Here is a 53,785-nt window from a genome sequence, read left to right as displayed (position 1 = left end):
GGCGCGCCGGCGCGAGGAGGAGGAGCGCTGAGCCCCTATCCGACGGGCAGCGGCGCAGTGCCGTAGGCCTCCGCCATGCGCGCGATCGCCGCGAGCTTGTCCGAGAGCGCCGACCAGTCGTCGGACGACGCGATCGGCGCCCAGAGCGCCTCGACCTCGTCGATCAGCAGCGTGCACGGCCGCGCCTGCGCGAAGTAGGGGTGGGCGAGGTTCGCCCCGGCGGCGGGCGCCATGCCCTGCAGGGCCGCGCGCACCGGCGCGAAGCTCTCGCCGGCATAGAGCGCGGCGGACGGGCTCGCCGCGGCACGGTCCGCGCTGGCCGTCCCGCCGTACCAGTCGAAGAACGTCTGCTCGAACGGGGCGCCGCTCTCGGCCAGGAAGCGCCAGAACGCCCCGACCAGGCGATCGGTCGCCTCCTCGCCCGCCTCAGCGAGCCCGAGCCGCGCGAGCAACGCGTCCGCGAACCCCTCCTGCAGGGCCGGGCCGAAGCCCTTGAGGACGGCTTTGAGATCCGCCTGCGGCGCCAGCGTCAGCAGGCAATCCGCCAGCCGGGCGAGGTTCCAGTACAGCGCCTCCGGCTGCCGGCCGAAGCTGTAGAGCCCTTGCGTGTCGAAGTAGGCCGCGGTGAAGTTCGGGTCGTAGGCCGGCAGCCAGCGCCACGGGCCGTAATCGAAGCTCTCGCCGGTGACGTTGATGTTGTCGGTGTTGAGCACGCCGTGGACGAAGCCGGCCGCCGCCCATTGCGCGCCCATCCGGGCGACGCGCCGCGTGACCTCACCGAGGAACGCGACGGCCCGCTCGGCCACCGACTCGCGCCAGAGATCGGGCATGTGGGTGGCGATCGTGTGATCGAGCAGCCGCGCGACGTTGCCCGGCTCGTCGAGCGCCAGGAAGCGCTGGAAGCTGCCGATGCGGATGTGGCCGTGGCTCAGGCGCACCAGCACGGCCGAGCGGGTGGGGGAGGGCTCGTCGCCGCGCTCCAAAGCCTCGCCGGTCTCGATCAGGCTGAAGCTCTTGGAGGTGTTCACGCCCTGCGCTTCGAGGAGCGCGGTGGCCAGCACCTCGCGCACGCCCCCCTTCAAGGTCAGGCGCCCGTCGCCGGCCCGCGACCACGGCGTCGTGCCGCTGCCCTTGGTGGCGAGATCGAGCAGGCGCCCGTCGCGTAGGTCGTGCAGCTGCGCAAAGAGGAAGCCGCGCCCGTCGCCGAGATCGGGGTTGTACGAGCGGAACTGATGGCCGTGATAGCGCAGGGCCAGCGGCGCCGGGAACGAGCCGGGCAGCGGCTCGAACCGGCCGAACCGCGCGATCCACTCGGCGTCCGACAGCCCGTCGAGGCCGACGCGCGCGGCCCAGGGCTGGTTGCGGACGCGCAGGATGGTCTCGGGAAAGCGCGCGGCCTCGACCACGTCGAAGAAGTCGCCGCCGAGGTCGGCATGGCGGCGGGAGGGCCGCGCCGCGTGGGATGGGAGGTCTGACAAGGAAACGGCCCTCGCTGGGTTCCGGCATTAGAACGACACGCAGTGCGATAAGCCGCCCCGGCCCGATCCGTTGCGGCCCGGCGGAAGCGACGCAAACCGGTCCCGAAAAAACCCGGGCTCCATCCCGAAACAGGGCGTTGACACCGCAAGCCGCCGTTCCCTATACCGCCGATCTCCGAACCGGCCGCCTGCCCGAGCAGACGGCCGCGGGCTGGGGCGGGGTAGCTCAGCTGGTTAGAGCAGAGGAATCATAATCCTCGTGTCGGGGGTTCGAGTCCCTCTCCCGCTACCATTTCTTGAACCCGCCCAGTCTCGACGTGGCGGGTTTTTTCATGCCCGCAGGGCACTCCGAAGCCGTGCTGCAAAGCGCGATCGCCGATGCGACGCGGCGGGGGTGATCGCGGCCGCCTCGGGCGGACGGCGCGTCGGGGATCCGGGAGGGACGTCATGCGCTGGATCGTGCCGACCGCGATCGTTCTCGCCGCGCTTCCGGCGGCCGCCCGCGCCGCCGGCGATCCGAGCCGGGACGTGCTCTGGGCGGCGCTGAAGACCTGCGTCCTCGCCAAGAGGCTCGCCGACCGGACCTTTCCCTGCCTCGACGTCGATCTCGGCGACAAGGACCGGCCTGGAACGGCGGTGCTGCGCGCGCCGGGCGAGCCGACCCACGTCGTCGTGATGCCGACGGACACGGTCGCCGGGCTCGAGGCGCCGGTACTGCGCGGGGCGCGGGGGATCGCCTACTGGCGCGCCGCCCTCGCGGCCCGGCGCTTCGCATCCGCCCCGCTGAAGGGCCGCGTGCCGGTGGAGGAGGTCGGCCTCGCGGTGAACTCGGCCCGGGGCCGAAGCCAGGACCAGCTCCACATCCATCTCGACTGCATCAAGCCGCGGGTGCTGGCCGCCCTGCGGACGCACGGCCACGGCATCCGCGCCACCTGGGCGCCGTTCCCAGTTCCCCTCGCGGGCGACCGCTACCTCGCCCTGCGGGTGACGGCTGCCGAGGCGGAACGCTTCAACCCGTTCGCGGCGCTCGTCCGCCTGCCGGGGCGTCGGGACCTGCGGCAGACCAGCCTCGCGGCGGTCGCGACCCCGGCCGGCGATCCGGATCCCGGCTACTACGTGCTGGCCTACCGGGCGCCGCGGGCGAGCGCCGAGGACCTGATGGATCACACCTGCGGGGCGGCTACCGGAGCCGCGACGCCGTAGGCCGTGTGCCGCCGGCGTCGACCGTCATCCGCAGGTCGCTCCGTGCCGTCGAGCCGAACCGGATCGGGGCCGACGAGGCGAAGCGTCATCACGCGCGAGCGCCTTCGCGCGACAACCGGTTGCCTCGACAAGGCGATCCCGGCGCTTATCCTCCACCGATGCGCTTTCCCGAAGCCAGCCGTCACCACGTCCAAGGCGGCCTGCCGCTCGATCGTCCGGATGCCTGAGACGTCGGACCGATCGCCGCGCTGCGTCCACTACGTCGGCTTCAAGGACGATCGCTACTGGAACGCCGTCCGGATCTTCGGCGGTCCCCGGGTGATCCACCGCCGCTGGGATTGGTTCGCGGTCCACGATGTCGGGCCCGACGACGTGGTCGTGTTCGCCGAGGGCGATGCCAGCCAGCCGATGGCGGCGTGGAACGCGACCGACATCGACGAACGCTGGCTCACCTGAGCCGCCGGCCCGCCGTACGCCGGACCATGATCGGGCTGCGGCACTCGAAGCAGCGCGAGCGTGCGAACCGAACCCGGATGGCGGCCGTTGATGCGCCATGACCGATCCGACATCCGCCCCAGCGTCCGACGCGATCATCGACGCCCGCCGCCGCGAGATGGCGGTCGAGCACCTGCTGTTCGGCACGATCCGCTTCGTCGCGCAGCGCCATCCGGAGCTCCTCGACGAGCTCGACGGCAGCCTCGACCACCTGTGGGACAAGGCCCACGGCGAGGCCCGCGACGACGAGGCGGTGCGCGAGATCGCGCGGCGCTTCATCAAGAGCCTGCACGCCGAGAGCTAGCAGCCGCACGGCCGCCCGCGACCTCTCGGGTTCGATGTCCCACAGGGCCGCCTTCGAGGCGGGCGGTGCCGCAGGCGGCCGGCACCGCCAGCCGCGGACCGATGCGGCCAGTGGAGAACGCATCCTCGCGCGTCGGCCGCTGTTCATGCCGGTGCCGTCGGCCTCGGCGCGTAAGCGGCGCCGTCGCATAACCCGCCGAGGTCCGGCCCCGGCAAGCGCGAGGACCGAAACCCGCACTTAATTTCTTGCTTTGGGAGTGCCGGCGCGTCCGCCAGCCGACCGGCACCTTGCAGCGCGGGTGCAGCGCGAAACTTCAGGACGTGCGGCACCCCGCAGGCGCCTTGGATCGCGTCGATCAGGTCGATCGCAACAACCCGCCTCTGCAGGTCGACCGCCGTGTCGAGATGTGGCCCGAACGCGCCCGCGCCGACCTTGCCGACCTGGATGTCGATCCGACGGAACGGCCGCAAGGGGCTCGGCAGCGATGGCCGCCACCGCCTCAGGATCGGTTGCGTCGGTCGGGGTCGCGACCACCTCGTCGTCGCCGACCCGGAACTCACGACCGCGTGGCATCGGGCCCACCGATACGGCGCGCGGCCGGAACGGCGCAGCCCGCGCGCGCCATGAACGCCCCAGCGGCCGCATGGGCGATACCGCTCGATGCGCCGGTCAGGACGACGGTCACCATTTGAGTTCGGACATGCTCGCGCTCCGTCGCGACGTGCTTCGCGAGGCGAGCAGGTCCAGGTTCGCGTCCTGCGCGCGACCCTTACGACATAGGCGTTTGCCGGGTTGGGGTGCCACGGCCAGATCGTGCAGGCGAGAAGAAGCTTGACCGCAGCAACTAGTACGAACGCATTATACTAGGAAATCCGGCCTATGACTTATGTCATATGCGCGTTCTTAAGTTTGTTGAAGTCAAAGGACGGAATTTATCGTAATAGAGCGCAATGCAGGTGCATCTCGTTACGCTCGGCTCACACGGCGACGTTCTGCCGTTCCTTGCGCTCGCCTCCGCGCTCAAGCGGCGCGGTCATGCCGTCGCCCTGGCGGCGCCGGCGCCGTTCGGCGGGCTGGCGAAGCGGGCCGGCGTCGATTTCCACGCTCTCGGCACGCAGGCGGATTACGAGCGCACCATCCGGCACCCGGATCTCTGGCATCCGCGGCGCGGGGTCGCACCGCTTCTGCAGACCCTGTCCTCGGCGACCGAGCCGGTGTTCGACTGGCTGCGCACACGGTGGTCGGCCGAGGGCGGGGTCGTCGTGGCATCGCCCAACAGCCTCGGCGCCCGCGTCGCGCAGGACAAGCTCGGCCTGCCCCTGGTGACGCTCCACGTCGCGCCGTTCCTGATCGAGAGCCGCCGCGACGCCCCCGTTCTTCCGGGCCTGCCGCTGGCGCACCTCCTGCCGTCGCGCACGCGGCATTGGCTCGGACGGGGCGGGGATCGCTACGTCGTCGACCCGGCGGTGCTGCCCGGCCTGAACGCGTTTCGGGCGACCCTAGGCCTGCCGCCGGTCCGCCGGCTGCGCCACTGGTGGAACAGCCCGACGCGGATGGTGCTCACCTGCCCGGACTGGTTCGCCGAGCCGCAGCCCGATTGGCCCGAGCAGGCCGTGCAGGTCGGCTTTCCGCTCTCGGATCGCTTCGGTGACCGGGACGGGCTCGACCCGGAGGTGGCGGCCTTCCTCGACGCGGGCGCGCCGCCCATCGCCTTCACCTACGGCTCGGGAATGCGCCAGGGTCGGGCGTTCTTCCGCACCGCGACCGCTCTGTGTCGGCGCATGGGCCGCCGCGGCATCCTGCTGGCGCCGCAGGCCGATCAGGTCTTCGACACCCTGCCGCCGGAGATCCGGCACGTGGCCTACGCGCCGTTCAGCGCGCTGCTGCCGCACTGTGCCGCCCTGGTCCATCACGGCGGCATCGGCACCGTGGCGCAGGCGCTCACCGCCGGCATCCCGCAGCTCGTCGTTCCGGTGGCGTTCGATCACTTCGACGAAGCCGCCCGCCTGAGGAAGCTCGGCGTGGGGGCGACGCTGAGCCGTCGCCGGTTCACGCCGTCACGCGGCGCGCGCGTCATGGATCGGCTCCTGACCTCCCCGACCGTGGCGCACGCCTGCCGCGAGGCCGCGCAGCGGGTCGCGCACGAAGACGGGCTCGGCGCGACCTGCGATGCCGTCGAGCAGGCGATCGCGGCGTGAGCCCCGGCATGACCACGAAACGTCGGTCGCACCCGGTGACGGGCGACGGCCCGGCCGATTGAGCGGTCGCGACCGTCGGGTTGGCCGCCTGAGTGAGGTCAGGCTCGCGACCGCGACCTCCGCGGCACCTGACCACAGGCTCCGAACCGGGTGGCGAACGGACGGTTGGCCTCGCGACCATGGGTGGCATGGGCGGGACTGCCCGGCATGTCGCGACGAAGGAGGTTCCGGGTGCCGTTTTCACCGAACAAGGCGATCTGCGTCCTCGGCTGCGTCGCCTGCCTACTGGGGCCGGCATGGCCTGCCGCGGCGCAGAGCACGGGCTACGTCACCGGCTTTCCGGGCAAGGATCCGGCCGGCGACGACGAGATCGGATGGGGGCCGGCCTACAGGCCGGAGACGAGCTTCTCGCAACCCGGCACGCCGCCGACGCCCGGCGATTTCGCGGGCGCGGCCTATCGGGCGCGCACGGGCCGCGGGCCCTACGACGACGTGCAGAACGTCCGTAGCATGCGGCAGGTCCGTACAGAGCCCAGCGAGCGGTTCGCGACGGCATCGCAGCGCATCGTCCGCGCGCGTCGGATCGGCAAGCGGTCAGCGGCCGCACACGGCCACGTCCGGCACCGGGCGGCACGGCAGGCGATCCGATGAAGGGGCCCTTTCGCGTCGACCGCGACGCGTCCTCCGCGCGAGGGCGACGCTACAGGAAGTCGATCTTCCGGGCGAAATAGTCGCTGTGCGGATTGACGCCCATCGGCTCGGACGAGACGAAGGGCCGGGCCGCCTGGAACACGATCATCGCCATGATGGCCGCCATCGACCCACCGACCGGTGCCGATACGATGGCCAGGACCGGCGAGTATTTCCAGAGCAGCAGAGTCGTGATCGCGAGCCCGACGGCCGACGCCAGCACGATCCGAAAGATGCAGCATTCCGACGGTTGCATGCTTGCCTCCCAACCTGGGCACGTAAATCATAGGTTGTTAACATTGCCAAACATTCAATCGTGCCGTGTGTGCGTACTCATCCGCAAGGCATGACCGTGGCTTACCGCGTGCGGGCTTCGGCCTCGCGGTTTTTCGGAAGGCTGTTGCACCCCGGTCACGCTGGATCACGGCGGGCAACGCTCCGCCGGCGGCGTCTCCCGCGATCGTCCTGGCACCGACCTTGCTTCGAATGGTGCACCGCGACGTGTTGCGATGCAGCGTGCGCACCGGCACGTCACGGCCGAGGTCGGATCGCCATATTCGGGTAGACGCAGATCACGGCGCGGCTGCACCGCCGGCGGATCGCTTCGCCACAACCGGTAAGGATGCCAAGCATGAAACTGAAGCTGTTCAGCTACGCGATGATCGGGGCCTTCGCTTTCGGCCTCGTTGCGACCGTCATCGGGACGGCCAGCGTGATTGTCGGCTTCTGATCGAAGGACTTGGGGCGCGATTCGAGGCGTGCGCGGCGGGGCCGGGTCCCGCCGCGCGCGTCCCATGCTGGATCGGACCCACGCATTCAGGGCCCTGGTTCGGCGGTGATCGAACGCTAGGTGCATATGCTTGAGCGACGGCGATCCGCCGGCGCGAGCCGGACACCGTCCCATGGCCCTGGAAAAGCATTCCGATCAGGATGCGCACCTTTCCGCCACCGATCCGAACATCGTGGCCTTCGCCATGATCGAGGGTGGGCGGGTGATCCACGTCGAGATCCCGGTCGACGTGATGCATGCCGAGTTCGGCGCGACCAAGCTCGGGCCGGTCGACTTCTTCGAGTCGCATCGTGCCGTGATCGAGGGAACCGCGAAGCAGACTTATGAGCGCCTGTCCGAGCCGAGCGACCGCGTTCGGATCGGTGCTGCGGATTTTGCCGCGCCGGGCTCGCGGGCCAATGCGGCGGACGAGGTGACCTGACCGAGGACGACCCGTCGAGGCTCCCCGGCTTGAACGCGACCGGCATCGCGGATCATGCCGTCGGCGCCGCTCGGAACATCGCGACGCGCTTGCGAGAACCGCGACCGATCGCAGGACGTTGCTCTTCCGAACTGGAGAGTCCCCCATGCCCGATCAGGTCGCCAATACCGAAGATCTCGCGAACACCACCTACGACGCCGGCCGTCCCGCTGACGCTGGGGAAACGCGTGATGCGCCAGCCGCCCGGAAGCCGGAGGAAGGCCTGACCGACGCGACCAGTTCCGAGCCGCTGCCGGTGCCGGGAGAGGATGCCGAGGTCGGCCTGGCCCAGAAGGGCACCGGCGAGGCCGCGGTCGTCCGCCGCGAAACCGAGATCTGAAGGACCGTCCGCATGACCGACGACACCACCGACACCCAGGCCCAGCGGATGCCGCAGGGAAAACCGAAGCCGAACGGCGCGGCGATCACGCCCCAGGACACCGTCACCGGGGAGACCAAGCCGGGCGCGGGCCCGATGGACCGGCCGGGAACGGAGGCCGAGGATAAGGCTCGGCGTCCGTAGGCCGCCAGGCGCGGCTGGACCCGACGACGCGAACTCGCAACCTGTCCCGAACGCGGATCGGCGCGAGCCGCTGGGTTCGCCATGCCATAAGGTCCGATCGGCGAAGCGACGCCGCCACGCCGTCCCGTCGAGGCCGCGAGGCCTCCGGCAGCGTGACGGCATCGGCGCTTTCGGTGGGACGGACCCGATCAGCCGGTCTTCTCGACGGCGCTCGGCAGGACGAGCGGCGGCGTCTGCTGGTGCTGGATCACGCGCCAGACCTCGTGCGACACGCGTCGATAGGTCGAGGTGCAGTTCGCCTGATACGCCTCGTCGTCGCGCGCGGCCTCGACGTGGTAGGCGACCACGATGATGCCCTCCTGCGGCCGGGCGATCTGGCCCTTCGAGAACGCGACCTCGGTCCATCGCGGCGTATGAGCGACGGCCTCGATCGCCTGGGTGCCGCTGAGCACGAAGGGCGGGTGCGGCAGCACCATGAGGCACTCCTCGTCGACGAGCTCGCGATAATGGTCGGGACTGCCGTCCCAGAGGCTCTTCTCGAAAGACCAGACCCGGTCGTCGTCCATGGCGTTCACCTCAAGCAGCGGGAAGTCCCTCGGAGAAGTGCGGTCGCACCGCTTCGTTCCGTCGTGCCGCGACCCTGCGAGCGGGTCGACCGCTTGAAGCTCGGGTCGTCCGAAACCGTAAAACGGTATCGCCGACGCGCCCGAACGCGCTTGGCCCGACGTCGCGCAACGATCTTCGCAGAGGGTCATTCCGGCTCGGCGAGGTCCCGCACTGTGCTTCGGAAGCCTTGTCGGACCACGGCCGAACTCTGACGCCGGGCCGGACGCCGCAGTCGCTTTCCGGTCGGCCGAAGCTCCGATGTCTAAATTCGGCACATCATCGACGGCATCGCTCTTGCCGAAACTTGGTGCGTTAACCATTTCTTGTCTCACTCACGGACAAGCGGGGGCCCGCGATCCGGGATCGAAACGATGTCCTCATCAACGACGGAACGGCTCCTCGATGTCGGCGGCCCCTTGAGCCGCCGATCGACGGTCATCGCCAACGTGCGCTGGTTCCGAAAGCTCGCCGCGCGCGCGCTTCGCGACGGCGCGCCGAATGCGGAGGTGCGGGCGGCCAACGCCCGAGCCGCCGCGCGCATCCTGATCCGTCAGGGGAAGCGCGAAGCGCTGGTCGACCGCATGATCCGTGAGACGCAAGGGGCCGACGTTTAGGCCTTCCGCACCGATCCACGCCCTTCGCGAACAGTCCGCCGGCGCGCCGCATCCACGCACCGGCGGCCGACGGTCAGTGCCCGGCCGGCGCCGGCTGACCCGGCTGGAGCCAGGTCTTCAGCGCGTCGAGCCAGCCGGCAGGCAGCACGACCCAGCTCGGCAGGGCGGGCAGGACGTTGGCGGCCGAGCCGTTCCAGCGGCCGGCGAGGGTCTGGCGGCTTTCCGCATCCATCTCGCGGATCTTCATGTCGAGGATCTTCTCCTGGATCGGCAGCGTCTGCATCTGCGCCTGAGCCGACTGGGCGTTCTTCATCGCCACGAAGGTCAGGTCGATCGCCTTCTGGATCTCGGGGTTGTCAAAGGTCAGACCCTCGGCGTAGCCGAGCGTCGTCACCGTGATCCCCATCGGCTCGTAGACGCGCCGGACCTCCTTCTCGACGGCCTCGATGATCGCGGCCTTGCCGTGGATCGCCTCGTCGGTGGTGCGGCGGCCGAACTCCTTGGCCATCGCCGCCTGGACGGTGCGGTGGACGTTCTCGTCGACCACCTCGGCCAGCGACTTGCCCTGGATCACGCTCGCGAAGTTCACCTGCGGGTCGCTCGCGTTGCCGCCGGTGGCACGCGCGCCGAACCAGTAGACGAACTTGCTCGCATCCTCCTCCTTCACGAAGGCCGAGACGACGACGCCGGTGCGCAGGGTCACCGATTCCGCGGTCTCGAAGCGGATGCCCTGGTCCTTGGCCGAGGTGCCGCGATCGGTCGAGCTCACCCATTCGCGCGAGACCGGCGACCGGTCGACGAGCATCAGCCGCGCGGCGGGCACGTAGTAGTCGTAGGCCCAGCCGGGATTGCGGATCAGCGTGTGCGGGATCTGGACCCGCTTCATCGCGACCTTGCGCTCGTTCAGGAACTGCTCGGACATGAAGGCCGCCTGGCCGGACTTCGATTCGCCGACCTCGGGGATGAGGAAGGCGGTCTGGTTCGGCAGGACCTCGACGAATTCCGGGTAGTCGCGGGTGTCGTAGTAGGCCTGCGCCGGCTCGGGCTGCGCCTCGACCAGCAAGCCCGCGACCGCGAGCCCGGCATATCCGGCCCCGCGCCGTCCGACGCACCAGATCGCGGCGATCAGGGCCAGGGACAGGATTGCCGCGAACGGGCCGGCGCCGTTCAGGGCCGTCGCGGCCCAGGCGGTCTCGGCCACCGGCCAGTCGGCATCCTGGAACTGGCGGGCCGCGATGCGCCCGGCCTCCGCGGCGCCGAGCCGGTCGCCCGGCCCTGCACGCAGGACAAAGACATCCGTGCCGACGACGAGCGTCGTCAACGCGATACGAAGCGTGGTGCTCATGGATGGGGGTCTGCAGCGAGACGTGAGATGCCCCAGATGGCCTGGGGCCGTCACCGTGGGCGGAGGGCACGCCGGAGTCTCGCCGGGGCCGCGTCGCGCGGTGCTCGCCGACCGGGATGGCGGCGAACGACGGTGATCATCGCGCCGCGTCGTGTGCGCCGCAACACCAAAGCGACAGGCGGTGCGTGCGGCGCGGACAACGAAGCCATGCGACCCTTGCAGGTCGCCGGCCTCACCGACCGAGGGACGGGCCGCCGGCCGCACCGCCGGTGCCGGGCGGTCCGCTGGTCGGCGTCCCGCCGATGTTCACGCTCGGGGTGGTACCGGGCACGGACGAGTTGCTCGGGTTGGCCTCGTTGCCGCGGGTGATCGGGCTCGGGCCGAGGTCGCGCGCTCCGCCGCCAACACCGCCGGTGCCGGGAGGGGCGGTGACGCCGGTATTGCCGGCGCCGCCCGTGACGATCTGCGCCGAGGCGGGACCGCTTAGGAGAACTCCGAGCGCGGAGGCGAGTGCGATCGTCGAGCGTGTCATCGGGCCGTCCATTTTATGAGAGGTCGCACGGCAACGGACGGAAGCAGGCGCGGTTCATCCGAAACCCGGGGGATTCGGCAGGTCGACCACCGGCCTATCCTCGGCGGCATCGCTGCGAGGTCGCTCAAGTCGCTCTTCGATGGCTGGCACCGCTTCTCGACCGGTCGACGGGGTTGCCCTAGGCTTCGGCGACACGAGGATGTCCGGCATGCGAGGGCACGGGGTGAGGAGCGTGCGTTTCCCGAAGCGATCACGTCCGTCGGCCCCGCCGTCGACGTTCTCTGCGGTGCTCGTGGCGATGGTCGCCCTCGTGCCGGCGGCGTCCGCGGCGCCGCGCGGGGACGGATCTCGGCACGTCGTCGTGAAGTACGGCCTCAGCTTCCTCAATCTCGGCGTCGGCACCGCGGATCTCACGGCCGACCTCACCCCCGAGCGCTACGCGATCGGCCTCACCGGGCGCCTCACCGGTCTCGCCGGCTGGTTCTTCCAGGGCGACGGCACGGCGCGGTCGAGCGGGCGCCTGTCGCCGGCCGGGGCGGTGCCGAGCACCTTTCGGATCGACAGCCGCTACGGCACCGCACCGGTGCGCGTGCTGGTGACGTTCGATGCCGGCACCGTCCGCAAGGCGGAGGTCGAGCCCGAGCCGCAGCCGAAACCCGATCGCGTCCCGGTCACCGCCGCCGACACGACCAACGTCACCGATCCGATCGGCATGCTGGCGGTGCAGGTCGGCCCCGGCCCGCTGGTCCCCGCCATGTGCGATCGGCGCATCCCGGTCTTCGACGGCGCCGCCCGCGCCGACATCGCGCTGTCGCGCGGCACGGTGGTCCAGGTCGCCGCCGGGCCCTACCGCGGGCCCGCGCTCGAGTGCCGGATCCGCTGGATCCCGGTGGCGGGCCACCGCGCCAAGGGCTCGTCAGTGCGCCGGATGTCGGAGAACGACGACATGCGCGTGCGCCTGGCCCCGATCACGGAAGCCGGGCTGCTGCTGCCGCTCTCGATCGCCGTCGGCACCGGCTGGGGCACGGCGCGCATCGAGGCGACGAGCTGGAATGCCGCGCCGGCCAAACCCGCCCACGCGGATCCATGAGGCCGGCTCGGGGCTTTCGGCATCGCGGCCCATGTTCGGACCTGGCGCCCCATGCGTCGGACGAAGGCCGCAGGAGGACGATGCGATGCGACGCCCACCCTTTGCGATCCGATCGCTCGCGGCCCTGGCGATGATCGTCCTCCCGGTCGCGGGCATGCCCCGCGCCCAGGCTCAGACCGTCGCGGCGCCGCCGTCCGGCTCCGCGGCGGCGACGCCCGACAACGCGATCCTGCTCACGGTCTTCCTGAAGCACGACCAGTCGCGGCCGCTGGCCGAGCTGAACGCGCAGCTCACCCGGCAGGGGTTCTACAAGGCCTTCCCGCCGCCCGGCATCGAGGTGGTGTCGTGGAACGTCGTGATGGGCATCGGCCAGGTCATCGTCCTGCGCCTGCCGGCGAACCGGACCCGCGAGATCAACCGCGTGCTGGAGGATACCGCCTGGGGCGCCTACCGGACCGAGTTCTACCCGACCTACGATTACAGGGCCGTCGGCCTCGGCGAGCACGAGAAGGCGCAGTAGGCCGCACCGATGACGACCGGTCAGGCCCGGCTTCGGCTCGGGCCACGGCGTTGAAGGCCGCTCTCGCGAGCGTCGTCGCAGACGTCTTGCGCTCCCCGCGGGCGTCCCGCGCCGATGCCCGCCGGCGGCATCGGCGCGGCGGACACGTCGCGCGGCGGATCGCCCGATGCGGCATCTCGAGCCGATGTTTCAGACCGGACTTGGTCTGGCTCCCTGTCCGTGGCATAATCGGCGCATGAGCGATACATCAACGAACATCCATCCGTACTCCCTGGAGATCATTCCCCCGAAGGCCGACGGCGGCTCGTATCAGTGGGCCATCCGCAAGAATGGCAAGCTGACCCAGCGCTCCGACCGGAGCCTGCCGAGCGAGGCGAAGGCCCGCGAGAGCGGCCTCGGCCAGATCGAGAAGCTGCTGTCGGGCGTCGGCGACCGCTAAGGCCCACGACCCTTCGATTTGCGAGACAGGAACGGCGCGGCCCCCCAGGGTCCGCGCCGTTCCGCTTTCCGGGCGTCGTCGTCGCCGCATCCCCGGGCCGGACGACAGGGTTCGACCGCAGGACGGTTGCCATGTCCGCCCCGGCGCCAATGTAAGGCTCATGCTCGAAACGAACCGCCAAGCCCAGACCATCGTCGCCAAGCCGGACGCGCCGCCGACCCTCGACGCGCTGACGCGCCAGCGCCTCGGGCGCCATCTCCAGGCGCTCTACGAGCCGGTGATCGACGAAGCGCTCGATCCACGCCTGGCCGAATTGATGCGGCAGCTCGACGACGATCGACAGGGCGGTTCCTGACGCCGCGTTCCGAAGCGGGGGGAACGCTGCGCTCCGTCATCGGTACGGAACGTCCGACGCTTGCATGGTGCGTCGCAACGCACTATTGGTGCGTTGCGGGATAGCGATGGCGTCGCAGTCCTGCTGCCCATCTTGGGCGTTTCCTCCCTAGACTTCGGGCCGCTCCTTTCGGGGCGGCCTTTTTTCTGTCCGGGCCGTCGCGTCGACCGGGGACGACACGTCCTGGCAAGCGCGCTGATGCGCGATCCGGCGGACGGCGTTATCCTCGTCCGGCCGAAGCTGCGACCCGAACCTCGGTCCGACGGAGCGGATGCCCGGCCCCACCGCGTGCGAGGGACTCGACGCATGAGCAACGTGATTCGTCCCACCTTCGGCCGCCAGCCGCATCCCGTCGACGCGGAGTCCGACGAGGCGGCCTATCAGCCGCTTCGGGTCTACGGCGAGGCCGCCGGCCACGTCGTCGCCCTGGTCGAGGATCCCGACGCGCCGGCCGGCGCCGTGCTCAAGGTCGTGGTCGGGCCGCTTTCGGGAAACATCGTCGAGGCCGTCGCGGTCCTGCCCCGGACGGAAGCCGGCGAGATCGATGCCGAGCTCGTCGGCATGGCGGTGCTGCGCACCCTCGCGCTGATGGATTAGGGCGTCGGCCCGGGAAAGCCGCCGTTGCCGGTGCGCCGAGACGCGGCAACCGCATCCCCAAAGGCGCGGCGATCGGGTAGCGTGTCGCCCGATCGGAGGACCGCCCGGCAACCTCCCCCATCCCGGCCACGGACGGGTCGAACCCCATGCCAGCCCTCGGCCCGTTGCGCGACCGCCTCGGGGCGGCCCCGGCGCTCCACGATCCGAACACCGCCGCCGCCCGGCTCGGCGACGTCGAAGCCGCATTCCCGGCGGGGTTCCTCACGCCGCCCCTGCGGCCGCTGCTCCTCGGGATCGCCGACCATTCCCCGTTCCTGTGGCGGCTGATCGCGCAGGCGCCGGAGCGCTTCGCCGCCCTGGTCGAGAAGGCCCCGGAAGCGTCCGACGCGGCGATCACGGCGCGCCAGCGCGCCGCCGGGCGCGCGGGCGGCACGAAGCCGGACCTCGTCGCGATCGGGCGAGCGCTCCGGTGGAACCGGGCGGAGCATGCGCTGCTCGTCGCGCTGGCCGATCTCGGCGGGCTCTGGGACCTCCCGACGGTGACGAAGGCCCTGTCGGACTTCGCCGACGCGTCCGTCGGCGCCGCGGCCGACGCGCTCCTGCTCCAGGCGGCCGGGGCGGGGAAGCTGCATCCGCCCGACCCGGGCGACCCGCAGGCGGGTTCGGGACTCGTCGTCCTCGGCCTGGGCAAGCTCGGCGGGGGCGAGCTCAACTATTCCAGCGACATCGACCTGATCGTGTTCTTCGACGCCGCCCGCGCGCCGCTCGCCGACGGCGTCGAGGCGAAGCCCTTCTTCGCCAAGGTCGCGCAGGGCATCGCCAAGCTGTTGGAGGAGCGTACCGCCGAGGGCTACGTCCACCGGGTCGATTACCGGCTGCGGCCCGATCCCGGCTCGACCGCGGTGGCGCTCTCCACCGATTTCGCCTTCGACTACTATCAGTCGCTCGGCCAGAACTGGGAACGGGCCGCCTTCATCAAGGCTCGGCCGATCGCCGGCGATCGCGAGGCCGGCGCGCGCTTCCTGGCCGAGCTGAGGCCGTTCATCTGGCGCAAATACTTCGACTTCGCCGCCATCGCCGACATCCACGCGATGAAGCGCCAGATCCACGTGGTGCGCGGGCACGAGGCCCTCGCCGTCGGCGGCCACGACATCAAGCTCGGCCGCGGCGGCATTCGCGAGATCGAGTTCTTCGTCCAGACGCAGCAGCTGGTCTTCGGCGGGCGGCGCCCGGAGCTGCGCGGCAGCCGGACGGTGCCGATGCTGGGCCGCCTCACCGACGCCGGCTGGATCACCGAAGCCGCACGGGACGAATTGCACGCGGCCTACGCGTTCCTGCGCACAATCGAGCATCGCCTGCAGATGCGTCGCGACGAGCAGACGCAGCGCCTGCCGCTCGAGCCGGACGATCTCACCGCCTTCGCACGCTTCTGCGGCTTCGCCACGCGTGCGGCGTTCGAGGCGGCGCTCCTGCACCATGCCGGCCGTGTCCAGGCCCATTACGTGCTGCTGTTCGAGACCGCGCCGAGCCTCTCGGCCGAGGTCGGCGACCTCGTCTTCAGCGGCAGCGAGGACGATCCCGCGACGCTGGCCACGCTTTCGGCGCTCGGCTTCGCCGAGCCGGCGCGCACGATCGAGACCGTGCGCGGCTGGCATTTCGGCCGGCGCCCTGCGGTGCGCACCGCGCGCGCGCGCGCCGTCCTGACCGAGCTGCTGCCGAGCCTGCTCCAGGCGCTCGGCGGCACGGCGGAGCCGGACGCGGCGCTGAACACCCTCGACCACGCCTTCGGCCGGATGCCGGACGCGGCCGAGCTGCTGACGATCCTGCTCGCGCACGAACGCCTGCGCCTGCTGTTCGCCGACATCCTCGGCACCGCGCCGCGCCTCGCGGCGACCGTCGGGAGCGGCCCGCACGTGCTCGACGCGGTGCTCGATCCCGACTTCGTCCTGCCGACCACCGATGCGGGGGCGATCGCCGCGCAGTACCGGGCGCTGGTCGGCAGCCCGGGGGACCACGAGACCTTCCTCGACCGCAGCCGCGACGCGGCCCGGCAGCTGCGCTTCGTCACCGGAGCGCGGCTGCTCTCGGGCATCCTGTCGGCGGCCCAGGCCGGCGAGGCCTATTCCGGGATCGCCGAAGCCGCGGTCGCCGCCAGCCTCGCGGCGGTCGAGCGCGGGTTCGCGGCGGAATACGGCGCCGTGCCGAAGGGGCGCTGCGCGATCCTCGCCGTCGGCCGCCTCGGCTCGCGCCAGCTCACGGCGGATTCCGACCTCGACCTCATCGTCGTCTACGATTTCGACCCCGAGGACCGCACCACCACGGGCCCGAAGGCGATCGACGCGGTGGTGGCCTACAATCGCCTCGCCCAGCGGCTCTACGCGGCGCTGACCGTCCAGACCCGGCGCGGCGGCCTCTACGCCGTCGACCTGCGCCTGCGGCCGGGCGGCGAGCACAGCCCGACCGCGGTGCAGGTGCGGGGCTTCGTCGCCTATCACCAGGACGAAGCCGAGATCTGGGAGCACATGGTGCTGACCCGGGCGCGCGTGATCGCGGGCGATGCCGGCCTCGGCGGCGAGATCGCGAAGCGCATCCGCGAGACCGTGGCGCGGCCGCGCGACGCGACCGCGGTGTGCGCGGCGGTGCGCGACATGCGCGGGCTGGTCGCCCGCGAGAAGGGCCATCGCGGGCCGCTCGACCTGAAGCTGGCGCCGGGCGCCCTGCTCGATCTCGAGTTCCTGGCCCAGGCCCTCGTGCTCGGCCACGCGCAGGCCGATCCCGATCTGGTCGGCGCCACCGCCGACGCGGTGCTGGAGCGGGCCGGCGCCCGCGGGATCCTGCCCATCGACACCGCAACCCGGCTCGCCGACGCCTATCGGCTGTTCGACACGGTGCATCATTGGCAGCGGCTGGTCGGCGCGGACGGGTCGGCGCCGTCGCGCGGCGCGCTGGCCCGCATGGCCACGGCGATGGGCGTCCCAAGTGCCGAGACCCTGGTCGCGCAGATTCAGGCCGAGCGGCGCGCGACGCGTAAGATCCTTCTCGCTCTTCGACGCCCGAAGCACTGACGTCGCCGCATCGTTCGACGCCGAACGACTTTGCCGAGCTTCAAGGCGGGTATCGTAGGTTGTGGAAATCTGCCACAACCTTGACCGCTCGGCATCACCACTGATGTCGCGCGGTCGGAGACCATCGTGAACGACGCACCGCGCCCCACCGACCTGAGGACCCTCGCCACAGCGGCACCCGGGGCGGGGCAGCGCCGGTTCGCCGGCCTCGCCTGCGCGGCCTTCACCGCGCTGTCCTTCGCGCTGCTCCCCGTCGCAGGCCGCCCGATGGCCCCGATGCCGGGCTTCGTGGCGAGCTATCAGTCCGCGCTCGTCGTCGTCTACGCGGTGACCACCGTGCTGTTCTTCGCGCAGTACGGCCGCACCCGCTCGGTGCCGCTGCTGGTGCTCTCGGCAGGCAGCCTCTACGTGACGCTGATCGTCGCGGTTCAGCTTCTCAGCTTTCCGAACGTGTTCGGTGCCGACCGCATCCTCGGCTCGAGCCCGGCGACGACGACGTGGCTCTGGACCCTGTGGCATCTCGGGCCGCCGCTGTTCGCGCTCCCCTACGCGATCATGGAGGGCGACGGCCGTACGAGGCTGATCGAACCCGACCGATCCGCGCGTGCCGGGATCGCCACGGCGATCGGCGTCGCGGCGGCGGTAGCCGGCCTGAGCTACCTCGTGGTCGCCCATGTCGATCGGCTGCCGACGACGGTCGTCGGCGACGACTACTGGGCGCTGACCACCTCCGGCATCGGGCCGGCGGTCGTCGCGCTCACCCTGGCCTCGCTGGCGATCCTCTGCTGGACGACGCGCCTGCGCAGCCTGCTCCAGCTCTGGCTCGCGGTCTCGCTGTTCCTGCTGCTCCTCGACAACCTCGTGACGCAGACGGGCGCGGCGCGCGGCACCGTCGGTTGGTTCGCCGGGCGGATCGAGGCGCTGATATCGGGCGTCGTCGTCCTGTGTGCCTACCTGCGCAAGGTCGATCTGCTCTACGGCCATGCCGAGCGCATCGCCGAGGCGCGCGAGCGCCAGCGCGCCGACCTCCAGGGCGCACGCGACCACCTCGCCATCGCGCTGGACGCCGCCGACATGGGCGACTGGGAGTTCGACCTCGCCGCCGGCGCCTCCCGCCGGAGCCTGCGCCATGATGCGATCTTCGGATACGACGCCCTGCAGCCGCGCTGGGACGTCGCGACGACCCTCGCCCACGTCGTCCGCGAGGATCGCGACGTCGCGGAGGCGGCCTTCGCCGCCGTCGCCGCCACCGGATCGCTCGACCTGCAATGCCGCATCCTGCGCGCCGGCGACGGCGCGACGCGCTGGATCGAGCTCAAGGGCCGGGCGGCGCGGGACGAGGCCGGCCGGGCGACCGGCCTCGCCGGAATCGTCGTCGACGTCACCGCCCGCCAGGACGCGGACGAACGCCTGTATCAGGCTCAGAAGATGGAGGCGATCGGCCAGCTCACCGGCGGCATCGCGCACGACTTCAACAACCTGCTGACCATCGTCATCGGCAACCTCGACATGATCGTCCGGCGCCCGGGCGACGCGCAGCGGGTGGAGCGCCTCGCCGGCTCGGCGATGACCGCGGCGCGGCGCGGTGCCGAGGTGACCGAGAAGCTGCTGTCCTTCTCGCGCCGGCAGGTGCTGCGGCCCGAGACGGTGAACCCGAACCGTCTGCTGAAGGATTTCCACACCCTGCTGCAGCGCGCCGTCGGCGAGACCATCGCCGTCGAATTCGACCTCGACCCCGCGCTCGATCCGGTGCGGCTTGACCCCGGTCAGTTCGAGAGCGCGATCCTCAACCTCGCGGTCAACGCCCGCGATGCGATGCCGTCCGGCGGCCGCCTTCTGATCCGGACCGAGAACCTGACCGTGACGGGCGAACCGGGTGCCGCGCCGCCGGAACTCGCGCCCGGGCACTACGTCCACGTCGCGGTCAGCGACACCGGCCTGGGCATGGAGGCCGGCACCGCTTCGCGCGCCTTCGAGCCGTTCTTCACCACGAAGGAAGTCGGCAAGGGCACCGGCCTCGGGCTGAGCCAGGTCTACGGGTTCGCGCGCCAGGGCGGCGGGCAGGTCGTGCTGCAAAGCGAGGTCGGCACGGGCACGACCGTGTCGATCTACCTGCCGCATTCGAAGGAGCAGCCCGCATCGGCCCGTCCCGAGGGCCCGATGCCGCTGCGCCGAGCGACCGACGGCGAGGTGATTCTCGTGGTCGAGGACGAGCCGGCGGTGCTCGACATGGCGGTCGAGAGCCTGAGCGAGCTCGGCTACCGCACCCTGACCGCGACCCGTGCCGCCGAAGCGCTCGCCCGCCTGCAGGGGCCGGAGCGGGTCGACATCCTGTTCTCCGATGTGGTGATGCCGGGCGGCATGAACGGGGTACAGCTCTCCGTCGCAGCGCGTCGCCTCCGGCCGGACCTGCGCGTGTTGCTCGCCTCCGGCTACACGGCGTCCGCGTTCGGCGAGGACGGCCTGCCGGCCGACCTGCCCCTGCTCAACAAGCCCTACGGCCGCGAGGATCTGGCCGACAAGCTGCGGGTGGTCATGGGGCGGCGCTGAGGCGCGCCCGGCGGTCGAGGAACCACGCCAGCGCGATCATCGCCGCGAGGCCGCCGAGGTTGACGCCCACCTGCAGCGGCCAGCTCGGCCCGAAGGTGCGGTAGCTGATCCGCCCGATCAGCGCCGCGAGGCAGCCCAGCGCGAACACTTCGAGCGAATGGCGCCCGCACCATTCGAGCGGCCGCAGGCGCGGGCTCGTCGCGAGGCGGTGGAGCACGGGAGAGCCGAACAGGAGGTAGATCAGCGCGAGGATGTGCAGGAGCCGCAGCGGCGAGACCCGGGCCTTGTCCGGCACCGCCATTTCGAACGGCCTCATATCGGGCAGGCCGAAGACGTCCCAGGGGACGGCCTGGAACAGCGAGACGGCGAGATAGGCCCAGCACGCCGCCGTGAGCCAGGCGCGGCGCGGCAGCAGTCCGTCGCCGGCCGCGACCATCACGGCGAGCGCCATCCCGATCGCGAACAGGAACTGCCAGGCGAACGGGTTGAAGTACCAGCCGTCGTCGGCCGCCGCGTTCGGCAGGTTGAGGGCCGGGTCGAGGTTGGCCAGCACCCAGACCAGGCCCGACAGGCTCAGCACCGCCCAGACGCTGCGGCGGATGCCGGCATAGTAGAGCGGAAACGCCGCCAGCAGCACGATGTAGAGCGGCAGGATGTCGAGGTAGTTCGGCAGGGCGTTGAGCAGGAGCCCGCGCCACAGGCCGGACCACAACCCCATCTGCAGCAGCGGCGCGACCCCGAAGCGCGGGACGAGGCCGGTCGCGTCCATCCAGGCGCGCACGATCAGCAGGGTGGCGAGCAGCAGGCCGGCCTGGAACACGTAGATGCGCAGGCACCGCATCGCGATCCGCTTCAGGGTCTCCGGCACGCCCGCCCGCCGGAACAGGCCGCCATAGGCCACCGTCGCCGAGTAGCCCGCAAACAGAACGAACAGCTCCGCGGCATCCGAGAAGCCGAGATTGTGCGGCGTGATCAGCGCCGGCGCGTTGTTCGGGATGTGGTCGATGAAGATGATCAGCAGGGCGAGGCCGCGCAGGACGTCGACGCGCGGGTCGCGCTTACGCGACGCAGGTGCGGGATCGGTCACGCGGGCAGTCGGAGGAGGGCGCAGGGCATCGGCATCTCGGAAGGCGTCGCCGCATGCTCTCGCACGCGGCGGGCCGGTCGAGCCAGCGCGCATCGCGGCGGCGCAGGCGCGATCCGATCACGATCGAACGACGGCCGGCCGGAGCGTCCGCGGGAGACGGCCGCAAAGCGGTCTTCGCGTGAGCCGACCGTGTACGGCCCCTACATCGCCAGGGCGCAATCGCGCCCGGCATTTCAACCGCCTTGCGCGGAGCGGCGTCGGGGCCGAATGACAGAAAGCGGCAGGATAATACGTTTCGCAGGCCTCTTCAGGTCTGGTATATTGCATACCTGCTGAATCGATGCATGATGCAGACACGCGAACAGAGAGTCGCAGGCGGAGGAGACCGGGATGGAACGTCAGGACGCCCCTGCGGCGAAATGGTGGCAGCTCGCCTTCGGCGTGCTCTGCATGGCGATGATCGCCAACCTTCAATACGGCTGGACGCTGTTCGTCGACCCGATCGACGCGGACCACCATTGGGGAAGGGCCTCGATCCAGCTCGCCTTCACCGTCTTCGTCGCCACCGAGACCTGGCTCGTGCCGGTCGAGGCCTGGTTCGTCGACAATTACGGCCCCAAGGTCGTCGTCGCCTTCGGCGGCGTGATGATCGCCCTGGCTTGGGTGATCAACGCCTACGCGGGATCGCTGCCGGTGCTGTATCTCGGCGCGGTGGTCGGCGGCATCGGCGCCGGGTCGGTCTACGGCACCTGCGTCGGCAACGCGCTGAAGTGGTTCCCGGATCGCCGGGGCTTGGCCGCCGGCGCCACCGCCGCCGGGTTCGGCGCGGGCGCCGCGATCACCGTCGTGCCGATCGCGAAGATGATCGCCTCGAGCGGCTACCAGAGCGCGTTCCTCACCTTCGGCCTGATCCAAGGCGCGGTGGTGGTGTTCCTCTCGATCTTCCTGCGCAAGCCGAGGCATGCCGGGCCGATCCAGCGCCGGCGCCACAACCTGCCGCAGAGCCAGGTCGACCGCACCCCAAGCGAGACCGTGCGCACCCCGGTGTTCTGGGTGATGTACGCGATGTTCGTGATGGTCGCGGCCGGCGGCCTGATGGCGGCGGCGCAGATCGCCCCGATCGCCCACGACTTCCACGTCGCCGACGTGCCGGTGAGCATGCTCGGCCTGACCATGGCGACGCTCACCCTGGCGATCTCGCTCGACCGGATCTTCGACGGGTTCGGCCGGCCGTTCTTCGGCTGGGTCTCCGACCAGATCGGACGCGAGAATACGATGTTCATCGCCTTCTCGACCGCCGCGGTCGCGGTGCTGCTGCTCCTGAGCTACGGCACCACCCCGGCGGTGTTCGTGCTGGCGACCGCCCTCTACTTCGGCGTGTTCGGCGAGATCTACTCGCTGTTCCCTGCCACCTGCGGCGACACGTTCGGCTCGAAGTTCGCCACCAGCAATGCCGGGCTGCTCTACACCGCGAAGGGCACCGCCTCGTTCCTGGTGCCGTTCGGCAGCCTGATCGCCGCGGCGTACGGCTGGTATGCAGTGTTCGGCATGATCGTCGCCCTCAACCTCGCCGCGGCGGCGCTGGCGATCTTCGTCCTGAAGCCGATGCGGAGCCGCTACCTCGCCCTCGACGCCACGCTGCCGGTGCCGAAGGCCGAGCCCGTCCGGATCGCCTGAGGCGGCGGGTCCGTCGCTTCAGGGCCCGCCCCCTTCGACGATCGCTCGATCGACCCGCGCGCGGCGCGGATCCTGCGACCAGCCATCCGGGGCCGAGGCCCCGGAGCGGCCCAACATTCATCCATTCGGGAGGCCGAGATGTCCGCACGCGCCCAAGTCATCGATATGCACACCGCCGACGTCAACATGGCCGAGGCCGACACGCAGCCGGCGCTGACCGACGGCTTCCACCTCGTCATCGACGCGCTCAAGCTCAACGGCATCACCACGATCTACGGGGTGCCCGGCATCCCGATCACCGATCTCGGGCGCCTCGCCCAGGCCGAGGGCATCCGGGTGATCTCGTTCCGGCACGAGCAGCATGCCGGCAACGCGGCCGCGATCGCCGGCTTCCTGACGAAGAAGCCGGGCATCTGCCTCACGGTCTCGGCGCCGGGCTTCCTCAACGGCCTGACGGCGCTCGCCAACGCCACCACCAATTGCTTCCCGATGATCCTGATCTCGGGCTCCTCCGAGCGCGAGATCGTCGACCTGCAGCAGGGCGACTACGAGGAGATGGACCAGCTCGCCATCGCCAAGCCCCTGTGCAAGGCCGCCTTCCGCGTGCTGCACGCCGCCGACATCGGCATCGGCGTCGCGCGCGCGATCCGCGCCGCCTGCTCGGGCAGGCCCGGCGGCGTCTACCTCGACCTGCCGGCCAAGCTGTTCGCGCAGGTGATAGACGCGGAAGCCGGCGCGAAGTCGCTGGTGCAGGTGATCGACCCGGCTCCCGCCCAGATCCCGGCGCCGGAGGCGATCGCGCGCGCGCTCGCGGTGCTGAAAGGCGCCGAGCGCCCCCTGATCATTCTGGGCAAGGGCGCCGCCTACGCGCAGGCCGACGCGGCGATCCGCGAGCTCGTCGAGAGCAGCGGCATTCCCTACGTGCCGATGAGCATGGCCAAGGGCCTCCTGCCCGATACCCATCCCCAGTCGGCCGGCGCGGCGCGCTCGACGGTGCTGAAGGAGGCCGACGTGGTGCTCCTGATCGGCGCCCGCCTGAACTGGCTGCTCTCGCACGGCAAGGGCAAGACCTGGGGCGCGCCGGGCTCGAAGAAGTTCATCCAGATCGACATCGAGCCGCGCGAGATGGACTCGAACGTCGAGATCGTGGCGCCGGTGGTCGGCGACATCGGCTCCTGCGTCGCGGCGCTGCTCGACGGGATGAAGGGCGGCTGGCCGGCGCCGCCCGCCGCCTGGACCGACACGATCAAGGCGAAGAAGGCCGCCAACATCGCCAAGATGGGCCAGCGCCTCCTGAAGAACTCCACGCCGATGGACTTCCACGGCGCGCTCGGCGTGCTGCGCACCGTCATCAGGGAGCGGCCGGACGCGATCCTCGTCAACGAGGGCGCCAACACCCTCGACCTCGCCCGCGGCGTCATCGACATGTACCAGCCGCGCAAGCGCCTCGACGTCGGCACCTGGGGCATCATGGGCATCGGCATGGGCTTCGCCGTGGCGGCGGCCGTCGAGACCGGCAAGCCGGTGCTCGCGGTCGAGGGCGACTCGGCCTTCGGCTTCTCGGGCATGGAGGTCGAGACGATCTGCCGGTACGAGCTGCCGGTCTGCATCGTGGTGTTCAACAACAACGGCATCTACCGCGGCACCGACGTGAACCCCTCGGGCGCCGCCGACGTGGCGCCGACCGTGTTCGTGAAGGACGCGCGCTACGACAAGATGATGGAGGCCTTCGGCGGCGTCGGCGTCCACGTCACGACGCCGGACGCCCTGCGCGAGGCGGTCAACACGGCGATGGATTCGGGGCGGCCGACCCTGATCAACGCGGTCATCGACCCCGCCGCCGGCACGGAGAGCGGCAACATCGGCAGCCTCAACCCGCAGAGCACCGTGAAGCGGAAGTGAGGCGAACAGATCGGGGCTCGTAACCCGTCGATCGACGCCGAGCCCGTCATTCCGGGCTCGGCTTCGCACCCCGGAAATGACGGGCTCGGCGTCAACGGCCTTCCAGGTTCTTCGGCGAGAACACGATGATCGACCCTCGCCTCATCGGCCGGATCGCCTTCGCGCACCGGCTGCCGACGCGGCCGCCGCTGGCGCCGGGGCGGCACGCGCTCGAGCTGTTTGCGCAGCGGGACGCGATCCTGCGGGTGCCGCGTGGCATCGACCCGCGCAGGCCGACGCCGCTCGTGGTGCTGTTCCACGGCGGCGGAGGCAGCGCGGAGAAGATTCTGCCGATGCTGGAGGCGCATGCGGAGACGCGCCGCTTCCTGCTGCTGGCGCCGCAATCGCTGTTCCCGACCTGGGACCTGGTCATCGCCGGCCACGGGCCCGACCGCGAGCGCCTCGAAGCCGCGCTCGCCGAGGTCGGTTCGCGGTTCCTGCTCGATCCGGCGCGGCTGGCCTTCGCGGGGCATTCGGACGGCGGCAGCTACGCCCTCTCATCGGGCCTGACCAACGGCGACGTCGTCACCCACGTCATCGCCTCGTCCGCCGGCTTCCTCAGCGTGCAGGTCCAGGCCGGCGCGCCGCGAATCTTCGTCTCGCACGGCACCCGGGACGCCCAGATCGCGGTCGCCCATGGCGGCCGCAGCCACGCCGCCCAGCTGGAGCGGGCCGGCTACGACGTCACCTACGTTGAGTACGACGGCCCCCACGCCTACGATCCGGCCGTGGTCGCGCAGGCGGTGGCGTTCTTCCTCGGCGAGCCGAGCCCGCCCTGACGTCGCGGCGGATCAGGCCGGCGCGACGGCGAGTTCGCGAGGCGCCGGCGCGTCGGCCCTCGGCCGTTCCGCGTCGGTGAGCAGCGCCGCCACGAGGTCGCCCTGCGAGACGATCCCGACGAGGCGGTCGTCCGGCCCGACCACCGGCAGGTGATGCAGGCCGAGGCCCGACATCTGCAGAACCACCTCGCCGATCGGGCTTTCCGGCCGCAGGGTGACGACCGGGCTGGTCATGATGTCCTCGACGCATCCGTGGGGGGCACGCCCGCGCGATGCGGTCAGGCGCAGGCGGCGTCCGAGCCCGAGTCGCGGGCCGCGCCGGTCCCAGGCCGCCTTGTCGAGGAGGTCGGTCTGCGTGACGATGCCGACCACGCGGGCGCTCTCGTCGGTGACGGGCAGGACCTTGATGTGGTGGCGTCGGAGCAGGGCGAGGGCGTCCATCAGCGGGGCGCCGGGCGCGATGGCGACGACGTCGCGGGTCATGATCGCGGCGCAGTCGGTCTGCCCCGAGCGCCGGCGGTAGGAGCGGATCTGCGCCTGGCGCAGGATCGCCTCGAGGTCGCTCCGGCCGACGTCGAGGAGCTGGTCGAAGTCCTCGAGCGCAGCGTCGAGGTCGGCGGAGGTGAAGCCGAGCGGTGCGGTGGCGGGCTCGGCGCCGATCCGGCCGGGCGAGGCGGCAACCGCGTGATGCGGATAGGGCCGGCCCGTCAGGTTGTTGAACAGCAGCGCCGAGGCCAGCAGCAGCAGCGAGTTCGCGCCGACCGGCCAGAGCACGAAGCCGTAGCCGAGGTCGTGGATCGCCGGGCCGCCGAGGACCGCGGTGAGCGCGACCGCGCCGCTCGGCGGGTGGACGCAGCGCAGCGCCATCATCAGGCCGACAGTGCCGGCGATGGCCAGCGCCGCCGCGGAGACCGGATCGGGCACGAAGGTCGCGACGCTCACGCCGACCAGGGCCGCGACGAGGTTTCCCCCGATGATCGACCACGGCTGCGCCAGAGGGCTCGCGGGCACGGCGAAGAGGAGCACCGCCGAGGCGCCCATCGGCGCGATCAGGACGGGCAGGGCGGTGGTCGGTCCCAGCGCCCAGGCCCCGATGACCCCGGTGACGAGGATGCCGAGCATCGCGCCGAGGGCCGACCGGATGCGCTCGCGGACGCTGAGCGGCGTCGCGGCCGGAACGAACCGGCGCCACAGGGCCTGCATGGATCCGAGCCTTTGCATGTTTCAGCGCCGCGCCACGCCTACACCCACCGAGGCCGTCGTCTTCGCACGGCCGACGGGACGAGGCACGGGTCCCTTCTCCCATGGGGAGAAGGACAGGATGAGGGGCGTGAGCTTTCCGGAGAGGTCACGCCCCTCACCCCAACCCTCTCCCCTTGGCAGAGGGGGCCGTCTGGTGCTTCGCGCGACCCATCCAGTCGTTCTCACGCGAAAACGGCGGAAGCCGCCCCCGCGTCCTGTGGGACCGGAAGCGGCTTCGCAGAGCGTCGGACTGCTCAGACCGCGCGGGCCTGATGCAGCTCCTCGATCTGCTGCTGGGTGTAGCCGAGGTCGACCAGCACCTCGTCGGTGTGCTCGCCGAGCAGCGGCGAGGACTTGATCTCGACCGTCATGTCCGAGAACTTGATCGGGCTTCCGACCGTCAGGTACGAGCCGAGATGCGGATGCGGCACCTCGACGACCGTGCCGCTGGCGCGCAAGGACGGATCGACCGAAATCTCCTTCATCGACATCACCGGGGCGCAGGGGATGTCGAACTTGCGCAGGATGTCGACCGCCTCGAACTTGGTCTTGTCGGCAAGCCACTCCTCGATCGTGCCGAAGATGTCCATGATCTTGTCCTGGCGGGCGGATGCGGTCTTGTAGGCCGGATCGTCGATCCACTCCTCCTTGCCGATCGCCCGGCAGATCGGGGCCCAGGCATGGCCCTGGATCGTGAAGTAGATGTAGGCGTTCGGGTCGGTCTCCCAGCCCTTGCACTTGAGCACCCATCCGGGCTGGCCGCCGCCGCCGGCATTGCCGCCGCGCGGCACCACGTCCGAGAACGTGCCGTGCGGGTACTGCGGGTACTCCTCGAGGTAGCCGAGCGCATCGAGGCGCTGCTGGTCGCGCAGCTTCACGCGGCAGAGGTTCAGCACCGAATCCTGCATCGACACGGCGACCTTCTGGCCCTTGCCGGTCTTGTTCTTCTGGTGGAGCGCGGTGAGGATTCCGATGGCGAGGTGCATGCCGGTGTTGGAATCGCCGAGCGCGGCCGCGCTGACCGTCGGCGGCCCGTCCCAGAACCCAGTGGTCGAGGCGGCGCCGCCGGCGCACTGGGCGACGTTCTCGTAGACCTTGAGGTCCTCGTAGTGGTGGCCGTCGGAGAAGCCCTTCACCGAGGCGACGATCATGCCCGGGTTGAGCTCGTTGATCCGCGGCCAGGAGAAGCCCATCCGGTCGAGGGCGCCGGGGCCGAAATTCTCGACGAGCACGTCGGATTCGGCGATCAGCTTCTCCAGCACCTGCTTGCCCTCGGGCGTCTTGGTGTCGAGGGTCAGCGAACGCTTGTTCGAGTTCAGCATCGTGAAGTAGAGCGCATCCGCGCCCTCGACATGGCGCAGCTGGTTGCGGGTGACGTCGCCGGAGCCGGGGCGCTCGACCTTGATCACGTCGGCGCCGAACCAGGCCAGCAGCTGCGTGCAGGCCGGCCCAGCCTGGACGTGGGTGAAGTCGATGATCTTGATCCCCTCGAGTGGCTTGCTCATCGTCGGCTTTTCCTCTCTTGCGTGGATGGGTGGCGACGCCGACCCTCGATCGGTGCCGCGTTCGGCGAGCGGAGACCGGGCTCTTCTGCGGAGCCTCGATCCGCGGTCACGTTGCTTTCGGCCGGATGCCGTCTTGCTTGCGAAATCCGGCCTTGATCTCGAGGACGTCGGCTGTTCCCGGCGGCGGACCGCCGAACGCCGTCGTCAGGCTTGCAGCTCGGCGAGGCGGCGCCGCATCGCGCGCTCCGCGTTCCAGCGTTCCGTCTCGTCGCGGATCACGGCGGTGATGCCGGTGACGTTCTCGTCAGCGTCGAACAGCATGCTGACCGTGAAGGCGATCGACAGGGCGCGGCCGTCCTTGTGCAGGGCCGGCACCCGCAGCACCTCGGCGCCGTAGCGGGTGACGCCGGTGCGCATGGTCTTGCGGTAGCCCTCCCAGTGCCGGTGCCGGTGGCGATCGGGGGTGATCAGGTCGAGCGATCGCCCGAGCGCCTCCTCCGGCGTGAACCCGAAGATGCGCTCGGCGGCAGCGTTCCACACCACGATCGCCCCCTCCGGATCCGAGACCACGATCGCGTCGCCGGCATTCGAGACCAGTTGTTCGAAGTCGATCGCCTCAGACATGAAGGACGCTCATCAATCCTGGACCCGTCGTCCACCGCCGATCGTCGATCCGCGAGGGTCGTCGTCGGTCGCGCGGGCCGCGGAGCACGCGACGACGCGGACCCTGATCGGGATCGAGGTCAGCGGTCGGGAATTCGGCCGGGCATGGAAGCTCTCCCTGCGGCGGAGCCGGGCCACGCTCGCAATCGCCGAGACGATCCGTCGAGAGCTCGATTCCTTATTTGGTATTTGGTATGCCAGAGCAGAAATCGCGTCAAGGCACGCGATGCCCGCGCCGCCTCGCTTCGGTTTCAAATCGCGGATCTGTCAGCCGACCGGGCTCGAACCACGGAACGCCGGTGCCGATCGCAACATTCGGCAGCACAGGGAGCAATGCGATGACGCCGGCGCCGAGCATCACGATCAGCCAGGTCGGCGATTACGTCTTCACGGTGGATTTCGGCAAAGCATTGCCGGCCTTGCGCGTGGATGAGGCGGAGCCGATCGGCGGCGGGACCGGCCCCCATCCGGAACAGCTGCTGATCGCCGGCGTGGCGAACTGCCTGTGCGCCAGCCTGGTCTTCGCGCTGGGGAAGTTCCGCCAGGACGGCAAGGGCGTGTCCGCGGAAGCCACCTGCCGGATCGCGCGCAACGAGGCGGACCGCCTTCGGATCGTCGGCGTCGACGTGCGGATCGCGCTCGGCGCCGCAGCCGCCGACATGCCGCGGATCCACCGGGTGCTCGACCAGTTCCAGCGGTTCTGCACGGTGTCGGAGAGCGTGAAGCTCGGCATTCCCATCGCCGTCTCGGTGCACGACGGCACCGGCACGGCGTTGACCTGACGGCGGCCCCGCGAAGCGGGAGCGCGGCGCCCACCACGAGAGGAGATGCGATGTCGGACATGCACAGGGCGGGCGCCGAGGCGCCGGAGGCGTTGGCCCGCCTGTTCAACCAGCGCGCCAATGCCGGCGACGTCGAGGGGCTCGTCGCACTCTACGAGCCCGATGCGGTGCTCGCCGCGGGCCGCATCGTCGCCACCGGGCACGCGGAGATCCGCGCCTTCTACGCCGACCTGCTGTCCCGGCGCTCGGACTTCCCGGCCGCGGACGTGCTGCCGCCGCTGCGCAACGGGCCGATCGCGATGACGTTCGCGCGGCTGCCCAACGGCACGATCTCCGCGGAGACCGCGCGCGAGCAGGCGGACGGGACGTGGCGCTGGGTGATCGACCAGCTGAAGATCAAGCCGTCCGAAGGTCAGGCCCGGTAATACGCGCGATACCACCGCACGAACCGCTCGACGCCGGCCTCGATCGGGGTCGACGGCGCGAAGCCGACGGCGGCGGAGAGGTCGTCCACGTCGGCGAAGGTCGCCGGCACGTCGCCGGCCTGCATCGGCAGCATCCGCCGGACCGCCTTCACGCCGAGGCAGCCTTCCAGCACGTCGATCAGGTGGAGCAGCTGCACCGGCTGGTTGTTGCCAATATTGTAGAGCCGGTAGGGCGCGGCGCTCGTGCCCGGGTCGGGGCGTGCACCGTCCCAGCCCGGGTTCGGCGCGGCGATGCGCTCGCCGATCCGCACCACCCCGTCGACCACGTCGTCGACGTAGGTGAAGTCGCGCTGCATCAGCCCGTTGTTGAACACCGAGATCGGCTCGCCTGCGAGGATCGCCCGGGTGAACAGGAACAACGCCATGTCGGGCCGGTACCAGGGGCCGTAGACCGTGAAGAAGCGCAGGCCCGTGGTCGGCAGACCGTAGAGGTGGCTGTAGGAATGGGCGAACAGCTCGTTCGCCTTCTTGGTCGCCGCGTACAGGCTGACCGGGTGGTCGACGTTGTCGTGGATCGAGAACGGCATCTTGGTGAGCGCGCCGTAGACCGAGCTCGACGAGGCGTAGACGAGGTGCGCGCAGCCGTGATGGCGGCAACCTTCGAGGATGTTCAGGAATCCGTCGACGTTGCTGCGCGCGTAGGCGCGCGGGTTCTCGAGCGAGTAGCGCACGCCCGCCTGCGCCGCGAGGTGGACCACGAGCCGAAAGCGGTGCTCGGCGAACAGCGCATCGACGGCATCGGCCTCGGCGATGTCGAGCTTCAGGAAGCGGAAGTTCGGATGGGCCTCGAGCCGTGCGAGCCGCGCCTGTTTCAGGCCGACGTCGTAATAGGCGTTGAGGTTGTCGATGCCGATCACCGGCCGGCCGGCCGCGAGGTAGCGCTCGGCGACGTGGTACCCGATGAACCCGGCCGCCCCGGTGATCAGTACCGGATCCATGAGCGTCCCCCTTCGTGCGGCCGCATCCGCGGTCCGAAGCTGCGCCTCCCTAGACCATTTCCAGCGCTTGGTGGATGCCGTCGCGGAACGGGATCGATGTCGCGTCCGACACGGGGAACCGCGCCGGCGGCGGCCTGCGCGGAGCGCGTCCGCACGGGGGTGGAATACCGAGTTCGATCATCAACCGTGAGTAGAGCGAGCCGATCGGATCGTCGCGCCCGCGGAATCGCTTCCCGGCGGAGGAACCCCGACGCGACGGCGACGGTTCACCAGCGTACGCCGACGCCGAATCGGGCAGCGGCGCCGTTCGAGGCGGAGGCTCCGCCTCCGCAGACGACCCAAGGACTTCCCCAATGAAGAAACTGTTCCTGATCGCCGCGTCGCTGACGCTCATGTCCGCGACCGCCTTCGCCCAGGGGAACTCCCCCTACAACTCGTCCGGCTCCCAGGCCGGCGGCCCGCGCGGCGGCATGGAGCGTGCGATGGGTGCGCCGGGCGGCACGCCGGAGATGGGCTCGTCGATGCGCCCCGGCATGCGCCCGATGGCCCGTCCGATGATGCGCCACCAGCGCCGCCACCGCATGATGCATCACCGTCGCCACCGCATGTGATCGGTTCGACGTTCGCGTGAAAGGCCGCCCGAGAGGGCGGCCTTTTTCGTTTCCGGGATCGCTTTCCGGCCGGCATCGACCGGAGGTCGGCCGAAAAAGTCACGGGGCGGCGAGCGCCGGGCGCTGGTCGGCGCAGATGCCCCCAGCCCTTGTGTAACCCCATCGCCTGGTGCGCCTCCCGGTCGGCCGCGCTTCGGTGCCCGGCAACGGCCGCGCAGAGGCAGCTACCCTTGGCCGCGAAGGTGACGATCAGCGTCGTGAACGGCTTGTCAGGGGGCGCCCATGCCGCGGTCTCGGCGTCGGTCACGACGCGGCGGGCATTCTCCGCGACGTCGCGGTGGACGCCGCGATCGGGAAAGGCGTCGCCCTGCAGGCCCTGCATCTGACGACGCCGGTGTCGCCCGATCAGGCGTCGAATTCCACCGACGCGTGGTGTCGGGCAGAGGCGCGATCGGTCCCCATCCCCGATCGCCGGCCGGCTTTCGAACGCGCATGCACGGAACCGGGCTTCGCTTTCGCGACGCCGCGGAGTCGCGCATCCTAGGTTCGAATTCACCTCCCCTTAACCGGATGCGGACATCACTCCTACGGATAGGGATCCGTCTTCGTGCCGCGGTGAATCATGAAATTGTCGATCGGTACGAAGATCCACGCGATCACGGTGATCTGCGTGCTGGGGCTGATCAGCCTCATCGCCCTCTCGGTCATCGAACTCCGCGACGAGGTGACGAACAGCCGGGCGGTCAAGACGCAGCAGCTGGTCGAGGTCGCCGCCGGCGTGCTCGAGCATTTCGAGGGGGAGGCGCGGTCCGGCCGGATGACCGAAGCGACCGCCAGGCGGTCGGCGCTCGAGGGCGTACGGAACCTGCGATACGGCGCGAACGAATACTTCTACATCATCGACGACCAGGTGCGGATGGTGATGCATCCGATCAAGCCGGCTCTCGACGGCACGGATCTCGCCGCGCTGAAGGATCCGGTGGGCAAGGCCCTGTTCGTCGAGATGGCCGACGTGGCACGGAGACGGGGGGCCGGCTTCGTGTCCTACATGTGGCCGAAACCCGGGGCCGAGCAGCCCGTCGACAAGATCTCGTTCGTGAAGCGCTTCGAGCCGTGGGGCTGGATCATCGGCTCGGGCGTCTACGCCGACGACACGCTGGCCCACCTCAAGGCCCTCGTGATCAAGCTGTCGCTCGGCCTCGGCGGCATCGCGCTGCTGGTCGGCAGCGCCGCCTTCCTCATCGGGCGGCAGGTCACCCGCCCGATCTACGGGCTCACCGACACGATGAGCCGGCTCGCCCGCGGCGCGACCGCCGTGGACATTCCGGGGATCGCGCGCCGCGACGAGATCGGCGAGATGGCCCGGGCGGTCGACGTCTTCCGCCAGAACGGGATCGAGCGCCTCGCCCTGGAAGCCCAAAAGGTCGCGGAGCAATCCGCCCGGCAGCGCCGGGCCGACCGGGTCGACCAGCTCGTGGTCGATTTCGACCGGACGATCGCGGGCGCGATCGGCATCGTCACCTCGGCCGCGACCGAGCTCGACGCGACCGCCCGCTCGATGACCCAGGTGGCCGACGCCACCAGCAACCAGGCCCTGGCATCCAGTGCGGCGGCGGAGGAGACCTCGGCGAACGTCCAGACGGTCGCCGCCGCCGCCGAGGAGATGGTCGCCTCGCTTCGGGAGATCGAGCGCCAGGTGCAGGAATCGAACGCGGTCGCCGCCACCGCATCCCGCGAGGCGCGCGCCACCGACGCCGCGATGGCGACGCTGTCGGAGGCGGCGGAACGGATCGGCGAGGCCGTGGCCACCATCACCGCGATCGCCGGGCAGACCAACCTGCTGGCCTTGAACGCGACGATCGAGGCGGCGCGGGCCGGGGAGGCGGGCCGCGGCTTCGCGGTGGTCGCCGCCGAGGTCAAGGCGCTGGCCGGCCAGACCGCGCGGGCGACGGACGAGATCGGCGGCCAGATCCTGGCGATCCAGAACGCCAGCAGCCAGGCGGCCGCGACCATCTGGCAGGTCGGACAGACCATCGTGTCGGTCAACGCGATCACCGGCACCATCGCGTCCACCGTCGTCGAGCAGACGGCCGCGACCGACGAGATTTCCCGCAACGCCGTCGAGGCGGCGCACGGGACGCAGGACGTCTCGCGGAACGTGGCGCAGGTGCTGGCCTCGGCCGGGGAGACCGGGACCGCCGCCCAGCAGGTGACGATGGCGGCCAACGAGCTGGCCACGCAATCGGTGAACGTGCAGCGCGAGGTCGAGGCGTTCCTGTCGGCCATCCGCACGGCCTGATCGACGGCGATCGATCGGATTCGGACGCAGGGCGATCCGCGTCCGTCGGGCCCGAACCCGGCGGAGCGTGCGGTCGCGATCACGAAACCCCGAGCTGGGCGCCGCGGCCGGAGCGGTTAACACCCCGGTAACCATAACCTTCGAGAACCGGGCCCTGAACGGCGGCGGGCTCGCCCATGCGCCCTGGCCGAGTTCGAAGGAGCAACGACCATGGCCCCCGGTTACGTGATCGCCGCCTGTCTGGAAGGCGCCGGAGCCATCGGGATCGTCGTGGCGCTGTTCCGCCTTCACCGGGAGCAACGTGCCAAAGCCGCCGAGCTCGCCCGCTTCCTGCGGTCCGGGCAGGTCCCGGATGTGCCGCTGCCGAAGCCTCGACCGGCTGCCACCGCCCGCCCGGCGCCTGCCATCCGGCTCGGCGCGACGATGCGGCCGCCCGAGCCGATCGATCCCTCCGACGCGCTGCTCGCCCTTCGAAGCGCGTTCGGCGCCTCGGTGCGTTGACGCCGCGCGCTCCGCGCTCGCCTCAGCGCAGCAGGGCGTCGAGACCGAAGCCGCCGAAGACCACGAAGGCGAGCGTCATCAGGAACTTGAGGTCGTCGATCGTCTCGGTCGTGGCCGCCGCCCGCACGTGCTCGAACGCTGAAGACCGGGTCAGCCCGGCCTCCTCACCCTCCGCCGTCGCGCGATTTCGAGCGAATCGATTCAGGCTTTCTTAACCGGCCGTCCCGGACTTCTCGGAGACGTGCTTCACGCCTCGTTAAGGCCTCTGACATTCGTCAGGCCGCCGTCAACCATGTTCCCGCCGCGGCGGCTCGCCGGAACCCGAGCCGCATCCCGCTCGTTAGGTACGCGGAACCTGCCTCCACGTTGAGGTGCCGCGACGACCGCTCGGCCCGCGCCTTTCCCGGCAGGCGGGCCTTTTTCATGGACGTCCGGTCGCTTGGCGGCAGCCCGTCCCGATCGGAGCCCCGTGATGCGCAACCTCCTCCTCACCCTCATCGTGCTCGCCGCCGGCTTCGTCCTCGTCGCGATGTACATCGCGCCGACCCAGCCCGGCCTGCGCACTTGGTATCGCGACAACGCCTGCGTCCACCTGGACAAGGTGAGCCCGCAGATCTGCGCGCCCATCCGTCAGGCCGAGGGCAGCGACAAGGTCTGACCCCCGGATGTCGGCCCTGCGTCGCGCCGTCGATTGGACGTTCCGCGACCGGAACACCGGCGCGATCGTGATTGGACAATGGCCCAATCTGCCGCTCTGGTTGTTCCTCGGATTGTCTGCCGCGCGATGGCTGCTCGCGCCGAACGCTGACGGCGGGCAGAATGACGTCGGGATGTGGCTTCGGATCGCGTCCGGCGCGGCGCTCGCCTGGTGGGCGGCGGACGAGATCCTGCGCGGCGTGAATCCCTGGCGCCGCCTGCTCGGTGTGATCGCGTTGGCCGGTTTGGCGGTCTCCGCGGTGTTCGGCTGATCCAGGGCAGCTTCGGAGCGAGGCCGCGCCGGCATTCACGCCATTTCGTAATTTCTACGCAGCATCGAAACTTGTCGTTGCGTGCACAACGAATTCCGTGAATACGGTTTCGACCGATGGGTCCGTTCGCGCTCGCGTGTGACTATGCGAACAGAAGCCGGAAATCTGGGCGGGCGAAACCGATGACCAACCTGGGAACCACGCGCCGCCTGCAGGACGGCCCGCATCCGTCGAACGGCCTGCAGGTCCTGGGCAAGATCGCCGCCGTGCTCGCGATCCCGGTCCAGGATTTCTTCCGCGACGAGGTGCAGGCCTCCAGCGCCGCGACGCCCTCGGCGGCCGAGTGCGATCTGCTGATGACGGCGTTCCTGCGGGTGCGCGATCCCGAGATCCGGAACCGCATCGTCGGCATGCTGCGGGCGTATTCCGGCAACTGATCGCGGCGTCAGAGTTCGGCCGAATCGCGGGAGAGCTCGCTCCGCAGGCGCCGTGCCGCTTCGAGCAATGCGCTTATCGCGCCGCCTGCGCGGACGGGGCAGGTCGATCCGCACCTCCGCCGACACCCGGCCGGGCTTGCCGGCCAGCACCACCACCCGGTCGGCCAGCGTCACCGCCTCGTCGATGTCGTGGGTCACGAACAGCACCGTCTTGCCGGTGGCGGCCTGGATGCGCTGCACCTCATCCTGGAGACCCTCGCGGGTGAAGCTGTCGAGGGCGGAGAACGGCTCGTCCATGAGCAGCACGTCCGGGTCGACCGCGAGCGCACGGGCGATGGCGACGCGCTGGCGCTGCCCGCCCGAGAGCTGGTGCGGCCAGCGCTGGGCGAGATCGTCGAGCCCGACGAGGGCCAGCATATCGGCGGCCTTGGCCCGACGCTGGGAACGCGACAGGCCGCTGTTCTCCAGGCCGAAGGCGACGTTGTCGACGACCCGCCGCCACGGCAGCAGGCGTGCATCCTGGAACACCAGGGCCATCGGCGTGCGGCAGCCGGGCCGCGTCGCCAGCTCGACCGTGCCCGAGCTCGGCGCGGCGAGGCCGATCAGCACCCGCAAGAGCGTCGACTTGCCGACGCCGGATTCGCCGACGATCACCAGGAACTCGCCGCGCGCGACGGTGAGGTCGAGGTCCGACAGGATGACGTTGCGCGTGCCCCCGCGCGCGTAGGCGAGGCTCAAAGCCCGGAAGGCGATGATCGGGTCGCGCATGGCGGTGTCGGCCTGGGTCGCCATGCGCTCAGGCCCGCCAGCGCAGGAGCCAGCCCTGCAGGGCGACGAACGCCGAATCGAACAATCCGTAGAGCCCGGCCATGGTGAGCATGTAGACGACCACGATGTCGGTGGAGAGCAGGCTCGAGGCCTGCATCATCCGCTGCCCGACGCCCGGCACGCCGAAGATCTCCGCCGCGACCACCGCCATCCAGGCTTGGCCGAGCGCCGTGCGCAGGCCGACGAGGATGCCCGGCGTCGCCGCCGGCAGCAGGATCTTGGTCAGACGTGCGGGGGCCGAGCGGAAGCCGAAGGCCTGTGCCACCTCAATCAGGTCGCGGTCGACGCCGCGCACGGCGCCCTGCGTCGCGAAGAAGACGATCCAGAACACGCCGATGGCGATGATGAACACGGCCGCCGACGGCTCGACGCCGAACCAGATGATGGCGAACGGCACCCAGGCGAGGCCCGGGATCGGCCGCAGCAGACGCACAACCCAGGCGGTCGCGGCCTCGAACGTCCGCGACATGCCGCCGACGAGGCCGAGCGCGATCCCGGCGCCCGCGCCGACGGCGAGGCCGACGAGGTAGTGGCTCAGGCTCGACGCCACCGCCTCGAACCACACCCCGAGCTCGATCTCGCGCAGGAACGCGGCCGGGATCGTGCTCGGCGGCGGCAGGAAGGCCGGGTTGATCAGCCCGAGCCGGGGCGCCGCCTCCCAGACCAGGAGGAAGGCGGCGAGCCCGAGGGCCGACAGCAGGATCGCGCGGAGGACGGTCAGCGCGCGATCGCCTTCTCGTAGAAGCCCGGCACGAACAGGCCGTCGATCGGCACGTCCTTGTCGAGGGTGCCGATGCTCACCTGATAGGCCTGCATCTTCCGCGTCGCCTCGACGATCACCCGCGGGTCGGCGGTGAACTTCGCCGCCGGCGAGGACAACGCCTTCCGGATCGTGGCGAGATCGGTGATGCCCTTGCCGAGCGCCTTCTCGACCGGCGGCGCGGCGCGGGCCGGATCGGTCTTGAGCAGGTCGGTCGCCTTCACCAGCACGTCGACGAGGCCCTGCACCGCGGCCGGGTTCCTGTCGGCGAAGGCGCCCGAGACGGCGACCACGGTGCCGGGCTGGTCGGGGAACATCTCGGCGCCGGTGGCGATCAGGGCGATCGCCGGGTTGCGCTGCTGGACGATCGTCAGCGCCGGCTCGCGGATCGAGGCGCCGTCGACGGCGCCGGCGAGCAGAGCCTGCTGCGTCGCGTCGATGCCCATGGCGACGACCTCGGCGTTCGTCTTGTCGGTCTTGGCCACCTGCCAGAGCCAGTGCTGCAGCGTGGTGTTCGGCACCGAGCCCGGCGGCTGGGTCGCGAGGCGGGCGGCGCGGCCCTCCTTCTCCCGGTAGCGGCGGAAGGCCTCCGCCTTGTCGGCGGTCGCCGCGAAGTAGGGCGCGAGCTTGGGGCCTGCGACGAACACCATCTCCTCGACCGCGGTCGCGGCGACCACGCGCACGTCGATGTTCTTGGTGCGCGCCACCGCCAGCGGCGCGATGCCCGCGACGTAGACGTCGATGGTGCCGGAGGCCAGCGCCTGGATCATGTTCGGCCCGGACTCGAAGGTGGTGAATCCCGGCTTGAGCCCGGCGGCCTCGAGCCAGCCCTCTCCGTTGGCGACGAAGATCGGCGCCGCGCCGATCACCGGGATCACGCCGATGCGGACGGGCACCGGCGCGGTCTGCGCCGTCGCGGAGCCCGCCCCGAGGGCGTCCGCCCCGAACGCGAGCAGGCCCGCAGCGAGGATCGTACGGCGATTGGGGAACTGACGCATGGGCTCGGGATTTCCGGGCTCGGGAGCGGAGCGGCTTCGGCCGCTCCCATGCCACAGGCCGGCGAAAGTGCAAATCGGCGCGCCGAAAACGCCATCCGCCCTCGCTCGCGCGTGGCAAGCACTTCGATTGCGACCACATGGTTACGAAGGATGAAGCCGCGCAAAATCGCCTAGGTATTCCAATGCAACTTTCAGATGCTGGAAAACGGCTCTGTACTCATAGAAAGCGTGTCTGAGAGATATCCACAGAGTCGAATTTTATTGCCATTCATTTCTGTATAAGGCATCCATCCTTTCCACCAGAGAAGTCTGCCTTGGGGATGATCGTCGCGATGCTCAGCTTCGCTTGCCTGACCTGCGGCGTTGGCCTTGCCCGCATGTCGACGCGCGACCCGGATCGGGCGCCGATCCTGGAACGATGGAGCGGGCTCTGCCTGCTCGCCGGCCTCGCCCTGCTCGGAGCCGCCCTGCCGCTCTTCCGCTGACGTTGCGGCGCGGCCGGAACAGGCCGGTCCGGCTCCCGTTGTCACGCGACTGCGGCGCTTTTCCGCGGCATCGATCGAGGGAATGATCTCATGAGCCTACTCGGCAGCATCGTCAGCAAGATCCTGCATCCGTTCGGAGGCGCCTCCTCCGCGGCGGCCCCCTCGACCGCGGATGCCGGCGGCGCCAGCAGCCCGGCCTCGACCACCACGGCCGACGCGACGCCGTCCGCCTCGGGCGAGCCCGTGGACGTGGAGGCGGTGCTCAACGGCATGGCCCAGAAGAATTCCCAGACGCTGAACTGGCGCACCTCGATCGTGGACCTGATGAAGCTCCTCGATCTCGATTCGAGCCTGACTGCCCGCAAGCAGCTCGCCGACGAGCTGCACTACACCGGCGACAAGGACGATTCGGCCACGATGAACGTCTGGCTGCACAAGCAGGTGATCAAGAAGCTCGAGGAGAACGGCGGCAAGGTGCCGGCCGACCTCAAGGACTGATCACGGTCGCCCGCGACGATCGAAGCCCGGCCATCGCGCCGGGCTTTTTCGTGCGCGCTCCCCGCGGCGACGGCTCACTTGACGGCTCACTTGCCGGTGCGCACCCGCGTCCAGGCCCGTGTGACGAAGCGCTGGGTGCGGTCGTCCCAGGCGGTGTTGACCGAGAGCCGCTGCATCGTCGCGTCGTCGGGATAGATGCCGGGATTGGCCAGGATGTCCGGCTTCACGAGCTTCTTCGCGGGCAGGTTGCCGCTGGCATAGGACACGAAGTTGGTGTTGGCCGCCGCAACCTCGGGGCGCAGCATGTAGTCGATGAAGCTCAGCGCCTCCGCCGCATGGGGGGCGTCCTTCGGGATCGCGAAGGCATCGAACCACATCAGCGTGCCCTCCTTCGGGATGAGGTAGGCGATCTCGACGCCGTTCTTCGCCTCGTCGGCCCGCTTCTTCGCCTGCAGCACGTCGCCGGAATAGCCGACCGCGACGCAGAGATCGCCGTTGGCGAGCGACTGGATGTATTCCGACGAGTGGAACTTCCGCACCGTCCCGCGCACCTTGAAGAGCGCGTCGGCGACCTGGGTGATGTCGTCCCAGCGCTTGGAGTCGCTCTTCAGGCCGAAGGTCGGCAGCATGCTCGGGATCAGGTCCTCGGGCGAGTCGAGCATCATGATCCCGCAATCCTTGAGCTTGTTCGCCGAGGCCGGGTTGAGGACGAGGTTCCAGGTGTTGAGCGCGGCGCCGGCGCCGAGACGCTCGCGCACCAGCCCGAGGTTGAGCCCGAGCCCGGTGGTGCCCCACATGTAGTCGACGGCGTAGGCGTTGCCCGGATCGTAGGTCGCGAGGCGCCCGGCGATCTCCGGCCAGACGTTGCCGAGGTTCGTCAGCTTGGCCTTGTCGAGGGGCAGGAACGCGCCGGCCCGGATCAGCCGCTGCAGGAACGGCCCCGACGGCACCACCACGTCGTAGCCGGACTTGCCGGCGAGCAGCTTGGTCTCGAGGATCTCGTTGTTGTCGTAGGTGTCGTAGACCACCTTGATCCCGGTCTCGCGGGTGAAGGCCTCTAGCACCTTCGGATCGATGTAGTCCGACCAGTTGTAGATGTTGACGACCCGCTCCGGCCCCGCCGCCAACGCCGGCCCGCTCACGAGCGTGAGGCCCGCGAGGAGGATCGCGCGTGCGAGGGCGGCGGCCCTCATGCGCCCGACCGCGCGGCGACGACGACGATCTCGACGAGGTATTCCGGCCCGGCGAGCTTGGCCTCGACCGTGGCGCGGCCGGGCGGGTTGTCCTTCGACACCCAGGCGTCCCAGGCGGCGTTCATCTCGGCGAATGTGCCCATGTCGGCCAGGTAGATCGTCGCCATCAGGATCCGCTCCTTGTCGCTGCCGGCAGCCGCCAGCAGGCGCTCGATCTGGCCGAGGATGGCCTGCGTCTGCGCGGTGACGCCGGTGCCGACCGTGTCGGCGGCGACCTGGCCGGCGAGATACACCGTGTCGCCGTAGGCCACGCCTTGCGCCATCCGCGCGCCCGGCTCGAAGCGTTCGATCGTCATGTCCTGTCCCCCGGCTGATCTTCGGATCGCTTCTGCCGCCGGGCGCGTGCGAGGTAAAGGGGCGCCGGGCCGGCGGCCTTGGCCCATTGCAGTGCGGAAAAAGATCCGGCGACGGCCAATCCGTCGCAACCCCCGCTGCCACCGTGCGTTTCAACACCGTTCCAGCGTCGCGTCATCCGAAAGCGGCGTCACATCGTCAGGCGTCACGTCGCCAAGGGGTTCGTCATGGGTATTCTCTGGACCATCGTCATCGGTTTCCTCGCCGGCATCGTCGCCAAGTTCATCATGCCCGGCTCGAACGAGCCGTCGGGCTTCATCCTGACCACCATCCTCGGCATCGTCGGCGCCTTCGTCGCCACCTTCCTCGGCCAGGCGCTCGGCTGGTACGGCCCGAACCAGGGCGCGGGCTTCATCGGCGCCGTGGTCGGCGCGATCGTCGTCCTCGCGATCTACGGCTTCATCGCCAGCCGCGGCCGCACCACCACGCTCTGAGGTCGCGCTCGCCGACACGGACCACGACGTAGAAAAGGGGGCGCCGCGAGGCGCCCCCTTCTTCGTTGCGACTGGTCCGATGCTCAGATGTGGTCGGAGGCCGCCTTGATTGCGCAATGGCCGGTGGCGCCGCGCAATGCGAGGCCGACGCCGACCACGAGGGCCGCGAGGCTCAGCCACTTGTTCGGGCGCGGCTGCGCGGCCGCCGCCGCGATGCCGAGGCCGAGCGCCACCGAGACCGCGCGCTCGGTGGTGCTGAGGTTCGGCTCGCCGCTGAAGATGTCGTGGATCATGTCGTTGGCCATGGGGTCGGGTGCGCTCCTGTTGGGGTCGCGGATCGAACGCCCTCCGAAGGCCGGCGTTCCTTGCCGCCGCGCCGGAACCGCCCACGAAAAAGGCGCGGCCCCGAGGGGACCGCGCCGTCTTCGCCGTCAGGACCGCGGGTCCGGACGATCAGTCGTTCGACTGGCGACGCTCGCCGCGGCTGCTGCGCTCGCTCCGCTCGCGCGGGGCCCGCTCCTCGCGCTCGGGCTCGCCGCGCTCGGCGCGCTCGGCCTTGAGCTTCTCGGTGAGGTCCTCGCCGGTCTCCTGGTCGACGACCTTCATCGAGAGGCGGATCTTGCCGCGATCGTCCTGGCCGAGGAACTTAACCTTGACCTTCTGGCCCTCGCTGACGACGTCCGTCACCTTGGCGACCCGCTGGGCGGCGAGCTCCGAGATGTGGACGAGGCCGTCCTTGGCGCCGAAGAAGTTCACGAAGGCGCCGAACTCCATCGTCTTCACGACGGTGCCCTCGTAGATCATGCCCGGCTCGGCTTCCGCGACGATCGAGCGGATCCAGTTGTAGGCCGCCTTGATCGCCTTGCCGTCGGCCGAGGCGATCTTCACCGTGCCGGAATCGTCGATGTTGATCTTGGCGCCGGTCTTCTCGACGATCTCGCGGATCACCTTGCCGCCGGTGCCGATCACTTCCCGGATCTTGTCGGTGGGGATCTGCATGGTCTCGATGCGCGGCGCGTACTCGCCGAGCTCGGGGCGGGCGGCGGTGAGCGCCTTGGCCATCTCCACGAGGATGTGGGCGCGGCCGTCCTTCGCCTGGGCGAGGGCGACCTGCATGATCTCCTCGGTGATGCCGGCGATCTTGATGTCCATCTGGAGCGAGGTGATGCCCTCGTCCGTGCCGGCCACCTTGAAGTCCATGTCGCCGAGGTGGTCCTCGTCACCGAGGATGTCGGAGAGCACCGCGTAGCGCTCGCCCTCGAGGATGAGGCCCATGGCGATGCCGGCGACGGGACGGCGCAGCGGGACGCCCGCATCCATCAGCGACAGCGAGCCGCCGCAGACCGAGGCCATCGAGGACGAGCCGTTCGACTCGGTGATTTCGGACACGACGCGGATCGTGTACGGGAACTCGTGGGCCGGCGGCAGCACCGGGTGGATCGCGCGCCAGGCGAGCTTGCCGTGGCCGATCTCGCGGCGACCGGGGGAGCCCATGCGGCCGGTCTCACCCACCGAGTAGGGGGGAAAATTGTAGTGCAGCAGGAAGGTCTCCTTGTAGGTCCCCTGCAGCGCGTCGATGTACTGCTCGTCCTCGCCGGTGCCCAGCGTCGCGACCACGAGCGCCTGGGTCTCGCCGCGGGTGAACAGCGATGAGCCGTGGGCGCGCGGCAGCACGCCGACCTGGCTCTCGATCGGGCGGACGGTCTTCACGTCGCGGCCGTCGATGCGCGAGCCGGTGTCGAGGATGTTCCAGCGAACGACCTTGGACTGGGCCTCCTTGAAAGCGGCCTTGACCTTCTCGGGGGCGAACTTCTGCTCGCCTTCGGCCGGGCACAGAGCCGCGACCACCTTCGCCTTCACGGCGTCGACGGCCTTGTAGCGCTCCTGCTTGACGGTGATCTTGTAGGCGTCGCGCAGCTCGGACTCGCAGACGCCGAGCACGGCGGCCTCGACGTCGGCATTCTCCGGCGGCGAGAAGGCCCGCGGCTCCTTGGCGGCCTTCTCGGCCAGGCGCACGATCGCCTCGATCACCGGCTGGAAGTGCTTGTGGCCGAACATCACGGCGCCGAGCATGATCTCCTCGGACAGCTCCTTGGCCTCCGACTCGACCATCAACACCGCGTCGGTGGTGCCGGCGACGACGAGGTCGAGCACCGCGCCGTCCATCTCCGGGACCGGCGGGTTGAGCACGTACTGGCCGTTGGCGTAGCCGACGCGGGCGGCGCCGATCGGGCCCATGAACGGCACGCCGGACAGGGTGAGCGCCGCCGAGGCCGCGACCATCGCCAGGATGTCGGGGTCGTTCTCGAGGTCGTGGGTGAGCACGGTCACGACGACCTGGGTGTCGTTGCGCCAGCCCTCGACGAAGAGCGGGCGGATCGGGCGGTCGATCAGGCGGGAGACCAGCGTCTCCTTCTCGGACGGCCGGCCCTCGCGCTTGAAGTAGCCGCCGGGGATGCGGCCGGCGGCGTAGGCGCGCTCCTGGTAGTTCACGGTCAGCGGCAGGAAGTCGATCCCGACCTTCGGCTCCTTGGAGGAGACGACGGTGGCGAGAACCGAGGTCTCGCCGTAGGTGGCCATCACCGAGCCGTCGGCCTGGCGGGCGACCTTGCCGGTCTCCAGAACGAGGCGGCGGTCGCCCCACATCAGCTCTTCACGTTGTACGTCGAACATTCTTGTCGTCCTTGCCATCATGCGGCGGGCGAACCCGGCGCGGCCAGGGGCAAGACGGCGGGGCACTCCGGCTGGAGGAGTGCCCCGCGATCCTGTCCCTGGTGTTCGCGCCTCGAAGTCGCCCGTTGCTCGCGGGGCCGGACCCGTTCCGGCCACCCGAGATCTTGAAAAAAGCGGTCCCGAGCCGGGCTCGGAACCGCGTGGGCTGGATTAGCGGCGGATGCCGAGGCGCTCGATGAGGCTGCGGTAGCGGGCCTCGTCGCGACGCTTCACGTAGTCGAGCAGCGAGCGGCGCTGCGAGACCATCTTCAGGAGGCCGCGGCGGGAATGGTTGTCCTTGCCGTGGGTCTTGAAGTGGCTGGTGAGGTTGGTGATCCGCTCGGTGAGGATCGCCACCTGGACCTCCGGCGAGCCGGTGTCCTTGGCGACGGTCGCGTATTCCTTGATGAGCGCGGTCTTGCGCTCTGCCGAGATCGACATCGCAGTGCCTTTCAGGTGAGGTTTTCAGAAGCGCCGTGCGGCCGCCCCTCCGGATCGGGAGGACGGCGCCTGAGGCATGCTCGAGCCTTGGCCGATGCCGGGATGTCGTCCAGCAGGGTCGTTGGTCCAAGCGGTTTCGGCCCCGCCCGTCGCCGGGCCGAGGCCGCGCGGATCATACACGAAACGGTTCGCGGCGCCAGTCCCGGCCACCGGGCGTCTCCCGGGCCGCGATGCGAATTCTTCGCTGCTGCCCGCCCGTTTGAGATATGTTCGCTGAACATCAGGGGGCGACATCATGATCTGTCAGACTGCGATCGAGGCGATGGGTGTCCAGAACGACCGCCTCACGACGATGATCAGGAACATCGACGGCGGCATCTGGTGGCAGACGGATGCGAACGCCAAGGTCGAAGCCGGGAAGATCCTGGCCCAGACCGCACGCATCGGCGATGCCCTCGACGCCATCGAACGCCTCGTGAAGGGCATGGCGACGTAGCAGGAGAGGGGCACCGGCATGTCCGCCGACGGAGACGAGGCGGTCGCCCGGCTCGCCCGGCAGCTCCTGGATCAGGGCTTGGGCTGCCTGTCGCCGCACGATCGGCGCGTCCTCGCGCACATCGCCGGGCGCGTCCATGCCCGCGACGCGGGCGCCGCCGCGACGTCGCGCGCGGGCCCGGATTTCGGCGAACGCCTCGCCGACCGGGTCGCCAGGCTCGGCGGCTCGTGGGGGTTCATCATCGCCTTCACCGGCCTGCTCGTCGGCTGGGTGGTCCTGAACACCGTCGTCCTCGCAGGGTCGGGGGGCGGCTTCGACGCCTATCCCTACATCTTTCTCAACTTGATCCTGTCGATGGTCGCGGCGTTGCAGGCGCCGGTGATCCTGATGTCGCAGAACCGGCAGGCGGAGCGCGACCGCATCGCCGCCGGCCTCGACTACGGGGTCAACCTGCGCGCCGAGATCGAGATCGTGTCCCTGCACGACAAGCTCGACCGCATCCGGACCAAGCAGCTGGAGGATCTGATCCGCGCGCAGACCCGGCAGATCGCCGAACTCGGCGCCGCGCGGACCGCCCGCCCGCGCGGGTGAGCGGCGGCCATTTCGCATGACGGAACGGTCGCACCGGAAAGCCGATGCATCCCAGCCATCCGCCCGCGTCGTTGCATCGCGAAATCACCGCTCCTATCGCTGCCGGCCTTCGGCGCCCGGAGGCGCCCTCGTCGAACGGCCGATCGCACCATGAACTCCGAACCGCTCCCGCTGCCCGAAACCCTGGCCCTGCCCGAGAAGCTGTCGCTGCCGAAGGACAGGATCCGGGTGCTGCTGCTCGAAGGCATCAACGACAGCGCCGTCGGGCTGATGCGCGCGGCCGGCTACACCAACCTCGTCCGCCTGCCGAAGGCGCTCGACCGCGATGCGCTGCACGAGGCCCTGAAGGGCATCCACATCCTCGGCATCCGCTCGCGCACGCAGCTCGACGCGGCGGCCCTCGACGCCGCCGACCGCCTGCTCGCGGTCGGCTGCTTCTCGGTGGGCACCAACCAGGTCGACCTCGACGCCGCGCGGCGGCGCGGCGTGCCGGTGTTCAACGCGCCGTTCTCGAACACCCGCTCGGTCGCCGAGCTCGTCATCGGCGAGATCGTGATGCTCCTGCGCCGGATCGTGCCGCGCTCGGTCGGGGCGCATGCCGGCCAGTGGGACAAGTCGGCGGCCGGCTCGGTCGAGGTGCGCGGCAAGACGCTCGGCATCGTCGGCTACGGCAACATCGGTACGCAGCTCTCGACGCTGGCCGAGGCCATGGGCATGCGGGTCGTCTTTTACGACCACACCGACAAGCTCCGCCACGGCAACACCGAGCCGACCGCCTCGCTCGCCGAGCTGCTCGCCCAGAGCGACGTGGTCTCGCTGCACGTGCCCGAGACCGACGCCACCGCCAACATGATCGGCGAGGCCGAGATCCGCGCGATGAAGCCGGGCGCGTACCTGATCAACAACGCCCGCGGCACCGTCGTCGACCTCGACGCGCTCGCACGGGCCCTGCGCGACGGGCACCTCGCCGGCGCCGCCGTCGACGTCTTCCCGGTCGAGCCCGGCTCGAACCAGGAGCGCTTCGTCTCGCCGCTCCAGGGCCTGGAGAACGTGATCCTCACACCCCACGTCGGCGGCTCGACCGAGGAGGCCCAGGAGCGCATCGGCTCGGAGGTCGCGCGCAAGCTGGTGGATTACTCCGACATCGGCTCGACCATCGGCGCGGTGAACTTCCCGCAGGTGCAGCTCCCGCCGCGCCCGACCGGCGCGCGCTTCATCCACGTGCAGCAGAACCTGCCCGGCATGCTCAACCGCCTCAACGCGGTGTTCTCGAGCGCGGGCATCAACATCGCCGGGCAGTTCTACCAGACCGACGGCGAGGTCGGTTACGTGGTGCTCGAGACCGACGCCACCAACGCCGACGCCGAGACCCTGCTCGCCGAGATCCGCGCGATCCCGGGCACGATCCGCGCGCGGCTGCTGTACGAGCGCCGCTGAGCGGGGCGTTCGCGGACGCCGCCCTGCGATCGATCCGGTCTCCATCGCGGCGTGACGGCGCCGGATGGATCCTGCGAAGCACGCCGCGCTCGCTCTCCCATGAAAAGTGTGTCGGGGAGAGGGGCGTGACTCTCCGAAAGCTCACGCCCCTCATCCTGTCCTTTTCCCCCTGGGCGAAGGGACCCGTGCTCGATTCGGCGTCCGGCCGGTGCCTGAGCGCTCCGTCGCGGACGACCCTGAGAAACTTTCCGTGGCGCGGCTATCGCTGGCGCGGCACTTGCCGCAGCCTCGCTGCATCTTCCGCGGGCTCGGACATCGCCACGCCATGACCACAGGCTTCTTCGCCGCGAAGAAATCCGTCGCCGCGCTCGTCGCCGGGCATGAGGACGACCACGGGCCGGCGCTGGCGCGGAGCCTGTCGGCGTTCGGGCTGGTCTGCATCGGCCTCGGCGCGACGATCGGGGCGGGAATCTTCGTCCTCACCGGCACCGCGGCGGCGGACTATGCCGGCCCGGCGCTCGCGCTATCCTTCGTCGCCGGCGGGATCGCCTGCGCCTTCGTCGGGCTGTGCTACGCAGAGCTGGCCGCGATGATCCCGGTGCCGGGCTCGACCTACGCCTACACCTACGCGACGCTCGGCGAGCTCTGCGCGTGGATCATCGGCTGGGACCTCGTCCTCGAATTCGCCTTCGCCGCCGCCACCGTCGCGGTGGGCTGGTCGGGCTACGCGCAGAGCCTGCTCGCGGATGCGGGCCTGCGCCTGCCGGCGGCGCTCGCCGCGGCGCCCGGCGGAGGCGGCCTCGTCAACCTGCCGGCGGCCGGGATCGTGCTCGCGCTGACGGCGCTCCTGATGCGCGGCAGCCGCGAGGCCTCGCTCGTCAACACCGCGATGGTGGCGCTGAAGGTCGCGATCATCCTTGCCTTCGTCGGCGTCGGGGCGGCGCACCTGAAGCCGGAGTTGTGGCACCCGTTCATCCCGGAGAACACCGGCACCTTCGGGGAATTCGGCTGGAGCGGCATCCTGCGCGGCGCCGGCGTGGTGTTCTTCGCCTTCATCGGCTTCGAGACGGTCTCGACCGCCGCCGGCGAGACCCGCGACCCGCAGCGCGACGCGCCGATCGGCCTCCTCGGGTCCCTGGCGGTGAGCACGGTGCTCTACGTCGCGGTCGCCGCGGTGCTCACCGGGCTCGTGCCCTACCGGGCGCTGAACGTCGCCGACCCGATCGCCAAGGCGATCGACGCGATCGGGCTCGGCGGCTTCGCCGTCGCGATCAAGCTCGGCGCGCTGATCGGGCTGACGACCTCGACGCTGACCGCGCTCTACGGCCAGGCGCGGGTCTTCTACGCCATGGCCCGCGACGGCCTGCTGCCGCGGCTGTTCGCGCGGGTGAGCCCGACGACGCGCACGCCCATGCTGAGCCAGGCGACGATCGGCCTGATGACCGCGCTCGTGGCCGGCCTCGTGCCGATCGAGGAACTCGGCGAGCTGGTTAGCATCGGCACGCTCTTCGCCTTCGTGCTGGTCTGCACCGCCGTGCTGATCCTGCGCCGGACCGAGCCGGAGCGGCCGCGCCCGTTCCGGGTCCCGGCGGTCGGGCTGGTGGCGAGCCTCGGGATCCTGTCCTGCCTGCTGCTGATGGCGGGCCTGCCGGGCCAGACCTGGATCCGCCTCGCGGTCTGGCTGACGCTCGGCCTCGCCCTGTACGTGGGCTACGGACGCAGGAACGCCCGCCGGGTGAGGGCGGGCGCGTCGCGGGCTTAGAGCTGGAACCGAGCCTCATGGGGCCTGACCCATGAGGCTGGGTACGGACGCTCAGAACGAGCGGCGGTGCGGGGTCTGGGCGCCGCCGTAGCGGCGGCGGAGATAAGAGACGACCTTCGGCAGCAGGAAGGCGAGCAGGATCTTTCGCATGGGGTCGGCGAACCTTCTTCACGAGCGTGTGAAGATGCAATGCGCCGGCCCCGTTCGCGTTCCGGTCAGAGCTCCAGCGTCAACGTCACGGGCGCGTGGTCGGACGGGCGCGCCCAGCCGCGGGCCTCGCGCGCGACCTCGACCTTGCGCACGGTGCCGGCGAGGTCGGGCGAGACCCAGGCATGGTCGAGGCGGCGGCCCTTGTCGGCCGCCGACCAGTCGGGCGAGCGGTAGCTCCACCAGGTGAAGATCTTCTCCGGCGGCGGCGTCAGCAGGCGCGCGGTGTCGACCCAGCCGGCCTCGTTGCGCAAGCGTTCCAGCGCCTCGGTCTCGACGGGGGTGTGGCTCACCACGTCGAGCAGCTGCTTGTGCGACCAGACGTCGTGCTCCAGCGGCGCGACGTTGAGGTCGCCGACGAGGATCGCGGGGCCCTTCACGCGCCGCCCACCCCAGGCGCGCAGGTCGCGCAGGAAGTCGAGCTTGTGCGCGAATTTCGGGTTGAGCGCGGTGTCGGGCACGTCGCCGCCGGCCGGCACGTAGAAGTCGTGCAGCGCGATGCCCGCCGCGGCGCCGGCCTCGGGCCCGAGCACCGCCGAGATGTGGCGCGCGTCCTGGCGCTCGCAGAAGCTCATCACCGCGCGGGTGACGAGCGGAAACCGCGACAGGATCGCGACGCCGTTGTAGCCCTTCTGCCCGGCGAAGACGACGTTCTCGTAGCCCGAGCCGCGCAGGGCCTTCAGCGGGAAGGCGTCGTCCGGGCACTTGGTCTCCTGCAGGCACAGCACGTCGGGCTTCGCCTCGGCGAGGAAGCGCAGCACGAGATCGATGCGCAGGCGCACCGAGTTGATGTTCCAGGACGTGACGGTGAGGCGCAACGGAAACGCTCGCGGTTGTCGGGGGGAGGCCGGTGGATAGCGCGATTCGCCGGCGCGATCGACGCTGCGACCGGGCGGCCTGCGGAAATGGCGTGCTCCGCCCCGGACGACGGGGTATGTCCGCGCAAAGACCATCGGTCGGCCCCGCTCGACGACACCCAGAGACATAGCCCCTTGCCGCGCATCCGCTCCGTCCTGTTCAACGCCTACTGGGCCGCCTGGACGGCCTTGTTCCTGGCACCGCTCGCGGTGCTGGCCGCCTCCGGCTCGCCGGTCCGGCCGATCCGCGCGGCGACGCGCCTGTGGGCGCGGGGCATCCTGTTCGGGCTCCGCACGATCTGCGGCCTGCGCTACGTCGAGGAGGGGCGCGAGCGCATCCCGGCCGAGCCCTGCCTGATCGTCGCCAACCATCAGTCGGCCTGGGAGACGCTGGCCTTCCTCATCTTGGTGCCCGACGTGGCGATCATCGCCAAGCGCGAGCTCGTCGCGATCCCCGTGGTCGGCTGGTTCCTGCGGCGCTCGCCGATGATCATCATCGACCGGGCCAACGGCACCCAGGCCCTGCGCACGATGATCGACGAGAGCCGCGCCGCGGTAGCCGACGGGCGCTCGGTGCTGATCTTCCCCGAGGGCACCCGCGGCACCATCGACGAGAAGCTGCAGTTCAAGCGCGGCGTCGAGCTGCTGTACGGGCGTCTCGGCCTGCCGGTGCTGCCGGTGGCGGTCAATTCCGGGCTGTACTGGCCGACCGGGTCGTCGACGCGCGCCGGCACCGTGACGGTGAGCTACCTCGCCACCCTGGCGCCGGGCCTGCCGGCCGCCGAGTTCATGCGCGGCACCGAAGGCGCGATCGACAGCGAGCTCGACCGCTGGCGCCCGCAGGCGGCGTGAGGGCCCTCAATCGACCGCGCCGTAATAGGTGAAGTGCTTCCGCACCGGCTCGATCACGTCCCAGGTGCCGGAGAAGCCCTTCGGCGTGACGAAGGCGTCGCCCGCGCGATAGGTCTTCGAACGGCCCTCGGCGTCGGTGACGGTCACCACGCCTTCGAGCAGGTGGATGAACTCGTCCCGGCCGAAATCGATGCGGAACTTGCCCGGCCGGCAGGTCCAGATCCCGGCGGCGAACAGCTTGTCGGGGCTCTCGTAGACGTAGGTCGCGGTCTGCTCGGGGCGGCCCGAGAGGATGCAGGAGCGCTCGGGCCAGTACGTCGCGCTCGGCGGCTGGACGGCCGGGAAGTCGACGTTCGTCATCGTCGGCCCATCCAGCACCGGCGGCGGCGGGCCGGCCGGGCGGCGAAGGCCCGGCACCACCGCGAGGAACGCGGCGACGGGACCTGCGAAGGTGTGGAGCAGCCTGGCGATTTCCATGTCGAACCCTTCCTCGAATCGATCGAGGGGCACGATCGGGCGGCGCGCCTTGACGGCGGGTTCACCGGCGCGCCAGGCCACGCCGATCGGCGCGCTTCGGGACGTCCTTCCCCGGATCGATGCGGAAAGCGTTAAGGAAGCCTCACCATGGTGGCCTTTCGCGGACCTCAGGGGGTCTGGGACTGCTTGATCCGCTCCTGCATCGCCTTGTCCTCGGGGCGCCCGTAATTGATGAAGAACAGGTTGCCGTCGACGGCCTTGCCCTTCTGCAGGTTCGAGAGCTGCACGGTGGTGAGGTAGCCCTGCGGATCGGTGATCCGCCACTGGCCGAGCACCTTCATGTCGGCATCGAAGTACAGCTGGATCTTCGAGGTCCCGCCGAGCGTGGCGCGGTCCTCCAGGCTGATGCGGACGCCGCCCGGGTCGTTCGAGACGTCGGTGACGGTGAGGTCGCGGGCGAGGTCGATCTTCTCGCGGACCAGGAATTTCAGCGGGGTCTGCGCGATGAAGTACAGGTCCTGGGTCGCGAGCTTGCGGTCGCGCACCGCCACCGAGGTGCCGTCGGCCACCACCTCCAGCGGCGAGGGCGCGTCGTAGTCGAAACGCAGGCGCCCGGGCTTGGCGATGGTGAGCTTGCCGCCGATCTTCCGCCCGTCCGCGGCGATCTGGATGAACGAGCCGGTGAGCGTGCTCATGCCGTTGAAGTAGGCGTTGGCCTGGGCCAGCACGGTGGCGGCGTCCGGCGCCTCGTCGGAGGCGGCGGCTGGGGCGGGGGTCGGCGCGCCGACGGCGGCGACCTTCGCATCCGCCGCGGCGGGCTTGGCGGCGACCGGCTTGGCGGCGGGCTTCTCGGCCGAGCGCGACTTCGCGTCCTTCGCCGAGTCCTTGCTCGCATCCTTGGCCGCAGGCTTGGCGACCGTCTTCTTCGCGGGTGCCGCGGCCGGTGCGGCGGGGGCCGCCTCGGGCTCGGGCGCGGGAGCGGGCTGCTCCTTGCGGCCGAACAGGCCGTCGAGGAAGCTGCTGACCTGTGCGTCGGCCGGCGCCACCGGGGCGATCCAGGCCGCGACCGCGAGGAGCGATCCGGCAAGTCGGGTGCGGCGGCCGAGCATGGTCAGGCGTCTCCTGGGCGGGTGCGGCGTCCCGCAAGCGATGGTCGGCTTCAAGCGCGAAGGCGTGCGAAACGCCCGTCGCGCCGTGATGCCCCCCCGGGGCGCCGGGCCGTGTCGTCGGATGCCGTTAGAGCGGCGCCCTGTGGCGAAGATGCGACGCCGGCCGCGTTTCCGGCCGGCGCCTCGTCGTCACTCGTCGTCGTACATGCTGGCTGCGTGGGGCGCGCCCTCGACCAGGATCTCGCGCTTGCCGGCGTGGTTGGCCTGCCCGACGATGCCCTCGATCTCCATCCGCTCCATGATCGACGCGGCGCGGTTGTAGCCGATCTGCAGACGGCGCTGGATGTAGCTGGTCGACGCCTTGCGGTCGCGTAAGACCACCTGGATCGCCTGCTCGTAGAGGTCGCCGGCCTCGCCGCCCGACGCCGCCACGAAAGCGCCGACGTCGAAGACCGGAAGGTCGGCCTCCTCGGTCTCGGCCTCGACCGCCTCGGCCTTGCCCTTGCCCCTGCCGGCCGATTTCGGCGCCTCGTCGGACCCGTCGTCGGCGGTGACCGCCTCGAGGTAGGCCGGGCGGCCCTGGCGCTTGAGGTGGGCGACCACGCTCTCGACCTCCGAATCCGAGCAGAACGGCCCGTGCACCCGGGTCGTGCGCCCGCCGCCGGCCATGAACAGCATGTCGCCCTGGCCCAAGAGCTGCTCGGCGCCCATCTCGCCCAGGATCGTGCGCGAGTCGATCTTGCTCGTCACCTGGAAGCTGATCCGGGTCGGGAAGTTCGCCTTGATCGTCCCGGTGATCACGTCCACCGACGGACGCTGCGTCGCCATGATCAGGTGGATGCCCGCCGCGCGCGCCATCTGCGCCAAGCGCTGGATCGCGCCTTCGATGTCCTTGCCGGCCACCATCATCAGGTCGGCCATCTCGTCGACCACGATCACGATGTAGGGCAGGGCCGCGAGGTCCATCGCCTCGTCCTCGAACACCGCCTCGCCGGTCTCGCGGTTGAAGCCGGTCTGGATCGTCCGCGTGATGGTCTCGCCCTTGGCGCGGGCCTCGGCCATCCGGGCGTTGTAGCCGTCGATGTTCCGGACCGCGATCTTGGACATCTTCTTGTAGCGCTCCTCCATCTCGCGCACCGCCCATTTGAGGGCGATGACCGCCTTCTTCGGGTCGATGACGACGGGGGAGAGCAGGTGCGGGATGCCGTCGTAGACCGACAGCTCCAGCATCTTCGGGTCGACCATGATCAGGCGGCACTCCTCCGGCTTCATCCGGTAGAGGAGCGAGAGGATCATGGTGTTGATCGCCACCGACTTGCCCGAGCCGGTGGTGCCGGCCACCAGCAGGTGCGGCATGCGGGCGAGATCGGCGATGATCGGCTCGCCGCCGATGTTTTTCCCCAAGCACAGCGCGAGCTTGTGCTTG

58 protein-coding genes, 1 tRNA gene and 1 pseudogene (1 of these 60 cut by a window edge) are annotated in these 53,785 nt (G+C 70.3%); 37 read left to right on the top strand and 23 right to left on the bottom strand.

What is annotated here, in order from left to right; genetic code table 11:
* Positions 1-31, top strand: the 3' end of a protein-coding gene (locus MKK70_RS18885; RefSeq protein ID WP_187274659.1) for a hypothetical protein. It extends 113 nt beyond the left edge of the window; only the last 31 of its 144 coding nucleotides appear in the window; its start codon lies beyond the left edge, outside the window; it ends in the stop codon at positions 29-31.
* A 4-nt stretch (positions 32-35) separates the two neighbouring features.
* Here MKK70_RS18885 and MKK70_RS18880 read toward each other — a convergent pair whose 3' ends face one another.
* Positions 36-1,478 carry a protein adenylyltransferase SelO gene (locus tag MKK70_RS18880; protein WP_243949327.1) on the bottom strand — a complete coding sequence of 481 codons (1,443 nt, stop codon included), beginning with the start codon at positions 1,476-1,478 and terminating at the stop codon, positions 36-38.
* Between the two features lie 215 nt (positions 1,479-1,693).
* On the opposite strand from MKK70_RS18880, the gene MKK70_RS18875 reads away from it, so the two are divergent.
* The 4 genes from MKK70_RS18875 to MKK70_RS18860 all read left to right on the top strand — a co-directional run bounded on the left by MKK70_RS18875 (position 1,694) and on the right by MKK70_RS18860 (position 3,480).
* Positions 1,694-1,770 (top strand) — tRNA-Met (locus MKK70_RS18875).
* 155 nt (positions 1,771-1,925) lie between these two features.
* Positions 1,926-2,681 carry a CDP-diacylglycerol diphosphatase gene (locus MKK70_RS18870; RefSeq protein WP_243949326.1) on the top strand — a complete coding sequence of 252 codons (756 nt, stop codon included), beginning with the start codon at positions 1,926-1,928 and terminating at the stop codon, positions 2,679-2,681.
* Positions 2,682-2,900: 219 nt separating this feature from the next.
* A complete protein-coding gene (locus tag MKK70_RS18865; RefSeq protein WP_147726758.1) occupies positions 2,901-3,137 on the top strand; it encodes a hypothetical protein in 237 nt (78 codons plus the stop codon).
* Between the two features lie 97 nt (positions 3,138-3,234).
* Positions 3,235-3,480 carry a hypothetical protein gene (locus tag MKK70_RS18860; protein ID WP_187274660.1) on the top strand — a complete coding sequence of 82 codons (246 nt, stop codon included), beginning with the start codon at positions 3,235-3,237 and terminating at the stop codon, positions 3,478-3,480.
* 143 nt (positions 3,481-3,623) lie between these two features.
* Here the strand turns inward: MKK70_RS18860 and MKK70_RS18855 are convergent, their stop codons facing one another.
* The gene (locus MKK70_RS18855) at positions 3,624-3,950 is read right to left on the bottom strand and encodes a hypothetical protein (RefSeq protein WP_243949325.1); all 327 of its coding nucleotides are present in this window, start codon (positions 3,948-3,950) and stop codon (positions 3,624-3,626) included.
* A gap of 480 nt (positions 3,951-4,430) precedes the next feature.
* Between MKK70_RS18855 and MKK70_RS18850 the strand changes: the two genes are divergently transcribed.
* A complete protein-coding gene (locus tag MKK70_RS18850) occupies positions 4,431-5,678 on the top strand; it encodes a glycosyltransferase (RefSeq protein ID WP_243949323.1) in 1,248 nt (415 codons plus the stop codon).
* Positions 5,679-5,909: 231 nt separating this feature from the next.
* A complete protein-coding gene (locus MKK70_RS18845; RefSeq protein WP_243949321.1) occupies positions 5,910-6,329 on the top strand; it encodes a hypothetical protein in 420 nt (139 codons plus the stop codon).
* 49 nt (positions 6,330-6,378) lie between these two features.
* On the opposite strand, the gene MKK70_RS18840 is transcribed toward MKK70_RS18845, so the two are convergent.
* Positions 6,379-6,624: a hypothetical protein gene (locus MKK70_RS18840; protein WP_147726754.1), complete on the bottom strand. Its 246-nt coding sequence runs from the start codon at positions 6,622-6,624 to the stop codon at positions 6,379-6,381.
* A gap of 646 nt (positions 6,625-7,270) precedes the next feature.
* Between MKK70_RS18840 and MKK70_RS18835 the strand changes: the two genes are divergently transcribed.
* The 3 genes from MKK70_RS18835 (at position 7,271) to MKK70_RS18825 (ending at position 8,141) form a co-directional block, all read left to right on the top strand.
* The gene (locus MKK70_RS18835) at positions 7,271-7,579 is read left to right on the top strand and encodes a DUF1488 family protein (protein WP_147841014.1); all 309 of its coding nucleotides are present in this window, start codon (positions 7,271-7,273) and stop codon (positions 7,577-7,579) included.
* A gap of 145 nt (positions 7,580-7,724) precedes the next feature.
* On the top strand, positions 7,725-7,958 hold the full coding sequence (locus tag MKK70_RS18830; RefSeq protein ID WP_147841013.1) for a hypothetical protein: 234 nt from the start codon (positions 7,725-7,727) through the stop codon (positions 7,956-7,958).
* Positions 7,959-7,970: 12 nt separating this feature from the next.
* Positions 7,971-8,141, top strand: coding sequence for a hypothetical protein (locus MKK70_RS18825; RefSeq protein ID WP_187275350.1), 171 nt, complete (start codon positions 7,971-7,973; stop codon positions 8,139-8,141).
* A gap of 188 nt (positions 8,142-8,329) precedes the next feature.
* On the opposite strand, the gene MKK70_RS18820 is transcribed toward MKK70_RS18825, so the two are convergent.
* Positions 8,330-8,707 (bottom strand): DUF4440 domain-containing protein, encoded by a 378-nt coding sequence (locus MKK70_RS18820; RefSeq protein WP_147841012.1) that lies wholly within the window; start codon positions 8,705-8,707, stop codon positions 8,330-8,332.
* Between the two features lie 411 nt (positions 8,708-9,118).
* Here MKK70_RS18820 and MKK70_RS18815 point away from each other — a divergent pair, with 411 nt between their 5' ends.
* Positions 9,119-9,361: a hypothetical protein gene (locus MKK70_RS18815; protein ID WP_147726746.1), complete on the top strand. Its 243-nt coding sequence runs from the start codon at positions 9,119-9,121 to the stop codon at positions 9,359-9,361.
* 73 nt (positions 9,362-9,434) lie between these two features.
* Here the strand turns inward: MKK70_RS18815 and MKK70_RS18810 are convergent, their stop codons facing one another.
* Both MKK70_RS18810 and MKK70_RS18805 read right to left on the bottom strand, forming a co-directional pair.
* A complete protein-coding gene (locus MKK70_RS18810) occupies positions 9,435-10,706 on the bottom strand; it encodes a hypothetical protein (RefSeq protein ID WP_243949320.1) in 1,272 nt (423 codons plus the stop codon).
* A 232-nt stretch (positions 10,707-10,938) separates the two neighbouring features.
* A complete protein-coding gene (locus tag MKK70_RS18805; protein ID WP_147726742.1) occupies positions 10,939-11,238 on the bottom strand; it encodes a hypothetical protein in 300 nt (99 codons plus the stop codon).
* Positions 11,239-11,536: 298 nt separating this feature from the next.
* On the opposite strand from MKK70_RS18805, the gene MKK70_RS18800 reads away from it, so the two are divergent.
* The 7 genes from MKK70_RS18800 (at position 11,537) to MKK70_RS18770 (ending at position 19,893) form a co-directional block, all read left to right on the top strand.
* Positions 11,537-12,328, top strand: a complete 792-nt coding sequence (locus MKK70_RS18800) for a DUF3108 domain-containing protein (protein WP_243949319.1) — start codon at positions 11,537-11,539, stop codon at positions 12,326-12,328.
* A gap of 85 nt (positions 12,329-12,413) precedes the next feature.
* Entirely contained in the window at positions 12,414-12,848 is a 435-nt protein-coding gene (locus MKK70_RS18795; protein WP_405043349.1) for a hypothetical protein, read from the top strand.
* A 235-nt stretch (positions 12,849-13,083) separates the two neighbouring features.
* A complete protein-coding gene (locus MKK70_RS18790; RefSeq protein ID WP_147726737.1) occupies positions 13,084-13,287 on the top strand; it encodes a hypothetical protein in 204 nt (67 codons plus the stop codon).
* Positions 13,288-13,447: 160 nt separating this feature from the next.
* Complete coding sequence (locus MKK70_RS18785; protein ID WP_147726735.1) at positions 13,448-13,642, top strand: hypothetical protein; 195 nt, start codon at positions 13,448-13,450, stop codon at positions 13,640-13,642.
* 345 nt (positions 13,643-13,987) lie between these two features.
* On the top strand, positions 13,988-14,278 hold the full coding sequence (locus MKK70_RS18780; protein ID WP_147726733.1) for a hypothetical protein: 291 nt from the start codon (positions 13,988-13,990) through the stop codon (positions 14,276-14,278).
* Positions 14,279-14,424: 146 nt separating this feature from the next.
* Complete coding sequence (locus tag MKK70_RS18775) at positions 14,425-17,343, top strand: bifunctional [glutamine synthetase] adenylyltransferase/[glutamine synthetase]-adenylyl-L-tyrosine phosphorylase (RefSeq protein WP_243949318.1); 2,919 nt, start codon at positions 14,425-14,427, stop codon at positions 17,341-17,343.
* Positions 17,344-17,469: 126 nt separating this feature from the next.
* On the top strand, positions 17,470-19,893 hold the full coding sequence (locus tag MKK70_RS18770) for an MASE4 domain-containing protein (RefSeq protein ID WP_243949317.1): 2,424 nt from the start codon (positions 17,470-17,472) through the stop codon (positions 19,891-19,893).
* Here the strand turns inward: MKK70_RS18770 and MKK70_RS18765 are convergent.
* A complete protein-coding gene (locus tag MKK70_RS18765) occupies positions 19,877-20,980 on the bottom strand; it encodes an OpgC family protein (RefSeq protein WP_243937115.1) in 1,104 nt (367 codons plus the stop codon). The genes MKK70_RS18770 and MKK70_RS18765 overlap by 17 nt on opposite strands.
* A 390-nt stretch (positions 20,981-21,370) precedes the next feature.
* Here MKK70_RS18765 and oxlT point away from each other — a divergent pair, with 390 nt between their 5' ends.
* From oxlT to MKK70_RS18750, 3 genes are all read left to right on the top strand, one after another.
* Positions 21,371-22,657, top strand: a complete 1,287-nt coding sequence (gene oxlT / locus MKK70_RS18760) for an oxalate/formate MFS antiporter (RefSeq protein WP_147726225.1) — start codon at positions 21,371-21,373, stop codon at positions 22,655-22,657.
* Between the two features lie 138 nt (positions 22,658-22,795).
* On the top strand, positions 22,796-24,559 hold the full coding sequence (oxc, locus tag MKK70_RS18755; protein ID WP_243949316.1) for an oxalyl-CoA decarboxylase: 1,764 nt from the start codon (positions 22,796-22,798) through the stop codon (positions 24,557-24,559).
* A gap of 125 nt (positions 24,560-24,684) precedes the next feature.
* Positions 24,685-25,377 carry an alpha/beta hydrolase gene (locus MKK70_RS18750; protein WP_147726227.1) on the top strand — a complete coding sequence of 231 codons (693 nt, stop codon included), beginning with the start codon at positions 24,685-24,687 and terminating at the stop codon, positions 25,375-25,377.
* Positions 25,378-25,389: 12 nt separating this feature from the next.
* Here the strand turns inward: MKK70_RS18750 and MKK70_RS18745 are convergent, their stop codons facing one another.
* The 3 genes from MKK70_RS18745 to MKK70_RS18735 all read right to left on the bottom strand — a co-directional run bounded on the left by MKK70_RS18745 (position 25,390) and on the right by MKK70_RS18735 (position 28,748).
* Positions 25,390-26,580, bottom strand: coding sequence for an HPP family protein (locus MKK70_RS18745; RefSeq protein WP_147726228.1), 1,191 nt, complete (start codon positions 26,578-26,580; stop codon positions 25,390-25,392).
* Positions 26,581-26,873: 293 nt separating this feature from the next.
* Positions 26,874-28,124, bottom strand: a complete 1,251-nt coding sequence (gene frc, locus MKK70_RS18740; protein WP_147726229.1) for a formyl-CoA transferase — start codon at positions 28,122-28,124, stop codon at positions 26,874-26,876.
* A gap of 204 nt (positions 28,125-28,328) precedes the next feature.
* Positions 28,329-28,748 carry a PAS domain-containing protein gene (locus tag MKK70_RS18735; RefSeq protein ID WP_147726230.1) on the bottom strand — a complete coding sequence of 140 codons (420 nt, stop codon included), beginning with the start codon at positions 28,746-28,748 and terminating at the stop codon, positions 28,329-28,331.
* 377 nt (positions 28,749-29,125) lie between these two features.
* Between MKK70_RS18735 and MKK70_RS18730 the strand changes: the two genes are divergently transcribed.
* Both MKK70_RS18730 and MKK70_RS18725 read left to right on the top strand, forming a co-directional pair.
* Entirely contained in the window at positions 29,126-29,569 is a 444-nt protein-coding gene (locus MKK70_RS18730) for an OsmC family protein (RefSeq protein WP_147726231.1), read from the top strand.
* 50 nt (positions 29,570-29,619) lie between these two features.
* Positions 29,620-29,994: a YybH family protein gene (locus MKK70_RS18725; RefSeq protein WP_147726232.1), complete on the top strand. Its 375-nt coding sequence runs from the start codon at positions 29,620-29,622 to the stop codon at positions 29,992-29,994.
* Here MKK70_RS18725 and MKK70_RS18720 read toward each other — a convergent pair.
* Entirely contained in the window at positions 29,982-30,992 is a 1,011-nt protein-coding gene (locus MKK70_RS18720; protein WP_147726233.1) for an NAD-dependent epimerase, read from the bottom strand. The genes MKK70_RS18725 and MKK70_RS18720 overlap by 13 nt on opposite strands.
* A 353-nt stretch (positions 30,993-31,345) precedes the next feature.
* Here MKK70_RS18720 and MKK70_RS18715 point away from each other — a divergent pair, with 353 nt between their 5' ends.
* From MKK70_RS18715 to MKK70_RS18690, 6 genes are all read left to right on the top strand, one after another.
* Positions 31,346-31,603: a hypothetical protein gene (locus MKK70_RS18715; protein WP_147726234.1), complete on the top strand. Its 258-nt coding sequence runs from the start codon at positions 31,346-31,348 to the stop codon at positions 31,601-31,603.
* Between the two features lie 622 nt (positions 31,604-32,225).
* Positions 32,226-33,902, top strand: coding sequence for a methyl-accepting chemotaxis protein (locus tag MKK70_RS18710; protein WP_243949315.1), 1,677 nt, complete (start codon positions 32,226-32,228; stop codon positions 33,900-33,902).
* A gap of 210 nt (positions 33,903-34,112) precedes the next feature.
* Positions 34,113-34,403 (top strand): hypothetical protein, encoded by a 291-nt coding sequence (locus MKK70_RS18705; protein WP_243949314.1) that lies wholly within the window; start codon positions 34,113-34,115, stop codon positions 34,401-34,403.
* A 472-nt stretch (positions 34,404-34,875) separates the two neighbouring features.
* A complete protein-coding gene (locus tag MKK70_RS18700; RefSeq protein WP_147726923.1) occupies positions 34,876-35,061 on the top strand; it encodes a hypothetical protein in 186 nt (61 codons plus the stop codon).
* Between the two features lie 16 nt (positions 35,062-35,077).
* On the top strand, positions 35,078-35,371 hold the full coding sequence (locus MKK70_RS18695; RefSeq protein ID WP_147726936.1) for a hypothetical protein: 294 nt from the start codon (positions 35,078-35,080) through the stop codon (positions 35,369-35,371).
* A 182-nt stretch (positions 35,372-35,553) separates the two neighbouring features.
* Entirely contained in the window at positions 35,554-35,808 is a 255-nt protein-coding gene (locus MKK70_RS18690) for a hypothetical protein (RefSeq protein WP_147840993.1), read from the top strand.
* A gap of 8 nt (positions 35,809-35,816) precedes the next feature.
* Here MKK70_RS18690 and MKK70_RS18685 read toward each other — a convergent pair.
* The 3 genes and pseudogenes from MKK70_RS18685 to MKK70_RS18675 form a co-directional block, all read right to left on the bottom strand.
* Positions 35,817-36,576: pseudogene (locus MKK70_RS18685) on the bottom strand (ABC transporter ATP-binding protein).
* Between the two features lie 28 nt (positions 36,577-36,604).
* A complete protein-coding gene (locus tag MKK70_RS18680) occupies positions 36,605-37,357 on the bottom strand; it encodes an ABC transporter permease (RefSeq protein WP_243949360.1) in 753 nt (250 codons plus the stop codon).
* Positions 37,354-38,394 carry an ABC transporter substrate-binding protein gene (locus MKK70_RS18675; RefSeq protein WP_243949313.1) on the bottom strand — a complete coding sequence of 347 codons (1,041 nt, stop codon included), beginning with the start codon at positions 38,392-38,394 and terminating at the stop codon, positions 37,354-37,356. Before MKK70_RS18675 ends, MKK70_RS18680 begins: the two co-directional genes overlap by 4 nt.
* A 332-nt stretch (positions 38,395-38,726) precedes the next feature.
* Between MKK70_RS18675 and MKK70_RS18670 the strand changes: the two genes are divergently transcribed.
* Together MKK70_RS18670 and MKK70_RS18665 are read left to right on the top strand one after the other, a co-directional pair.
* A complete protein-coding gene (locus tag MKK70_RS18670; protein ID WP_187274661.1) occupies positions 38,727-38,879 on the top strand; it encodes a hypothetical protein in 153 nt (50 codons plus the stop codon).
* 90 nt (positions 38,880-38,969) lie between these two features.
* Entirely contained in the window at positions 38,970-39,377 is a 408-nt protein-coding gene (locus MKK70_RS18665) for a DUF3597 domain-containing protein (protein ID WP_147726929.1), read from the top strand.
* Between the two features lie 86 nt (positions 39,378-39,463).
* Here the strand turns inward: MKK70_RS18665 and MKK70_RS18660 are convergent, their stop codons facing one another.
* Positions 39,464-40,570 carry a polyamine ABC transporter substrate-binding protein gene (locus tag MKK70_RS18660; protein WP_147726930.1) on the bottom strand — a complete coding sequence of 369 codons (1,107 nt, stop codon included), beginning with the start codon at positions 40,568-40,570 and terminating at the stop codon, positions 39,464-39,466.
* On the bottom strand, positions 40,567-40,926 hold the full coding sequence (locus MKK70_RS18655; RefSeq protein ID WP_147726931.1) for a RidA family protein: 360 nt from the start codon (positions 40,924-40,926) through the stop codon (positions 40,567-40,569). The genes MKK70_RS18660 and MKK70_RS18655 overlap by 4 nt, the downstream gene beginning before the upstream one ends.
* A 225-nt stretch (positions 40,927-41,151) precedes the next feature.
* On the opposite strand from MKK70_RS18655, the gene MKK70_RS18650 reads away from it, so the two are divergent.
* A complete protein-coding gene (locus MKK70_RS18650) occupies positions 41,152-41,418 on the top strand; it encodes a GlsB/YeaQ/YmgE family stress response membrane protein (RefSeq protein WP_147726932.1) in 267 nt (88 codons plus the stop codon).
* Positions 41,419-41,501: 83 nt separating this feature from the next.
* Here the strand turns inward: MKK70_RS18650 and MKK70_RS18645 are convergent, their stop codons facing one another.
* The 3 genes from MKK70_RS18645 to rpsO all read right to left on the bottom strand — a co-directional run bounded on the left by MKK70_RS18645 (position 41,502) and on the right by rpsO (position 44,571).
* Entirely contained in the window at positions 41,502-41,723 is a 222-nt protein-coding gene (locus MKK70_RS18645; protein ID WP_147726933.1) for a YgaP-like transmembrane domain, read from the bottom strand.
* Between the two features lie 148 nt (positions 41,724-41,871).
* Positions 41,872-44,091, bottom strand: coding sequence for a polyribonucleotide nucleotidyltransferase (gene pnp / locus MKK70_RS18640; RefSeq protein ID WP_147840990.1), 2,220 nt, complete (start codon positions 44,089-44,091; stop codon positions 41,872-41,874).
* Positions 44,092-44,301: 210 nt separating this feature from the next.
* Complete coding sequence (gene rpsO / locus MKK70_RS18635; protein ID WP_147726935.1) at positions 44,302-44,571, bottom strand: 30S ribosomal protein S15; 270 nt, start codon at positions 44,569-44,571, stop codon at positions 44,302-44,304.
* 295 nt (positions 44,572-44,866) lie between these two features.
* Here rpsO and MKK70_RS18630 point away from each other — a divergent pair, with 295 nt between their 5' ends.
* The 4 genes from MKK70_RS18630 (at position 44,867) to MKK70_RS18615 (ending at position 48,857) form a co-directional block, all read left to right on the top strand.
* Positions 44,867-45,067 carry a hypothetical protein gene (locus MKK70_RS18630; RefSeq protein ID WP_147840989.1) on the top strand — a complete coding sequence of 67 codons (201 nt, stop codon included), beginning with the start codon at positions 44,867-44,869 and terminating at the stop codon, positions 45,065-45,067.
* Positions 45,068-45,085: 18 nt separating this feature from the next.
* Positions 45,086-45,658: a DUF1003 domain-containing protein gene (locus MKK70_RS18625; RefSeq protein ID WP_243949311.1), complete on the top strand. Its 573-nt coding sequence runs from the start codon at positions 45,086-45,088 to the stop codon at positions 45,656-45,658.
* A gap of 150 nt (positions 45,659-45,808) precedes the next feature.
* On the top strand, positions 45,809-47,095 hold the full coding sequence (gene serA / locus MKK70_RS18620) for a phosphoglycerate dehydrogenase (RefSeq protein ID WP_187276239.1): 1,287 nt from the start codon (positions 45,809-45,811) through the stop codon (positions 47,093-47,095).
* Between the two features lie 325 nt (positions 47,096-47,420).
* On the top strand, positions 47,421-48,857 hold the full coding sequence (locus tag MKK70_RS18615; protein ID WP_243949309.1) for an amino acid permease: 1,437 nt from the start codon (positions 47,421-47,423) through the stop codon (positions 48,855-48,857).
* 215 nt (positions 48,858-49,072) lie between these two features.
* Here the strand turns inward: MKK70_RS18615 and xth are convergent, their stop codons facing one another.
* Entirely contained in the window at positions 49,073-49,882 is an 810-nt protein-coding gene (gene xth / locus MKK70_RS18610) for an exodeoxyribonuclease III (protein ID WP_147728932.1), read from the bottom strand.
* A gap of 174 nt (positions 49,883-50,056) precedes the next feature.
* On the opposite strand from xth, the gene MKK70_RS18605 reads away from it, so the two are divergent.
* A complete protein-coding gene (locus tag MKK70_RS18605) occupies positions 50,057-50,773 on the top strand; it encodes a 1-acyl-sn-glycerol-3-phosphate acyltransferase (protein ID WP_147858237.1) in 717 nt (238 codons plus the stop codon).
* Positions 50,774-50,779: 6 nt separating this feature from the next.
* Here the strand turns inward: MKK70_RS18605 and MKK70_RS18600 are convergent, their stop codons facing one another.
* The 3 genes from MKK70_RS18600 to MKK70_RS18590 all read right to left on the bottom strand — a co-directional run.
* On the bottom strand, positions 50,780-51,250 hold the full coding sequence (locus tag MKK70_RS18600; RefSeq protein ID WP_147728930.1) for a cupin domain-containing protein: 471 nt from the start codon (positions 51,248-51,250) through the stop codon (positions 50,780-50,782).
* Between the two features lie 167 nt (positions 51,251-51,417).
* Entirely contained in the window at positions 51,418-52,359 is a 942-nt protein-coding gene (locus MKK70_RS18595) for an outer-membrane lipoprotein carrier protein LolA (RefSeq protein ID WP_147858238.1), read from the bottom strand.
* A 189-nt stretch (positions 52,360-52,548) separates the two neighbouring features.
* On the bottom strand, positions 52,549-53,785 hold a 1,237-nt coding region (locus MKK70_RS18590; protein ID WP_279603711.1), incomplete at its 5' end, for a DNA translocase FtsK.

Origin of the sequence: Methylobacterium sp. E-041 (assembly GCF_022829665.1) — a bacterium.
Taxonomy (GTDB): Bacteria; Pseudomonadota; Alphaproteobacteria; order Rhizobiales; family Beijerinckiaceae; genus Methylobacterium.
This window is presented reverse-complemented; position numbering and strand designations above follow the sequence as displayed.

Coding starts and splice junctions, on each gene's coding strand:
- MKK70_RS18800 (WP_243949319.1), top strand. CDS start 11,537: ATGGTCGCCCTCGTGCCGGCGGCGTCCGCGGCGCCGCGCGGGGACGGA.
- MKK70_RS18795 (WP_405043349.1), top strand. CDS start 12,414: ATGCGACGCCCACCCTTTGCGATCCGATCGCTCGCGGCCCTGGCGATG.
- MKK70_RS18865 (WP_147726758.1), top strand. CDS start 2,901: ATGCCTGAGACGTCGGACCGATCGCCGCGCTGCGTCCACTACGTCGGC.
- MKK70_RS18790 (WP_147726737.1), top strand. CDS start 13,084: ATGAGCGATACATCAACGAACATCCATCCGTACTCCCTGGAGATCATT.
- MKK70_RS18775 (WP_243949318.1), top strand. CDS start 14,425: ATGCCAGCCCTCGGCCCGTTGCGCGACCGCCTCGGGGCGGCCCCGGCG.
- MKK70_RS18670 (WP_187274661.1), top strand. CDS start 38,727: ATGCTCAGCTTCGCTTGCCTGACCTGCGGCGTTGGCCTTGCCCGCATG.
- MKK70_RS18630 (WP_147840989.1), top strand. CDS start 44,867: ATGATCTGTCAGACTGCGATCGAGGCGATGGGTGTCCAGAACGACCGC.
- MKK70_RS18600 (WP_147728930.1), bottom strand. CDS start 51,250: ATGGAAATCGCCAGGCTGCTCCACACCTTCGCAGGTCCCGTCGCCGCG.
- MKK70_RS18615 (WP_243949309.1), top strand. CDS start 47,421: ATGACCACAGGCTTCTTCGCCGCGAAGAAATCCGTCGCCGCGCTCGTC.
- MKK70_RS18870 (WP_243949326.1), top strand. CDS start 1,926: ATGCGCTGGATCGTGCCGACCGCGATCGTTCTCGCCGCGCTTCCGGCG.
- pnp (WP_147840990.1), bottom strand. CDS start 44,091: ATGTTCGACGTACAACGTGAAGAGCTGATGTGGGGCGACCGCCGCCTC.
- MKK70_RS18690 (WP_147840993.1), top strand. CDS start 35,554: ATGACCAACCTGGGAACCACGCGCCGCCTGCAGGACGGCCCGCATCCG.
- MKK70_RS18725 (WP_147726232.1), top strand. CDS start 29,620: ATGTCGGACATGCACAGGGCGGGCGCCGAGGCGCCGGAGGCGTTGGCC.
- MKK70_RS18595 (WP_147858238.1), bottom strand. CDS start 52,359: ATGCTCGGCCGCCGCACCCGACTTGCCGGATCGCTCCTCGCGGTCGCG.
- MKK70_RS18665 (WP_147726929.1), top strand. CDS start 38,970: ATGAGCCTACTCGGCAGCATCGTCAGCAAGATCCTGCATCCGTTCGGA.
- MKK70_RS18780 (WP_147726733.1), top strand. CDS start 13,988: ATGAGCAACGTGATTCGTCCCACCTTCGGCCGCCAGCCGCATCCCGTC.
- MKK70_RS18705 (WP_243949314.1), top strand. CDS start 34,113: ATGGCCCCCGGTTACGTGATCGCCGCCTGTCTGGAAGGCGCCGGAGCC.
- MKK70_RS18720 (WP_147726233.1), bottom strand. CDS start 30,992: ATGGATCCGGTACTGATCACCGGGGCGGCCGGGTTCATCGGGTACCAC.
- MKK70_RS18745 (WP_147726228.1), bottom strand. CDS start 26,580: ATGCAGGCCCTGTGGCGCCGGTTCGTTCCGGCCGCGACGCCGCTCAGC.
- MKK70_RS18860 (WP_187274660.1), top strand. CDS start 3,235: ATGACCGATCCGACATCCGCCCCAGCGTCCGACGCGATCATCGACGCC.
- frc (WP_147726229.1), bottom strand. CDS start 28,124: ATGAGCAAGCCACTCGAGGGGATCAAGATCATCGACTTCACCCACGTC.
- MKK70_RS18805 (WP_147726742.1), bottom strand. CDS start 11,238: ATGACACGCTCGACGATCGCACTCGCCTCCGCGCTCGGAGTTCTCCTA.
- MKK70_RS18700 (WP_147726923.1), top strand. CDS start 34,876: ATGCGCAACCTCCTCCTCACCCTCATCGTGCTCGCCGCCGGCTTCGTC.
- MKK70_RS18810 (WP_243949320.1), bottom strand. CDS start 10,706: ATGAGCACCACGCTTCGTATCGCGTTGACGACGCTCGTCGTCGGCACG.
- MKK70_RS18840 (WP_147726754.1), bottom strand. CDS start 6,624: ATGCAACCGTCGGAATGCTGCATCTTTCGGATCGTGCTGGCGTCGGCC.
- rpsO (WP_147726935.1), bottom strand. CDS start 44,571: ATGTCGATCTCGGCAGAGCGCAAGACCGCGCTCATCAAGGAATACGCG.
- MKK70_RS18625 (WP_243949311.1), top strand. CDS start 45,086: ATGTCCGCCGACGGAGACGAGGCGGTCGCCCGGCTCGCCCGGCAGCTC.
- MKK70_RS18655 (WP_147726931.1), bottom strand. CDS start 40,926: ATGACGATCGAACGCTTCGAGCCGGGCGCGCGGATGGCGCAAGGCGTG.
- oxc (WP_243949316.1), top strand. CDS start 22,796: ATGTCCGCACGCGCCCAAGTCATCGATATGCACACCGCCGACGTCAAC.
- MKK70_RS18660 (WP_147726930.1), bottom strand. CDS start 40,570: ATGAGGGCCGCCGCCCTCGCACGCGCGATCCTCCTCGCGGGCCTCACG.
- MKK70_RS18735 (WP_147726230.1), bottom strand. CDS start 28,748: ATGTCTGAGGCGATCGACTTCGAACAACTGGTCTCGAATGCCGGCGAC.
- oxlT (WP_147726225.1), top strand. CDS start 21,371: ATGGAACGTCAGGACGCCCCTGCGGCGAAATGGTGGCAGCTCGCCTTC.
- MKK70_RS18645 (WP_147726933.1), bottom strand. CDS start 41,723: ATGGCCAACGACATGATCCACGACATCTTCAGCGGCGAGCCGAACCTC.
- MKK70_RS18815 (WP_147726746.1), top strand. CDS start 9,119: ATGTCCTCATCAACGACGGAACGGCTCCTCGATGTCGGCGGCCCCTTG.
- MKK70_RS18835 (WP_147841014.1), top strand. CDS start 7,271: ATGGCCCTGGAAAAGCATTCCGATCAGGATGCGCACCTTTCCGCCACC.
- MKK70_RS18785 (WP_147726735.1), top strand. CDS start 13,448: ATGCTCGAAACGAACCGCCAAGCCCAGACCATCGTCGCCAAGCCGGAC.
- MKK70_RS18750 (WP_147726227.1), top strand. CDS start 24,685: ATGATCGACCCTCGCCTCATCGGCCGGATCGCCTTCGCGCACCGGCTG.
- MKK70_RS18830 (WP_147841013.1), top strand. CDS start 7,725: ATGCCCGATCAGGTCGCCAATACCGAAGATCTCGCGAACACCACCTAC.
- MKK70_RS18650 (WP_147726932.1), top strand. CDS start 41,152: ATGGGTATTCTCTGGACCATCGTCATCGGTTTCCTCGCCGGCATCGTC.
- MKK70_RS18715 (WP_147726234.1), top strand. CDS start 31,346: ATGAAGAAACTGTTCCTGATCGCCGCGTCGCTGACGCTCATGTCCGCG.
- MKK70_RS18825 (WP_187275350.1), top strand. CDS start 7,971: ATGACCGACGACACCACCGACACCCAGGCCCAGCGGATGCCGCAGGGA.
- MKK70_RS18850 (WP_243949323.1), top strand. CDS start 4,431: ATGCAGGTGCATCTCGTTACGCTCGGCTCACACGGCGACGTTCTGCCG.
- serA (WP_187276239.1), top strand. CDS start 45,809: ATGAACTCCGAACCGCTCCCGCTGCCCGAAACCCTGGCCCTGCCCGAG.
- MKK70_RS18730 (WP_147726231.1), top strand. CDS start 29,126: ATGACGCCGGCGCCGAGCATCACGATCAGCCAGGTCGGCGATTACGTC.
- MKK70_RS18710 (WP_243949315.1), top strand. CDS start 32,226: ATGAAATTGTCGATCGGTACGAAGATCCACGCGATCACGGTGATCTGC.
- MKK70_RS18820 (WP_147841012.1), bottom strand. CDS start 8,707: ATGGACGACGACCGGGTCTGGTCTTTCGAGAAGAGCCTCTGGGACGGC.
- MKK70_RS18675 (WP_243949313.1), bottom strand. CDS start 38,394: ATGCGTCAGTTCCCCAATCGCCGTACGATCCTCGCTGCGGGCCTGCTC.